We start from the raw sequence: 46,230 nt of genomic DNA, 5'->3' as shown, positions 1-46,230 counted from the left end.
CCAATAAGATCACAAATTGAGCGCGAAGACACCTCTTTTTTTCTTAAGATCCTACATATGAAGTCCTTTTAAATAGGCTTTAATCATAATTAACGAGCTTATTTGTGCGTGGCTTCAAAATGAACCCGCATGATGAAATGGCTAGGTGATTCATATTTAAAATAAACGCTTAATGTAATAAATAAGACCAAAATAGACATATGCAAAGGGACGAAATATGCAACTCCTACATAACTTTTCTATAAAGCAGCGGTTATTCTTAAATATCGTGATAACGGTTGCCTCGCTGGCTATTTTACTCATTTTGATGATGGTGGAAATCTCGAATTTTAAAACCGTATCGATTATTCACGCTGATATTGAGAAGTTGAATTCGGGCGTTTTACAACTGCGCCGCAATGAAAAAGATTTTTTAGCGCGTAAAGATTTAAAGTATGTCGCGAGCTTTGCTAAATCGATGAAATCGTTGAACCAGCTTATTGATGAATTAAGTGTAAAATTTGATGACTATGATATTGATAAGAATGATCTAAATAAATTCAAATCGATTATTACAAAATATGATCGAGGTTTTATTGCCATTAGTGAGTTACAGCAAAAAATTGGTTTACACCCTAAAGATGCGAGTTATGGTTCGTTAAGGCGCGCAGTGCACGGTGTTGAAGCTATTTTAGATGAGCATGCTAATTTTGAATTATTAACATTAATGTTGCAATTACGTCGTGCTGAAAAAGATTTTATGCTGCGATTGGATGAAAAATATCTTGATAAGTTTAACTGCCATTTAGATAAGTTTTATCAAACACTTAATCGTGAGTATAGCGATGAACCTTATGCTGATAAGTTAAAACAAGAATTAAAAATTTACCAACGGGAATTTACTAACTTGTTTAATAATCAGGTTTTAATAGGCTTAAACTCTAAATCAGGCGCTTTAGGTGACTTAAGAGGCACTATCCACCAAACCGAAAGCATACTATCTACGTTAATTGAACATACCGAATCTTCGCTGGATGATATTGAAACCGCGATGATATTTAAAGCATCAATTATCTTTTTAATCATCTCTATTATTTCTATCGCCTTCAACATTTTGACTTCAAATTCGATTATCAAACCTGTAAAAATGCTTTCGTCGACGTTTAGGCAAATTAGAGAGCATAATGATTTAACGTTACGTGTTAAATATTCATCAAATGATGAGCTTGGTTTACTTGTTAATGATTTTAATTCGTTAATGGACGATTTTAAGTTAGCGGTTCTTAGCATTCATCAAACAACAGGCGTGCTCGATACAGCGATGAATGAGTTATGGAAAAATACTGAAAGCACCAGTGCGGGTATGGTAACTCAGCAGCAACAAAGTGAAATGGTGGCAACCGCGGCGAATGAAATGCAATCTACGGTTGATGAAATTGCCCGTAATACTGAATCTGCTGCGCTTAAAGCGGAAGATACTAATGAGAATGCCACTAAAGGTCATGAACAAGTTCAGTTAACGGTGCAAGCTATTCAAGGTTTAGCTGAAAAACTTAACAGTGCTTCTGATGTGATTGGGGTGCTTGAAAAAGACAGTGCAACTATTGGTCAAGTATTAGAAGTTATTCGCAGTATTGCTGATCAAACTAATTTACTCGCATTAAATGCGGCCATTGAAGCGGCTAGAGCCGGTGAGCAAGGCCGAGGTTTTTCGGTAGTCGCGGAAGAGGTTCGAAATTTGGCTATGCGCACACAAGACTCAACTCGTGAAATCGAAACGATTATTAAATCTTTACAAACCCGAACTAAAGATATTGTTGATCTTATGGTGGTTTGTCAGCAAGATGGTGAATTGAGTGTGGCTCAGTCAGAGCAAGCCGGTAGCTTGTTAATCGAGATAACGCAAAATGTCACCTCTATTGTTGAGATGAATAGCATGATAGCGGCTTCTATTGAAGAACAGACTACCGTTGCGGCTGAAATGAGTCGCAATGTTGTGCATATTCGTGATATTGCAGTTGAAGTAAAAGGTCAAGCTGAGCAGAACTCACAAACGAGCGTGGAAATATCGCAACAAGTGGGCGATTTGCATAATACGGTAGATCGTTTCAAAATCGACTAAAGCCTACCGTGTTTTTCTTCAGGCTTATTTTTAACGTTAGAATCTAAATTTTATTATAGTCTTCTCGCTCAGGTTTTATGGTTCATTGTCAGCGCTTACTCTCGACTTTGGCTCCTGCGTCGTTCTAACACCTAAATCCATTTAGGCGGCCCCAATCACATAGTAGAGCATATGTTCATGGGGCCTCGAAGCTTGACGGCTTCCCCTAAAACCCGATCGCTTTGACTATATACTAAAAGCGATAGCCGAGTAAGCTGTCGCTTTTTATTAATAGCAAACCCGTTTAGCTAATCACGATATATTTTGCTTAAATCAGAATAATGATCAATACGGCGATCGCGAAAATATGGCCAAATACGGCGTACTGATTCGCTGCGTTTTTTATCTATCGTCACCATTAAAACGTCTTCTTTATCTTGGCTGGCATGCGCGAGCAATTCACCTTGCGGCCCCGTAATAAAACTATTGCCCCAAAATTGAATACCCGTACTTGGAGTCGTTGGATCGGGTTCAAACCCAACTCGATTACAGCTAATTACTGGTACCCCATTGGCGACTGCATGAGCGCGTTGTACAAGCATCCATGCATCAAGTTGGCGTTGTTGCTCATCGGGTTCATCCAGCGGATCCCAACCTATCGCGGTGGGGTAAATCAATAATTCGGCACCCGCCATCGCCATTAATCGCGCCGCTTCAGGAAACCATTGATCCCAACAAACTAACACACCTATTTTACCTAAACTGGTTTCGATCGGATTAAAGCCCAAATCACCAGGCGTGAAATAAAATTTTTCGTAAAACCCCGGATCATCCGGAATATGCATTTTACGATATTTTCCGGCAATGCTGCCGTCTGTATCCAATACTACAGCGGTATTGTGATATAAACCCGTTGCTCTTTTCTCAAATAATGAAGAGACAATCACGATGTTTAATTCTTGCGCCAAGGCGGCTAAAGCTTCAGTGCTGGGGCCGGGAATGGTTTCGGCCAAATCAAACATATCAACGTTTTCGGTTTGGCAAAAATATAAACTGCGATGTAATTCTTGTAATACAACAAGCTGTGCCCCTTTTTCACTGGCTTGTCTGATGCCTTGTTCGGTTTTAGCTGCATTAATTGTTATATCGGCTGAATTACTGTGTTGTACTAACGCGACATTAATAGAGGTCATAATCAAGTTTTTTGAATTTAAATTAATAAAATTCGCTTTTATACAATAGAATAAAAGCGTGTATACGTTATGTTTTGGGTAAAAAGCCCAGTGGCAATTGCATCGTTAAACAATGCAAACTGCCGTATTGTTCAATAATTTGACGACAGTTGATCGGAATGATCTCGTACTCAGGAAACGCCATATGTAAAACTATTTGGGCTTTTCGGTCTTGTGGTACGCCATACGTTGGCATTAAAACGGCCCCATTTATAATTAAAAAATTAGCATATGTCGCTGGAAGTCGATCTCCCTCGGCGCTAAATTGCGCATCAGGCCAGGGTAATTCAAATAATATGAAGGGCTCGTTTTTCAGGGTCGTGAATGACTCTAGCGATCGCTTCATGGCATCTATTTCAGCAAAGTGCGGATCCGTTTCATCTTGGCAGCCTTGAAATACAATAATTTGCTCGGGAGCAAAACGGGCCAAGGTATCAATGTGTGAATCGGTGTCGTCGCCTTCGAGTGCACCGGCATTAACCCAGAGAATTTTTTTAGCGCCTAGCTTTTCAGTTAAGATGTTCTCAATGTTTTCTTGGCTAAGTGTAGGGTTCCTATTTTTATTTAACAAACAGGCTTTAGTGGTTAGTAAATGACCTTGCTCATCAATCTCGATGGCGCCACCTTCTAACACCATATTAACGTTTTCGGTTTGCGCCACATCACATTGATTAAAAACGTGAGTATTTATTTGGTTATCGAGTGTGCTTTCAAATTTATTGCCCCAACCATTAAAGTTAAAGTCATAGGCGAGGGTTTGTTTTTTGTTATTTTTAACGGTTATTGGGCCGTGATCACGAGCCCAGGTATCATTTGTTGGCGCGATCACATAGATGATTTTATCTTGACTTGCATTAGCCTTCTGTAATAACTGCTTTACGTGTTGTTTTACGGGGTCATCATGACAAACAATCAGCACTGGTTGATACTGAGTTATCGCCAGGGTAATGTCGACAAAAACAGGTTCAACGTCTGTTAAAATCCAATCCCAATCTGTTGCTTGATGGGGCCAAGTGAGCATGACGGCATCTTGTTTAGCCCATTCGGCGGGTAATTGATAAGTATTTTTCATAAAGGTGATTAAGACTCTTTTTTGCGTTGTTCTGATAACTTTCGTAATTGCTTACTTTGGATATGCAAAGCGCACCTAATCAAGGTTTCGCGATCGTTTTCTCTAATTTGCACAAATACAAATTTTACATCGGCTGAGTTATCCGGCAACTCAGTTAACGCTAAAACTTCGGCGTAGCAATAAACCGCAGCGGCTTCTTGGGTCAAAAATAATTTCATTCTGACGACTTGCCCGAGGACGAGCTCGTTATTGGCGATATTAACAACGACACCACCGGCACCAAAACGTTTACTATAAATCCGCTCTTCAGCTTGATCTTCTTCTGAGATTAGATAAGACATGATCATGTCTATTTTGCGCGATTGCAAGGTTAAAAAATGCGCGATCTCATCGGCCTGATGGCTTAACGATTTTAATTGTCGAACCGATGCCGCATCAATTGCGGTTATGTCAGAGGCTAATCTGAATGGTGCGGGCATTTCATCAATAAATTCGTTTAGATCGGGAATGCGGCTTTCTACGGGAAACGGTGAGATATTAAGCTTGACGGCAGAGTCTAATGAAAAATAATCGTCATATAAGGCTTGTTTTTCTTCTAATGTCATTGTATTTCGATCTTTTGTTGAATTTTATGCTAATAAACAATAGGCTGCGTACCAGCACTATAGCCTTAGAATTTAGTTTAACAATACCTTTATGTTTAATTCGCTTAGTTTATTTATAGCCAGTCGATACAGTCGCTCTAAACAGCGTAATTCATTTATCTCATTTATCACTTTTTTTTCAGTTGCTGGTATTACACTCGGTGTGCTAGCGCTCATTATTGTTGTGTCTGTGATGAACGGTTTTGAAAGTGAATTAAAGAACCGAGTGCTGGGGGTGATCCCGCACATTGTCATTAAACAAAATGCCGAACACACGACAACAGAAAAACATGATTTTAGTCTGTTAACGGCGCGAGATGATGTACTGGGTGTTACGCCGTTTTTACAAACCGAAAGTATGATCCAGTCGCCGACCGATATGCGGGCAATTATGCTGCAAGGTATTAATCCGCAGCAAGCTGAGCAGCTATCCGTTATCGCCAATCATATGGTGTATGGACACATTAATACCTTACAACCTCGCCGTTATAATGTCATTGTGGGGCGTGCTTTGGCAGGGCAACTCAATTTACATGTCGGTGACCAAGTTAGACTTATGTTAGTCGAGAAAACCAGTTACACACCGATGGGGAGAATGCCGGTGCAACGTAATTTTAATGTGACCGGTATATTTGATGCAGGGTCAGATGTTGACTCACAAGTGGCTTTAATTCATTACGACGATGCCGCTCGTTTATTACGTAAACCTAAAAACAGTGTGACGAGTCATCGTATCTATTTAGTCGATGCGTTTAATTATAGAGACGTTAATGCCTTTATTGCCCAACAATACCCCAATTTAACCTCGGTTGATTGGCGTCAATCGCAAGGAAAGTTATTTTCAGCCGTAAAAATGGAAAAAAATATGATGTGGCTAATGCTGTGCTTAATTGTTGCTGTTGCGGCGTTTAATATTGTATCTGCATTGGTTATGGTTGTATCTGAGAAGCAAGGTGAAATTGCGATGCTTAAAACGATGGGACTCGCCCCAAGACCTATTCAAGCTATTTTCATTTTACAAGGACTATATAAAGGTTGCATCGGGGCTCTATTAGGGACCATTTTAGGTGTGATTATTACGTTATTTTTAAATGATATTTTAAGTTTATTTGGCGCGAGTATATTTGCCGCTCCGGGGTATTCTGTTTCGGGGTTACCCATTGATTTACGCTTGCCACAAGTGGCTGTGATTTCGGTTTCGGCGATCGCTATGAGTTTATTAGCGACTTTGTATCCGTCATATCGCGCGGCCAATACCCAGCCTGCCAATGTACTACGTTATGAGTAATTAGAATTATGTCTACTGAATCCATTTTAACTTGTCGCAATTTAATTAAAACTTACACCGATGGGCAAATATCCATCAATGTAATTAATGAACTGACACTCGATATCGCTAAAGGTGAACATTTAGCGATAGTGGGCAGTTCAGGTTCGGGTAAAAGTACGTTATTGCATATGATGGGCGCACTTGATAAACCCAATGCGGGCGAAATTTGCTTTTTAGGGCAAAATATTCATGCCTTAAGCGAAAAACAGCAAGCCGATTTTCGTAATCAAAACATGGGTTTTATTTATCAGTTTCATCATTTATTAGCTGAATTTTCAGCGCTTGAAAATGTGGCGATGCCCCAATTAATTGCCAACGTTGACAAAAAAACGGCTTATGCTGAAGCCGAGTTGCTTTTAAAGCGGGTCGGTTTAGGTCATCGTTTAACGCATCGGCCTTCTGCTTTGTCAGGTGGTGAGCGCCAACGTGTGGCTATTGCACGAGCTCTCATAAACCAGCCCAAAATTGTATTAGCGGATGAACCAACCGGTAATTTAGATCACGTTAATGCGCAACAAATTTTTGAATTAATCGATGAAATTCGTGAAGCGTTTGATACTAGCTTTGTATTTGTCACCCATGACCTTGATCTTGCCGCCAGAATGGATCGTCAACTTAAGTTAGTTGATGGCCAACTTCATAATATCGATTTTAAAGGGTGATTTAGCTTTATGTTTAATGCTTTGTCGGTCATGGTAGGTTGGCGTTATGCTAGAGCTACCACACAAAATCGCTTCATTCGTTTTATATCGGCTTCGTCAATTATTGGGATCGCACTGGGTTGTGCGGTATTAATATTAGTGATGTCGGCAATGAATGGCTTTGAACGTGAATTAAAAGATCGCTTGTTGTCTGTTGTTCCGCATATTGAATTCACGGCTGTCGAATTGACCGGGATTGAAAATTGGTCAACCCTGGCACAAAAAATCACAAAAAATGAAGACGTCATTGCTGTCGCGCCTTATATAAAACTGAATGGTTTAATTCAAAAAGGCACCCGATTAAAACCACTACAAATAAGGGGGATTGATTGGGAAGCGGAGCAAGCCGTGAGCGATATTGCGAGTTACGTCGCTGATAAGCAGGTTATTGAACGTTTTAAAAATGAACAAGGCATTATTCTTGGGCAAGGTTTAATTAATGAACTGGGTTTAGTGGCAGGCGAAAACATTGAAGTCCTCATTCCTAAACAAACCGCAGATTTAAAACTTAATGCCCCTAACGTCGTGCGTTTAAAATTATTAGGTGCTTTTGAAATGGGTGGGCAGCTTGATCATGGTTTAGGTTATATCTCTTTACCCGTAGCCGCCGCAGAATCAGGTTGGAAACAAGGTGTACAAGGCATACGGCTAAAAATAAATGATGTATTTAATGCTCCGCAATTAGCAAGGCAAATAGGCTACGATTTACCGGTTTATGTTTATATTAGTAATTGGACTCATGAGTATGGCCATTTATATAACGACATCATCTTAGTGCGTCAGGTTATGTATATTATTTTGATTTTAGTGATTGCCGTTGCGTGTTTTAATATTGTGTCAACTTTAGTCATGGCGGTGAATGAAAAAACCAGCGATATTGCGATATTAAAAACGATGGGCACATACAACGCGAGTATTATCAAAATATTTATGGTTCAGGGGCTTTATAATGGGTTACTTGGGGTTGCTTATGGCGTGGTATTTGGCTGCGTCGCAAGTGTTTATTTAACTGAATTTATGCAGATGATTGAAGGTTTATTAGGCACACAGTTTTTAACCGCTGATGTCTATTTTGTTGATTTTTTACCAACCGAACTGCAATGGATTGATGTTGTTGCCACGGCGATAGGTGCATTGTTAATGTCACTCATATCAACCATATACCCGGCTTACAAAGCCACAAAAATAGACCCCGCGCAAATGCTAGGGGGCGGTTGATTTTACAGTTAGCTTTAAATATTAAACACATTAATGACACACATTAATGACAATAGCTAAGCACGCTTCAAAGCTCAGCTTACCCCAGATAAACCCTGGGGTTAGCACCGTGCTTGAATATCTCATTATTAAATTTCCGTATGTTGATGCTGACGTTTGGCTACAACGTATGCAAGGTGGCAAGGTTCATTGGCATGATGGCACTTGCATAACCGCTCAGTCATTGTTTAAACCGCAACAACGTGTTTATTATTATCGTGAAGTTGAAAACGAACCGCAGATCCCCTTTAAAGAATCTATCCTCCATCAAGATGATCACTTAATCGTTGTTTATAAACCTCACTTTTTACCGGTTACCCCTGGCGGTGCTTTTGTTAACGAATGCTTACAGCAACGGTTACAGCAAAAAACAGGTATTAAAACATTACAAGCTTTACATCGATTAGACCGAGTTACAGCCGGACTCGTCATGTTTTCAGTTAACCCTGAAACACGTCACTGTTATCATCATTTGTTTGAAACACAACAAATACACAAAACCTATCAAGCCATCGCGCAACTTACGCATGGTGACAAAATAGTGGGTAAAGAATGGCAAGTTAAGAACCGCATTGTGAGATCTGACTTGCGTTTTAGGATGCAAATCAGTGAAGGAAAGGCCAATAGTCACTCTGTGATCCGGTGTTTAGCGCAAACACCCGACGAAACGGATACAACAAAGATGACGGTTAAGGCATTATTTGAGTTAAACCCCGTAACCGGTAAAACCCACCAATTACGTTTACATATGCAAACATTAGGCTGGCCCATTTTAAACGACAAATATTACCCTAAGCTACAAGCGTTATCGGCTGATGATTATTCAGCGCCTTTGCAACTATTAGCCAAAAAAATAGAATTTGTTGATCCTATCACCCACAAATGCAGGCATTTTACTTGTGAACGAAATTTATTGCTTAACTAATCTTATACCAATCCGTATTAATTAAGTGATCTCTCAGAATGCATCCAGCGGTTTTTGAACAAGGCGTCGGTGTGTAGGAATGGTTGCTCCCTTTCAAATACCGATAACGCAGGTCAAAAGCCGCTGGGGCATTCCTTTCAGGCGAGTTTTAAATGCGCTTGCTCTGTGTTACTCGAACTCAAAAGAGCACCACTATTCTTTCATTTAAGCGCATTTAAACGCTCGCTGAGTGGGCACTTATTATTACGGATTGGTATCAATTCATAGGCGTTTAGTCACGGCCGCTTAAAGCTGAATTGTGCTCGGTGGTAACTGGCTGTAACTCAATATTTAGCCGTTATTATTATTGTTGTTATTGTTATTATTATTGTTATTTGACCACTCGATAGCGAATGCTGAGCTGCTGGTTGCTGCGCCAATTAAAATTATTTTACCTTTTTGTTGATAAACCACTTGATTAATAAACGACATTTTTTTGCCATCAAAGTGTAAAGCTTGTGATTGACTACCCGATTTAAGGGGGATGGTTTTGACGAGCTCTTTATTTTGGTATAAATACAACGCCGGATGTGCATAAACGATGGCGTTTTTCTCTGTTATGTTGCTTAAAAAAAACTCGGCGATTAATTCAGTTAATGGTTCGGCTTCGGTATCGTTTACCTCAGCGTTTTTTAACAATTGTCTGGCACCCGATATGATTGAATGAACGCCTTTTACGCCTACAAATCCCAACATGTTAGTTTGTGTCCTTACACCAAAAAAATTCGATGTTTTGAAAAGGTAAGTTAATGGCTTGAATGTGATAAAACGCATTCTTTTGCTGTTTTTTATAATGATAATCGCGCAGTGTTTGCGTGGTTATCAATAAATTATTCGCTACATCCGATATAAATTGGTGTTGGCACCAGTTTAATAGGGGGAGCAGGTCAACTTGTAACCAATCTTCACCTTGGCTTGAAGGCAGCAGTTGATTAAAAAATATTTGCTGTGTGAATAAGTGTTCTTGCTTTTCGCGTTGTTCATCACCATAAACCACTTTGGTATCACGCAATAACTGCAAATATAAGGTATTGGTGAGTGGGTCGTTACAGTGCACAAAAAACCAAGCCTTTTTAATATGTAAAATGACTTGATCGCTTGGCTCTAAAAAGTGTAGTGCGCGTGTGGTTTTTAAAATTTGCGAATTGAGTGGTTCTATTACGCCGTTTACACTGAGTAATACGGTATTGCTGGCATAAAGCGCCTGCAAAATAGGGTCGGCTTTTATTAGCTGACCTAATGCATTTTTATGTTCGTAAAAATCAGACGACAGCAGCATCATGTCATCTGTTACATTGGGTGTTTGATCTTCTTTACTGCTTGTATCTTGATTGAGCTGAGGGTGTATATTGGCTTGGTAATTTTGTCGGTCAAGTGCCTGTTCGGTTGTGCCTAAAGCCGCTTTGTATTGTTGCGGATATTCACGATAAATTTGTTTTTGTAATGCACAGGTATACGACTTTTTACTATTTTTTTCGTTTTTAACAAACGCACAACCGGTATTACATATTTTAAGGTATTCGCATTCGGCGCAATCACGGTGTAAGCCTTGTTCTTGATGAACTGAACGAATATTTTGTTTGCCATTATTTAATATTTCATGCGCGGGCACTTTGAAAATATTACCATAAAAAAAACGCTCAGCACCTTGGCCTCTCACACACGAATAAACATCGCCATTACTTTGTAATAAGAAAAAACGCTCGCCGCAATTTTGAGCGTTAGTACAATAGCTTGGGGTAAATTCATCAAACCAATTGCGTTTAAAACCCCACTCAAGTTCAGTGCCGGTAAACTCTTTTTTCATGGCTTGATAAAAAGCGATTTGATGTTCTTCATTTATTGATTCGGTGTTAAGTGATTGCGTATCGTGCTTGTCGCGGTTCTCGAATTTTTGCTCGTTTAAATCAGATTCAAAACCAAACATAAAATTGAAGTTGTTCATGTCGAATCGTAATTCGCGGTGTATGTACCATATATCGTCAATGATTTGTTCAACATGTTGAAAATGTTCATTGAACAACGTAGCTGATAACTTTTTACCGTGAGGATATTGGCCGAGTAATTGGATGTTTTTTTTAATTTTAGCTAACGTTGATTTGTTGGTTTTTGTTGTACGGTATTTATCGTGTAAGAAAAAAGGCAAATCGACACTGCCACTAATGGACACATGGTGCTGCTTAAGTAAGGCTTGATGTTTATCAAAGTTAAATAAATTTGTTTTAATGTGCGGTGTTTGTTTACGAAAACCATTCGCCATCAGTTCGTCGTAATGGTGTAAATAATGCGCTGATATTTTATTAAATAAATTATTTAACGTATCAGCTGGTACCGCCGTTACTTCGCCGCCATGTAATGATAAATTGAACGGTAAAATATTGGCTTTAGCAAAATAGTCAAGTGCGAACGCTAATGTTTCAACCGCTTGTTGGTTATCTTCTTTTAAGGTTTTGGTATCGGTTTGTTTACCTAAATAGCAATAATGACAACCTAGATTGCAAAAAATAGTGGGTACATATAAAAGATGAATATACTGTTTAGGCACTTGGCTGGTGTGAGTGTTTTCGCCGCTATCTAAATTGGGATTAATGTTAAAAACCGTCATGTTTAGCTCGCGTTAGTGAATTGTTTAAAGCGTTTTGCATGGGTAATTTCACACGTTACTTGCGGGTTTAGCGCGATGGTATATTTGAGTATGTTGCCAACCACTTTGAAAAATTTATCTTGTTTGTTCTTTTTAATTTTATGCGTTTTATTGGCGTTGGTCTGAAATTTATCCGCGGTTATGGTTATTTTTCACCCGTCTGTGCGTATCATATTAAACGTTAAGTGTTGTTCATCTACTTTGATTGATTCAATATTTTGATATAAAACCGTTTGTTCACCAAATACCAAATAATGAGATGAGACAATAATGCCGGCTTTTTGTGAGGTGAATAATTTGCTTATAAGGGTCGCAAGCACGATAGCACCGATTAAAGTGCTTATTATTGTATCGGCTAGTTCTTTGCTGTCGCTCTGGAAGAACATCGATTTAGCGTGGTGAATGACAAAAGCAAGTATAAATGTTAACAGTATTTTGCTGCCAAACCCGGCCAAATAATAGCCGTATTTAAATTTAGGAAAACTAAGATCGTCGTAGCGATAGATAGCGAGTTTGCCTGCCATTTTAATCCTTAGTCAGCTGTTCTATTATTTTTGTTAAGCATGTATTGGGTTCGACCACCCATAAGCCATAGCTGATGGGTAATATATCGATATTTGCGCGCTTGAGCAATTTATAAGTATTAAGCTCAAAATAGTTGCCCCATGAGCCAGGATACCCAATGAGATCCAGTGCTAGGTATCGATTTTTATAACGGCACAACACATCAATATCATTATTAGCGAGTGTGTAACCTGGCCAAGTCTCAATATTTTTTTTGTTTAATTCACTTATTATTTCGCTTTGAAAAGTATCGAGCTTTAAGGCGGTTTGGTGATTAGCGCTAAATTCTGTTGCGCTGTTTATATATTTTTTTAACAGACTTTTTTCGTTAAGGTTTTGTTCGTCGATGGATAAAAAGAGTATTTGTTTTTGTCTTGCACGAGTGATGGTTACATTAAATACATCTGGTTTATTTAAATATGCCGAGGCTCTTTTTGCTTGGTTATCAACCGCAAATGAAATAAGCATAATATCGCGTTCTTCACCTTGAAACCCAAATGGACTAGCCGACCGTAATTGATGTTGAGTGATATCTTGTTGTGTAAATTCACTTTCGATTAATTGGGCTATAAATTCAGCTTGGTGTCTGAAGGGCGAAATAACGCCAATAGAATGCACATAGCCTGTTTGTTCATCGTCAGTTATTTGTTGTTTTATCGCCGCAATGACACATTGTGCTTCGATAAGGTTTATTCCCGCTTTGTCACGTTCACCCTTTACCTGTTCGATTTCTAAAAAGCCTGAACGGGTACAAGGGCGATGCTGCATTATTTTTAATTTATTTTGGTAGAAGTGCACATTACTAAAATGAATCAGTTCAGGTTTGCTCCTAAAGTGTTCATCTAAAAAAGCGAGCTGGTTTGTATTAGTTAATACACTTAAGGTGAGATCCAGTATTGAATTATCTCGATAACTCACTACCGCATGATGTTCAGTTGATACCTTGTTTTTAACCATGAGTTGCGCTTCTTTATGTTTGGCTAAAAAAGAGTAATGGCGCAGCTGTTTTGTATCGCCGACAATCATTGCGCGTTTGGCACGGTAGAGCGCCGGCAAACAACTGGCAATATTGCATTGTGTTGCTTCATCAATGATCACTAAATCAAACATTTCTGTTTTTAAAGGTAAGACTCGATACAAGCTATTTAAGCTGACTAGCCAAATTGGGAATGCTGACAAAAGAGCTGGGTATTCAATGGTGTCGAATAATTCGAATTGTCGTTTTGAGCTGCGGCTTCTAATGGCTTTATTAAAAGCTTGTAATGAAGTTCGATGTTTATCGACAAGTTTCTTCAAATTTTTGTTTTTAAGTGCACTTAAATATTGACTGGCTAAGGCTTCTCGATTTAAGTGTTGTTCATTAATGCTATCTAAAGCGGCCCATTGATCGACGAGTTGTTTAATTTGACGTTGAGCCCATTTTAAATACAGGCGGTATAGCCATGAGTTGTCTTTTTGTTGTAGGTTTTTCAAGCGTTGGCCGCGAGTGATCGCTTTTTTACAAAAATGGATAAATCGTTTTTCAATTTTTTGTAATAATTTATTGGTGTTTTTTAGTTGTTTTTCACAGGCATCAGGCTGTTGATTTAAAGCGTCACTAAAATAACCCGCTAATAAATCGGCAATGTAGTTTTTAAATTGTTTAAGAAATATTTTTTGCCCTGCACGAATTGATACATCGTTTAAATTAAAGTTAGTCTCTAATTTTGAACCAATAACATCGAGTGCTGCATCGTTATTAGCAACAATTAACACCGATTCACCTCGCGCCATATGCTCAGCCGCAATAGCCGCAATGGTATAGCTTTTACCTGTTCCGGGTGGACCCGATGCACAGCCGATGGCTTGATGGGCTGCAATTGATATTAACGCTTGTTGCGGTTTAGACAGTAAGCCGGGTAAATAATCATATTTTAGGTTTTTATTATTCTTATATTTTACAGTATGCGGTTTTATTAATTGCGCTAAAGGCGCTGAAATTTCATCATGTGTGCTAATTGAATCCAGCTCGTGCAAAACACCTCGGCTACTGGTTGAGCGTTCTATAAAAACCAACATCGAAACGGGCAATATACTAGGCGATTTTTTACGCAAAGCTGTTTTAATATCATCATTATTAGCTAACGTTGGAAAATTCAGAAGGCTTAAATAATCGATATTTAAAGGGCTATTTTTAAGTAAAGCCGTCCAGAAAGAAGGTTCTCGAACATCGGCGTTATTTAACATCGTCAGTACAGTCGGGTCATCCGCTTGCTCTGCTAATAACAAATCAACGAGAGCTTGATTAACTTCTGGCATGCTTTGTTCGGTCGATAGCGCGTAATACTGATTGTCGTTAGTTGTTTGGCCTGTTGGTGAATTATTTGCCGTTAAATGAGCTTCATTAAATATTAAAGGTGAAACAACTTGCTTTATTTCGCCTTTAATTTCTATTTTACCAACAACTAAAAAGCTTACGTACAACAAAACTCTTTCGCGTTGATACATTTCAACTCGTTTGCTCAACGGTTCTGCAAAATCGGCTGGTATGGGTAAATGCGTTAAAAAACCTGTTCTTAGTTCATCTTGCCCCGTTAAAGTTAATTTATCTGCTGATTTTAGTTTATTTAAATTCCATAAATTGAGGTCGGTGCTGTCAGCTTTATAACAGTCTCGATAATACGAAAATACATTTTGTGGCTTCACGCTTGTCTTCCTCGGCTTAAAGCGGGTTGTTTAACTGAACGGGTCAAGGGGGAGCAGCTTACGTTAATTGATCAGGTGAGTGAAGCAGATGTGTTATTCGACTTGGGGATATACAAGATTATGACCGAAAAAACATCCTTGTTTTCTTTACTTTGTCTTTTTATTTTTTAAAGACTTGTCTCATTATTCAGAGCGGATTTAGTGGTTAATGATGATGCATGCGCTGATTAACCTGACGACGTGGCTGTTGTTGATTACTGGTGGTTTTTATACCCTTTTCAACAAAGATATCGTTTGCACTTTTTATGTGTAAAGTTGGGTTTGTTTTTAAAAGGCTAGAATCAAACACCGTATAAATAGATGACAGACAGCCTGATCCCATAAATACATTATAGCTTCTTAGCAATGTTTCTCGATGGATCGAGTTATTTAAGTCCAGTTGTTTAAGGTGCAAATGTGAACACATATTTTGTTTAATGGTTGCATAAGTGTCGGCTCGGATACAGCACTCTAAATGCACAATAAAATCTAACCAGTCATCATGACTGGCATTAAACTCAATGTGCTCTTCACCCACATTAACCGATAAATTAGTGGCAGGCTTGCACATATCTGTTGCTTCAATATATTGTTTGCTGTGCATGAGTAAATGCTTGATCGTGTCAGAAAATAAAGTCCCTATCTCATATTCATTTTTTTCAAATATATGCCCTTTTTTATCATACATCGTCGCAGAAAAAACATGTGCATTAGGTGCATCGCTATAGCGTATGGGGAGTAAACCATTTCGCAGGCAGCTAAGTGCTTCAAATAGGGAATTTGGGTATATTGCCGGATCATCAAGCGACAAGGTGTTTGTGATGGCTTTAAGTTCCGCATCAGTACTAAATAAGTTTATTTTAGCGCCTTGAATTAAAAAACCGTCTATGTGAGCATGTGTGTGTGGTTGCTTTTTCGCTCTAGGGCTATCAGACATCGCGCTAATCGGTTCGACAATGTGCTGTGCTATTAAATATAAAGCTAATGAATTATCTATCGTTTTGATATGTCTCATTGGAATTCTCTTTGCTTATTATATTGAAAACTTAATGGATCGCTTTGATTGCTTGTAAAACTTTCTTTTGTGAATTGGAAACAACAAATTTTTCATACACACGGCGCATGGTTAATTTGAATGAATCTTTATCAACATCATCAACAAATTTAGCGCCTTTTAAATTGGCTTTATCTTTGGCTTTTTGCTCTAAGTTAAGGCAATGCTTGCGTGACGATAAAACGGACTTTTGCGCTAACTCCATGATTAATGTTTGATGCTCTCTTGATAGTTTATTCCACGTTAGTTTTGAGCAAACTAAAACATCGGGTGCGATCACATGCTCCGTTTTTGAAAAATATTGACAGACTTCATAATGCTTAAAACCCGTATAGGCAAAGACGGTGTTTTCAGCCATGTCTACTAAGCCTGTTTGCACCCCAGTCACAATATCATCAATTGACATTGGCACAGGGAAAGCCCCCATGGCATCCGCAATACCTTCCCATAAGGGTGAAGGCGGAACACGCAGCTTCATGCCTTTCATGTCATTTATGTGGCGGATCGGCTTGCTGGAATACATGTTTCGTGAGCCACTGTCGTAAAAACCTAAGCAAATAAAATCGGGATTTGATATCGCGCTGCTAACTAATTGCCCAGGAGGGCCGTCAATACAGCGATGCATATGTTCAACCGAATCAAAAACAAAGGGCAACCCCAGTACACTGGTTTCAGGAAATTTTTTATTCAGTTGTGCAATGTTGACTCGGGCCATATCTAATCGCCCGAGTGCGACTTGTTCTAGTGCTTCGTTTTCGGTGCCAAATGAGCCGCCAGAAAAAATTTTTAAATCGAGTTCATTATTACTTTTTTGGCTGAGACTGGCTGAAAGCTCTTGTAAGGCCCTGACACTTGGAAAGTCATCACCGAGTATATCGGCAACTCGCAGTCTAATTTGCTTTTGTTGACTGGTAGAGTATTGATTAAGTAACTCAATTAAGTGCAAGCTAATTTCGGTTATTTTGTCAGACGCCTTAATTGATTTTTCAACTGATAATGTATTTTGTTCACTAATATGGGCTATTTGGTCAATATTTCGCGCTATTTCGGCACTGGCAAGTTGTTGCTCTTTTATTGATAATGAAATTTCAGAGACTTCTTGCACTGCAGCACTTGAACCCTCTTTGATTGCTTGAATAGACAAACCGGCTGCTTGCGCACTTTCTACGCCATTTTGCACCGCATTTTCAGTGAGTAACATGCTGTCGGATGCTGATTTTGCCGAATCTTGCATTCTTTTTAATAAATCCGTTATTTCCTGAGTTGATTGCGTTGTGCGCTCTGCTAATTGTCTAACTTCATCTGCGACAACCGAAAAACCACGGCCTTGTTCTCCCGCTCTTGCGGCTTCAATTGCAGCATTAAGTGCAAGCAAGTTAGTTTGTTCTGCCACCCCTTTAATTAATTTTGCGACGTCAGATATACTTTCACTATCTTGCATGAGAGCGTTAATTCTCGCGACCGCTTGATTTACTGAATCCGAAATGTCTTTTATTCCATCGACCGTTTGTAAAACAACGTCTGCACTTTTAACCGCGACTTCGTATGCTTCTTCAGTGTGCTCAGTGGCTGAGCTTGCTTGTTGCGAAACAACTGAAATACTGTTAGTCATTTGTTCAACGGCTGCAGCCATATTATTGGATGCATCTGCTTGTATTTTATTATTTCGGGTGTTCTTTTTTGCCGTGTGATTAAGTTCTTCTGCAATATCTGAAATGTTATAGGTATCGGTTTGTAAATCACTAAAGCTTTGCTTGATACCGAGTAAAAAAGCGGATAAAGAATTCAGGGATTGACTTACTTCATCAGAACCCGAAATATCGAGATTTTGATCTAAATTTTTCGAACGACTTAATTTATTGATGCTGACCGTTAATTTATCAATATTGAGTGCAACACTGCGGTATAAAATATAAACCGTTAAGCCATTACCGATAAATAGCAGCGTAATGACAGCAAGTGTGGAAAGCTCGCTCATCAACAATGTAAGTGATATGCAGGATAAAATTAATGTAGCGGCTAAGTACTTAACTTTTATATTCATTTTTTGCCTAGTGTTTGTGTATTTTTTTACTGTTGCTGAGTGTGTAAAATTCGCTCATTTATCTTCATTCCTTTGTTTTAAGTCTGTAAATAAACGGTCATGTGTCAAATAACGCTGAACGTTAAATTGGTTTGCTTAGTTAACGTTAGTTGGTTGTATTTAATTTTTATTGTTGTTTGACCGTTATAAATTAAGGGTGCTTATTTAAGCTGATTTTTAAGCCGTTTAAATCGGTTTTGTGAGAGACTAGAATTAACTCATCTTACTAAGGTGTTGTTTTTAGATGTAATAATATATTTAATTACCTCTTTTTTGATTTTGCCGGTATTGCATTATTTAATTTATTGGTCTGATAGGGTGAATAAAGTCATTTAAAAACCGTTTGAAGTGAGCGTGTCTACAGACGAAATGTGTCGCCCAATATGTTTGGTTTGTTGGCTTTTAATTACTTTTAGGTTGTATTTTTAGGGGAAATATTCCCACATAATCTAAAAAATAATGAACCCTTATTGATACTGGCAATACCGAATGGCTTTATAAGTGGTTTAACGTTGAATTGAATCGTTCAATTACTTTTAATTTACCAATATCCAGGCTAATCGTTTGCTGGGATTCTTTATTCTCAGTGATATGTTCTGCGCAGTTAGGCAGAGGTAGGTTATTAAAGTTAGTCGTTGATTCGGTCGATATAAGCTTATAAACCCAAGTGACTTCAAGATGTAGGATCCAGTGGGAATTTAAATGGATTTAGGCACTGTTTCTCTTCCTGCTCACACTTTGTCTGATCTTAATGTGACTTGGATATTTTACGTTGTTCATTTTTATAAAGAGGAGTAGGTGATGAGTATTATTAGCACAGATGCAATTATTCCTTTTATACCTCGAACGGCACATACACCGCATGTTAAGCCTAATTTGAGTATTAACCGGATTGGTAAAGATACAAAATTGAAAAACGACCTAAAAGAGAACAGTCGACAACAACCCGATTTAACCGCATGGTTATTAGCGCACCATCAAACACAAGGAAACCCAGAACAAAACAAAGACACGTCTACCCAAGCAGAAAATAGTGAAACAGAGGGACATTACAAACATATTGATACGCTGGTGTAATCAATTCGGTACTTGAATTTGCATAATAAAGCGTAGAAGAGTTTAAAATCTCGACTTATCTTAAATTAAACACACGATAAGGTTTTTTTAACGTAGATTGCTTGCGATAATAGACCGCTAATAAATGACGTTGATAATAGCGGCTAATTCGGGGACATGAGTGAATAAAGTTGAAAAAGTGTTTTGCAAAGATGGTTTGTTATCTCAAGCCATTGATGGGTATCAACCCCGAGATGCTCAAATAGAATTAGCAAATAGTTTTTGGCAAGCGATGAACGACAAAGCTTTATTAATTGCAGAAGCTGGCACGGGTACGGGTAAAACGTTCGCTTATTTAGTGCCTGCCTTATTATCTGATAAAAAAGTGATTATTTCGACAGGGACTAAAGCCTTACAAGAACAACTGTATCATCGCGATTTGCCCTTAGTTAAAAAAACGTTATCCGCCTTTCGTAAAACCGCGCTGTTAAAAGGGCGTGCAAATTATCTTTGTCCGTATCGTTTAGATTTAAACCGTCAAGTTAGTGAAGTTAAAGATAAAAAAGCACTCAATGATTTTACTAAAGTTTCAAAATGGGCTAATCAAACCGAAAGTGGTGATATCGCCGAGTTAACTGATTTAGAAGAAGACTCACCGGTTTTTCCATTAATTACCAGCACAATTGATAATTGCTTAGGCAAAGATTGCCCACGTTATGAAGATTGTTATTTAGTTAAAGCGCGTAAAAAAGCCATTGCAGCTGATATCGTCGTGGTTAATCATCACTTATATTTTGCCGATTTAGCGGTAAAAGACACTGGCTTTGGCGAGATCGTACCGGATTCTGATGTCGTTGTTTTTGATGAAGCTCATCAATTGCCTGATATTGCCTGTGAGTATTTTGGTGAACGTTTTACGACTCGTCAAATGCTGGAACTCGCTAAAGATATCGAGCTTGAGTATCGCACTGAACTTAAAGACGTAAAGCAACTGGGTAAAGCAGCTGAAAAATTAAACCGCTTAAGTAAAGAGTTCAGGTTGTTGTTTCCTATTGACCCTGAAAAAGGCAATTGGCGTGTAAAATCACAAGAGGCCACTTTTAATGACGGCGTTAATGAGTTGCTTGAAACCTTATCTTTTTGTTATGAAGTGATTAAACAATGTGTATCAAGAACCAAAGGTATCGACAGTTGTTTTGAACGTATATGTCATTTACAAGCGGTACTCAAGTCAGTAACGGATTTATCAAAAGTAGATGTGAGTTTATGGTATGAATCAACACATCGACATGTTTCGTTAAATTTAACGCCGTTGACTGTCGCTGATAAATTTGCGCCTATTCGTACTGAAAAGCAACAAAGTTGGTTGATGACTTCTGCTACGTTGTCGGTAGATGGCGGCTTTGAACACTTTACTGAATTGCTTGGCTTAACCCCGCATAATACACTTGTTTTAGGCAGTCCTTTTTGTTACGAAAAACAAGCGATGTTATGTGTTCCTAGAATGATACCTGAACCGAATGATCGTGAAGCGTTAAATGCTATTTTAGACATTTCGCAACAATTGATTAAAGCGAGTGGAGGGAACTGCTTTTTATTATTTACAAGTCATCGCATGATGAATCTAGTGGCGAACATGCTAGAACGTCGTATTGATAACACCTTACTTGTGCAAGGCCAGCGTGGTAAACGCGAATTATTAAAGCAATTTATGGCTGAAGAAAGTGCAGTTTTGTTAGCCACCGGTGCATTTTGGGAAGGTGTTGATGTTAGAGGCGATGCCCTTAAATGTGTATTGATCGATAAACTGCCTTTTGCAGCACCGGATGATCCGGTAACGCAAGCGCGAATTGATAACTGTAAGCGGAACGGACAAGACCCGTTTTCTAAAATACAAATACCACAAGCGGTGATCACGCTAAAGCAAGGAGCGGGGCGTTTGATTCGTGATGTCAATGATAACGGAGTGTTAGTTATTTGCGATCCTCGTTTGGTGACGCGTGGCTATGGTGAATCATTTATTAAAAGTTTACCCAATATGCGTAGAACCCGTAGTTTAAATACGGCGATTAATTTTTTACAAGAGATTTCAGAATGAGTGTGATTTTAGCGTTAGATACATCTACCGAAGCCTGTTCGGCGGCGATTATTACTGATAATGCCGAGTTTAGTGAATATGAAGTATGCCCACGCGAGCATAATCAAAAATTATTAGCTATGGTTGAAAAAGTGCTCGCAGATGCCCAATTAACATTAGATGATGTTGATGCAATTGCCTATGGTTCTGGCCCGGGGAGTTTTACCGGTGTGCGAATTACGACCGGTATAGTGCAAGGCTTGGCTTATGGTGCTCAATTGCCGGTTATCGGCGTAGGGAGTTTAGCCGCGATGGCACATGGTGTATTTCGTCGAACAGGGGCTAACCATATTATTTCGGCGATTGATGCACGTATGGCTGAAATCTATTTAGGCGCTTACCATATAACTGAGTTAGGTAAAGTCAACCCGTTGATGGATGAAGTGGTTACTCAACCGCATGATTCAATTAATCATTTACCTAAAGATAATTGGACATCAATTGGGACGGGGTGGCAAACTTATAAAACGGAACTATTAGCCCAACAAGCAGTCAATCAAGACTCTGTTGAATTTTTTCCACATGCACTTGATATTGCATTGATCGGGAAGCAACAATGGGCTGAAGGTGATTTTACGTCGGCTGAATTGACGACGCCTACTTATTTACGCAATGAAGTCACATGGAAAAAAATGCCAGGTAAGTAAATCATTTATATTGCTGGGCTATACTTGATAGAAAGAGACTCCCATATAACAAAAGGTTAATTCATGATGAAATATATAAAATTGGGATTATTCATTAGTGTGCTCAGCTTAGTGAGTGCGTGTTCAATGATCCCTAAGCCATTAGCCGTTGAAGAAGGTACAAATTTACTTAATTTTAATGACATTATCGAAACATCCACTGATGAGCAAGTTGGTAAAATTGTACGTTGGGGAGGGGTGATCGCCAGTATTAAAAACTTAAAAGACAAAACGTTACTTGAGATTGTGCATTTTGAATTAAGAGGTAACGCAAGACCGCGAATTACGGATGATTCGAAAGGCCGTTTTAGGCTATATACCGCTGATTTTCTTGACCCCGAAATTTACAAAAAAGGCCGAGCGATTTCCGCTGTTGGTACTTTTTCTGGTTTTGAAAAAGGGTTGTTAGGCGAGCGCGAAATGATGTATCCCGTGATAGACAGTAAAAAATTATATTTATGGAAAGAAGAAGTGGATCGTTTAGATGATATTCATATGTATCATCATAGCTGGTTTTTTCCGAGTCGCGTTTACCGACCCATATATCGACCTGTCATTTATCGTCCTGACTATAAAAAATTAAAACCTCGGGTTAGAAAATCAAAAATTCAATAGGCTGGAATAACTATAAATACGGTCGAGCAACGTTTTTTTACCTTAGCGGGTAAGCAACAAAGTTATTTATATTTGCCGCGTAACCATGAAAAAAACATTGTTTTTCTACATGGTTGGTTAGATAACGCGGCGAGTTACGCGTCTTTACTTAAACTTTTGCAAGATGAACCATTCGCTAATATTTATGTTTATGAGTTTGCGGGCCATGGCTGGTCAGCTAACCGAAGTTCAGACAGTCATTATCATTTTATTGATTATGTTTATGATGTGATCGCGTTTATTTCTTCATTATCACTTGAACATTGTTGCTTAGTTGGTCATTCCATGGGAGGGATGGTGGCGAGTGTGGTGGCAGCAAGCCGCCCTGATTTAGTCAACTCTGTTGTTATGCTAGAAGCATGTGGCCCGATAATTGGCAGTGGCGACACCCTTGGCGAATTACGTCAAGGTTTTGCTAGTCGTCATAAATTAGCTAACCAAGCTAATCGCTTAGTTCAACCTAAATTGTTATATCAGCTGCGAGCGCAGGTCGGCGATTTATCGATCGAAGCGGCTCAATTACTCATTGATCGTGATTTGCTAAAAACCGAAAAAGGTTACGAACGTCGTAGCGATCCTCGTTTAAAAGCCTTGTCACCGATTAAAATAAATGAACAACAAGTTGTCGATATTTTACAGGCTATTTGTTGCCCGACACTGGTAATTTTAGGTGAACAAGGTTATAAATGGATAAAACAGCAAGTGTTAAGTCGTCAGGCATATATTAAACAATTGACGATTTTAGAGGTGCAAGGAAATCATCATTTTCATATGCAAAGCCCTGAGCGCTTACATCAACTTTTAGAAAACTTTGTTTAGGAGCTTCTAATGTCTACATACCGCGCGAGTAGTATTCCTTTTTTTGGTGATGCCCACGTTTTACGTATAGAAGAATTCGATTTACCCAGTATTAAGCCCAATGAATATCTGGTTAATATAGTAGCGGCCTCGGTTAACCCTATTGATTGTAAAACACGAGCGGGTTTAGGTTGGGCCGCTGCTGAAAACAAAGACAAACTGCCTTGGGTACCAGGTTATGATATGGCTGGTATTGTGACCGCTGTGGGCGCCGAAAAAAACAGTAAAAAAATAGGTCGTTATGTGTTTGGCATGGTGGGCTTTCCGTTATCGGCTGGTGCTTACAGTGAATACCGTGTAGTAGATGAAAGTGATGTGTTAGAAATTCCTGCCAACGTTAGTTTACAACAAGCGGCGGCATTACCCCTTGCCGGTTTAACGGCGTATCAAGCGTTATTTGAGCATGGCAACATTGCAGATAACCAACGTGTATTAATTTTGGGGGCAACGGGAGGTGTTGGGCATATCGCTGCGCAGCTTGCTTTAACCTGCACGCCTGATGTGATTTGTTCGGGGTCATTGGATAAACAAGCAGAATTGAATTACCTTGATAGTCCTACTATGTGGCGTTCTATTGAAACGCTAAGCGGTGATTTTGATTTGGTACTCGATTGTGTTGGTGGGCAAGTTGCTCTTGATTTATTAGCTCAATTAGGCGAAGTGAAAACATGGGTCACTTTACCCACATTAACGGCAAAGGCTATTGCCGACGAAGCCACGCATTTATCAAAACAGACCAACGTGATTAATTTTTTAGTGAATAACAATATCGCGCAGCTCAAAACCTTAATTGATTTGGTTTCTGCTGGCCAACTTAATGTTTATATTGGCGCTGAGTACCCACTTTCAGCGGTTGCTACAGCTCATGAGATTGTTGAAACACGTGCTTGTGCGGGTAAAGTCTTGCTTGATCTAGGGTAGTTGAGTGTTTCCTTTATTTTCAAGGTATATACCTAAGTCACTTGGGTATATACTCAAATTGCTTCGGTATATCAAATAAAGCTTTAGTATTTGCGAGAAGTACAGGTTGATCATATCCTGTACCAAATGCGTTTTATTAGATTTTAACATGACCGATACTAAGCAAGCTCCAGCTAAAACTACTTTTCAAAAACTGATGCTCGATGTGCAATCTGGCAAAGCAGATAAAGAATTATTCTTCAAAACTTTTTTAAAAACTGAATTTTATGTTGCGTTTAATAAACGTCAAGTTACAGGTAAAGATGGGTTAGAAGACGCTCAAGAATTTGATTTTGTGTTATATGATTCACAACAAAATAAAGATAAAAAATCAATTGTCATTTCAGAGCAAGCTAATTATTTACAAAAACTGGGGGCTGAAACGCTTTTATTAATTAAGGGTGTTGAGATATTAAATACACTTTATCCAGATGTTGAAATATCAATCGCTTATGATGGCGGTGGTTTAGGCATGCCTGTTGATATGTTAAATTGGCTACGCGAAACCATTAAACCAAAAGAAGAAACTAAAGAATAAACGATATTTTAATTGTTGTTTAATTCGTCATTTTAAAAGCAGCTTTTAGCTGCTTTTTTTGTTTTTATTCATTGCTTAAACATTACCTTATTGTAAGTGGTTAATGCTCATTTAAATTAGTTTCTCGATATTTATCTTAAATATCAATAACTCTACGCTGACTGTCATCTTTTTTTAACTTAAACCAAGCCTATTTGTCATTTTTCATCTTTATTATTTTGCGCATTAATTTAAAACAATGTGGTAAACATGATGATGAAACAAAAATTTAAATATACTTCTTTAGCGCTTTTAATGGGTGCGGTATTAGCTGGCTGCACGGGTGATGATGGTTTAGACGGCGCAGCGGGCAGTCGAGGTGAGCAAGGCGTTCAGGGTGAGCAAGGTATCCAAGGCGAAATGGGCCAGCCTGGCATGAATGGTAAAAACACCGCTAACTTGTTAGATATTAATTTAGTCGGTCGTGCGGTATTAAACGCTGAATCGCCAGAAGGCGCAGCCGAAATTGTTCAATACCAAAAATCGACTGGCTATATTTATGCAATAAATAGCTCCGGTGCTAAAGCAACTGTTGAAATTCTTGATGCTAATAATATGGATGCTTCTGCATTAACAGCAGATGCAGAAGGTGTGATAACCAATACAAACCTTTCTATTTTGATGACGCTTGACTTATCAACAAGCACACAAGGTGATGCGAATAGCATTGCTATTTCAGATGAATTAGAAATTTTAGCGGTTGCTATGGCTGCTCCGACTAAATCTGATGCCGGTTCAATTGCATTTTATGACATTTCAGGTGCGGCTCCGGCATTTATAAAAAATGTAACGGTTGGTTCTTTGCCTGACATGGTTGCTTTTAGTCCGGATAGCAGCAAGGTTGTTGTTGCTAATGAAGGTGAGCCTAACGGCGATTATCAAGTTGATCCTGAAGGAACAATTTCAATCATTGATGTAACAAGTGGCCAAATTGCTGACACCGCAACGCAGTTAGACTTTAAAGCCTATAACGACAAGCAAGCTGATTTAGAATCAATGGGCGTGATGTTTGCTAACCCGACAGGCCGCACAATTAAAGGTACGGTTATTAATACGACGGTCGCGATGGATTTAGAGCCTGAGTATGTAGCGATCACTGACGATAGCAAAATGGCTTATGTTTCGATGCAAGAAAACAACGCGCTAGCGGTTGTTGATTTAGAAACAAATACATTAACCCGTATCATCGGTTTAGGTTTTAAAGATTGGAGCCATTATAATTTAGATGCTTCAGATAAAGATGGTGGTATGAACTTCCGTAAATACAATAATCTTTATGGTATGTATCAACCGGATACGATCACAACGTTTAGCTGGAATAACGCTCATTTTATTGTGACGGCTAATGAGGGTGATGGTCGTGAATACTTCTTTGATGCTGCTGATGAAGCCACTTGTTTAGCTGAAGGTGGTTTAGACTATGACTCAGATGATGGCTGTTTATCTTACATTGATGAAAGTCGAGTTGAAGATTTATCACTAGATGCAGATGCGTTCGCCGGTATTAACAATGATGACGATGATTTAGGTCGCTTAAAAGTAACAACGGTAAAGGGTGACATTGATTCTGACGGTGATTATGAAGCACTTTACACCTATGGTGCTCGTTCATTCACTATTTGGGATAGTAATGGCTTAGTTGTTTTTGATTCAGGTGATGATGTAGGCTTAATCACAGCTGCGGTTCATGGTGCTGCTTTTAACAATGACGAAGATGAAAATGAAGGTGATACGCGTTCTGATGCAAAAGGTGCAGAGCCAGAATCTGTTGCGATTGGTGAAGTAGATGGTCGCACTTATGCGTTTGTGGGGTTAGAGCGCATGAGTGGCGTTATGATTTATGACATCAGCAACCCATTTGATGTTAATTTTGTTGATTACTTTTATAACCGCGGTGTGACTGAAGGCGCTGATATCACGGGTGACTTAGCACCAGAAGGTATGAAGTTCATCCCTGCTACTGGTGATAAGCCTGCGATGTTAGTTGTGGGTAACGAAATCTCAGGCTCAGTTGCAGTGTGGACTATCCAAGCTAAGTAAATCAAGCTAATAAATTTAAGTTTGACACTAAATTTAGTAACAAAAAAACGGTATTTACTGCGTAAATACCGTTTTTTTAGTTTTAACATTACATGTTAAATAGGGTCATAAAATATTATTTAATGCGCATACCGGGTTGAGCACCTTCCTCTGGGTTTAAAATCCAAAGATCTTCACCACCGGGCCCTGCTGCCAACACCATACCTTCTGACATGCCAAAACGCATTTTACGTGGTTTAAGGTTGGCAACCATAACCGTCATTTTGCCTTCTAAATCTTCAGGTTGGTACGCTGATTTAATACCGGCAAAAACTTGGCGCGTTTCGCCACCTATTTCAAGTTGTAACTTAAGCAGCTTATCGGCACCTTTTACATGTTCCGCTTTGGTGATAAGCGCAACGCGTAAATCAACTTTTGCGAAATCATCGAACTCAATTTCAGCTCTGATTGGATCTTTAGTTAACTCGGTTTCGGGTGCCAGTTCAGCTTGTTGTTTAGCTAAATCTTCTTTTGATGCTTCAACCATGGCGTCAATGTGCTTAGGCTCGATACGTTGCATTAACGGTTTGAATTTTTCAATTGAATGATCGGTTAATAGTACCTGATGATCAGCCCACGTTAACTCAATGTTTAAGAATGATTCTACTTTAGCGGTTAATTCTGGTAATACCGGTTTTAAGTATACACTGAGTATTTTGAATAAATTAATCCCGAGCGAACACACTTGGTGCGCTCGTTCAACGGTTTCTTCATTTTTAGCTAACACCCAAGGGGCTTCGTCAGCGATGAAAACGTTAGCTTTATCGGCTAATGCCATTATTTCACGAATGGCTTTACCGTATTCTCGGGTTTCGTATAAGTTTGCAATACTATCGCCCGCATCAATAAAACTTTGCGCTAAAGCGGGGTCTAAAACAGTCGATGATAATTTGCCATCAAATTGCTTACTAATAAATCCAGCACAACGGCTAGCAATATTAACAAATTTACCAACTAAATCTGAATTTACACGTTGACTGAAGTCTTCTAAGTTCAAATCTAAATCATCCACTCTATTGGTTAATTTAGCTGCGAAGTAATAACGTAAATATTCTGGTTTAAGGTGATCTAAATACGTACGGGCTTTAATAAAAGTGCCTTTTGATTTAGACATCTTCGTGCCATTAACGGTTAAAAAACCATGCGCATGTATTGCCGTTGGTTTACGATAGCCTGCACCTTCAAGCATCGCTGGCCAAAACAAGCTGTGGAAGTAAATAATGTCTTTACCGATGAAGTGATAGACTTCAGCCTCTGAATCTAATGCCCAAAAGTCATCAAAGTTAATATCAGATTTGTCACATAAGTTTTTGAAGCTACCCATGTAACCAATTGGTGCATCTAACCATACATAGAAAAATTTATTTTCAGTGCCGGGTATTTCAAAACCGAAGTAAGGCGCATCACGGCTGATATCCCAAGTTTGTAACCCTTCAGTAAACCACTCTTGTAATTTATTCGCCATTTGCTCTTGTAAAGCACCTGAACGTAACCAGGTTTGTAGCATGTCTGAAAATTCTGGCAGTTGAAAAAAGTAATGTTCACTTTCTTTTAATACGGGCGTAGCACCCGATACACTTGATTGTGGATTAATCAACTCTGTTGGGCTATAAGTTGCACCACAAGCATCACAGCTGTCGCCATATTGTTCAACGGCTTTACACTTAGGACAGGTGCCTTTGACAAATCGGTCAGGTAAAAACATTTCTTTTTCAGGATCGAATAACTGTTCGATAACCTTACTTTTGATGAAACCGCCTTCATTTAATTTATTATATATGTGTTGAGACAGCTCTTTGTTTTCGTCAGAATGCGTTGAATGGTAATTGTCGAATTGGATCATGAAGTCGGCAAAATCCGCCATATGTTCTTGCTGAACCTGGTCGACCATTTCTTCTGGCGTAATGCCCATTTGTTGTGCTTTAAGCATAATGGGCGTGCCATGCGCATCATCAGCACAAACATAATAAGCTTCATGCCCACTTAAACGTTGAAAGCGCACCCAAATATCAGTTTGGATGTGTTCTAATAAATGGCCAAGGTGTAAAGAACCATTAGCATAGGGCAGAGCACTGGTGGCAAGAATTTTACGCGAATTCGACATAATAAATGGGCTACTTAAAATTAATCAGAAAATTGCTGCGCATACTACTGAAAAAGCCCATAAATTTCATCTTTGAAATGTTAAAAATCTTAAATTGTCAGTATTATTTTAGTATTTTTGATAATTGTTAAGGCAAATGTCCGGTTTTATAAGATTTATCTGCATCGTGATATAGTCTTCTCGCTCAGGTTTTATGGTTCATTGTCAGCGCTTACTCGCCCCAATCACATATTAGAGCATATGCTCATGGGGTCTCGAAGCTTGACGGCTTTGCTTACATGGATGTAAGTACTTAGGTTTCGTCTGGAACTAGAAACCTGCCCCTAAAACCCGATCGCTTTGACTATACATTAATATTGATAAAAATTAGAAAGGTTGTTGGTTAATATGAAGTGGTTTAAAAAAAGTAAACCGAGTGATTTAAATACAGAAGAAGCACATGCATTAACGTATTTAGCACAACAAGACGTTGACAATGCAGCGGCTTATCTAACCCGTGTTGATGGGGAAGGCGACACCAATAAAAACACGACAAGCCAAGCCGCTTTGATTCATTCATATGTTCCACTGGGACTGAGTGATTGCAAATCATGGCAACTGCAACCTAGCAGTAGTTTAAAAAAACAATTTGCGTCACCTCATGCCAATATAAAACATATTGTTGCAATCGCATCGGGTAAAGGCGGTGTTGGTAAGTCGACAACATGTGTGAATATGGCACGTGCTTTAAAAGCGATGGGAGCCCAAGTGGGTATTTTAGATGCCGATATTTATGGGCCCTCTATCCCTACTATGTTAGGCATGCCAGAAGCTCATCCTGATTCATTAGATGGAAAAATAATGCAACCCATCGTATCTAGCGAAGGAGTTAAAGCTAATTCTATTGGTTTTTTAGTTGATGAAAATGATGCGACAGTTTGGCGTGGGCCGATGGCGAGCAAAGCACTGCAACAATTATTTAATGAAACGGCATGGGGCGAACTTGATTATTTGTTGATTGATTTACCGCCGGGAACGGGCGATATTCAATTAACAATCGCGCAAAGCCTACCGATAAGTGGTCATGTTATTGTTAGCACGCCGCAAGACATTGCGTTAATTGATGCTAAAAAAGCATTAAGCATGTTTGAAAAAGTTTTAATACCGGCATTAGGGTTAGTTGAAAATATGAATATGCACATTTGTGAAAACTGTGGTCATGAAAGTGCTATTTTTGGCCATATGGGGGCACAAAATTATGCAAAAAAAGTTGAGTTACCGTTTTTAGGTTCAGCTCCTTTGAATATCGATATTCGGCAATATATGGATGAACCCAAACAACAATTACTTATAAAACAGGCTTTCTTTAGTCATTATGAGAATATAGCTTTGCGAATGACGATAGAACTGGCAAAATTAGCGCAAGCAAATGATGCGTCCGAACAGCAAGTTATTCCAATTACTCAGCTAAGTTAACAAGCTCAGTTTTAAAGGCCATCACCCATAAAATAATTTAATACGGTAGCGCATTTGGCTGGCGTATTATCCAGAGGAAATATAAAGCATGCGCTTATGTGATCGCGATATTATTAAACATATTGAAGCAGGTAAGATCTCAATAACACCCACACCAGTCGATGATATGATCAGCGGATTAACTGTCGATTTACGCTTGGGTAATAAATTTCGTGTATTTCAAGATCATGTTGCACCGTATGTTGATCTGAGTGGTCCAAAAGAAGAAGTAACAAAGTCGCTTGAGTCGATTATGTCTGATGAAATTGTTATTGCTGATGATCAGTCTTTTTTCTTGCATCCTGGTGAATTAGCTTTAGGCGTGACTTATGAATCCGTTACGTTACCTAGTGATATTGTTGGGTGGTTAGATGGCCGTTCATCACTTGCTCGTTTGGGGTTAATGGTACATGTAACGGCGCATCGTATTGATCCGGGCTGGTCAGGCAATATTGTGTTAGAGTTTTTTAACAGTGGTAAATTGCCATTGGCATTAAAACCAAAAATGAAAATTGGGGCATTAAGTTTTGAGTTATTATCTGGGCCTGCCGCAAAACCTTATAATCAAAGAATTGATGCTAAATATAAAGGTCAAAGCGGTGCAGATGGCAGTCGGATAAACCAAGATGATAAAGCGGGGTAGTTAATCTATTTTACTGTGATCATCATTTGAGGCTTAAAGTGTATGCTTTAAGCCGTCAGGCAAAAAATCTTCTCTAGTGCCATTCTTAGTTTGACTTCATCGTGGCGATAAAACACATCTGCTTCACTTAATGATGCTTGAAAAAGTAAGTCGGCAGGCACGCCTTCGATGTTTCGGCTCACATCTGTTAAGACCTTATGTATTTTTAATTTTGGAAAGCGAGTGTTCAGCCATTTTATTTTATCGTTTAATGTCATTTCGTTAGCCGGACCGATTTCTTTGCCTAAGTTATCAATTAAAATAATTTTAGCTTTAGAACTGCAAACCGCATTACACAAATCGTGAACTAACAGCGGGGGTAACACACTCGTAAAAAAACTTCCCGGGCCAAGTAAAATGTAATCAGCAGCGTAAATAGCGCGTATAACGCGGCTTGGGGCAAACACTTGATCTGTGAGTTGTAAATCTTTAGGAATAGGGATGTCTTTACTATCTATATTGGTTTCGCCAATAATTATTTCACCGGTTTCGGTGATCGCTTTTAAGTGTGTTGGCTGTTCAGACATAGGATACAAACGGCTTTCAACTTTCATCATGCGGCGCACGAGCTCGATAACTTCAACCGGGCTATACCGCAGTTCTTCTAATGCATAAAAAAGTAAGTTGCCCATGCTATGGCCATTTAAGCCTTCACCTGTAAACCTAAATTCAAGAAGTTGAGCGCCTAACGTGGTGTGCCCCGCTAAATGACTCAAGCAATTACGTAAGTCTCCCCATGCAATGGTATCTTTTGATTCGCGCAAGCGACCAGTTGAACCGCCATTATCCGTTGTTGCTACGATCCCACTGAGTCTTGGACCAAAATTAGAAAAAGTATTAAGGACTTTTCCTAATCCGTGGCCTCCACCAATAGCAACAAGGTTAAATTCTTTTGAGTGCATGAAGTTTATAATTCCAAAGTATGACAAGTAAGATGTTGTAAATAACGGCTTAATTTCGCGGCTATTTATTTTAGCGCTGATATTATGACTATTTTTTATATAATTGGTATTAATTAGTTCTCAAAAAGACAAATTGTTACAAATAAAAGACTTTCGTAACATTTTTGCGCCTTTTCGCTAGCTTATTCGCTAAACTTGAGTTAATTTTTAACTGGTCGAACAAGTAGCACTATTAAAATTTACTCTACCTCGTTTAATGCAAGTTAACGCAAATTTAGTTTATCAACTAAAATACGATTATCAGTAAGTTATCTGCTAAATTAAGTTCATTGAACTTACTCTATTTATAAATCAACAGACACTGTTAATAACAAGAGCAATGTGTCTTTGGGAGATATTATGAAAAAATTGCTTATAAGCCTATCTATCGCATCTTCACTAGGCTTATCTGGGTGTAGTGACGATCAATCATTGAGTTCAATTCAAAAAGAGTCCGCTGAAAATACCGTTATTCCTGCCACTCGTGTTTTATTTAATCCCAGTGATGGTGAGCTTTCTATCCCTAACGACCTTCTTTTCTCGGGTACGACAGATGGCACATTGAATTTACCGGTTGCTGATGCGAATGATCGTGCTGATCCGACTGTTGCGTTATCATCGATGGACGGCTGGTCGACTCAACAGCCATTTGCTATTGATTTTGTTTTGCCCCCCGCTGTATCGTCGTTAGATGCTGCCAGTGTTTCAATTCCGGGTGCTATCACTATTTATCAAGTTGTTATGGGCGCAAGTCAAACTGATGCAGAATGTAGCCAAGTTCAAGCGGGCTTAGCCTGTAAATTTGTTAAAGAACTCAATTTTGGCACCGATTTTGTTACCACATTATCATCGCCTAACCAAATTGCGGTTGTTCCTATTACCCCATTTATGCCCGGCGCAACTTATATTGTGGCTGTGTCAGATAAAATAATGGACAGCGAAGGATTTGCCGTACAACCTGCTTCTACCTATATTTCAGTTCGTAAAGATATTACTGAATTCCCATTAGGCACGGCTGCGCAATTAGGTTTGCAAGCGGCTGTTAATTCATATGAAAGTGTATTAGCTTCAGGCGGAGTCGATGTATCGTCGCTGATTCAAACATCGGCGATGACAATACAGTCAGCGGGCAATACCCTTTCAACACTTAAAAGCTTATATGCCCAAAAAGCCGCTGCTGCGCCGCAAACACTACCGGTATTAGCGCATACCGCAAACACCGGTGCCAGTGTGCGTGATGTGTTAGTACAAGGCGGTGTTTTATCTGCCACGACCACACCTGATTGCCCAACCGTTGCGGCTACTTTGCAAGCGGCTGCAACCGGTACGCCAGTTGATGCCGCGACCTTAGCCGCATTAACGTCGTTAGTACCTATGTGTGCAAGCGAATATCATATGGGCAGTGTTTCATTACCTTATTATTTGACTGAATCTAGCCCTGAAAACCCAACGGGGGCAACATCTCAAAGTTGGAAAGCAATGTGTGACAGTGGCGCAATATTAGCTGCAATGCCTGCTGAAACATTAGCTAGTTTAACGCCTGGTCCTAATAATGATGCGTGTATGGCTTTAGGGCTAGCCGATTATGGCTTAGATACTGAGCGAAACATCACTAAATATAATCCTGTACCTCAAGTGACGTCTTTACAAACATTATCGGCACAAATTACATTACCAAATGAAGCCTTTTTGCAGTCATTGGGTCGTAATGTGACAGAGCCTGATGCAGGCTGGCCAGTAGTTGTGTTAATGCATGGTATAACCAGCAAAAAAGAAGATATGCTTTCGATTGCTGGATCACTATCTGCTAGTGGTTTTGCCACTGTCGCCATTGATATGGTTTTACATGGCTCTCGCGGTTTTGATATTAACGGTTCACCAGAAAGTAAAGAAATACAAACGACGTCTGCTAATCCGCTGGCTTTTATGAATTTAAAAGACTTACAGGTTTTACGCGATAACATTCAGCAAAGTATTGTTGATTTAATCGGTTTACGTGTTGGCATTGCAACGGGGTCGGCCGCTTTATTTGATGGCCATCAAATTGATGCTAGCCGGGTTTATGCTACCGGTCATTCTTTGGGCGCAATGTGGGGAATCGATTTTGTTGCATTAGCGAATACGCCGCTTAATGCTCAAGTCGATGGTTTATTTAAAATTAACGCGGCTTCGTTTAGTAGCCCTGGTGGCGGTATTGCTAATTTCTTATTAGATTCAGATACGTTTGGCTCATTTATTCAAAGTAATTTAGTGTTAAGTGCTGTTGAATCCTTTTTGGCTTATGCGACGGTAAACAGTGTTAATCTATTAGATGCAGAAGCTTATGCAACGGCTCGAGCCGCTTTTTTAAGTGCGGCTAATTTATCAAATGAAGACTTAATCGTGTTTGAAGGTGGGGAGCATTATGTCAAATACTTACTCGCGCAAAGTGTTGATATAACAAACTTAAATGGCAGTGTTTTTGCTACCCATTATAAAAACTTCAGAACATATTTAGCCTCGATTAGTGCAGTGCATGATAACGCGTTGAGTAGCATGATTAATAGTTTTGCCTTTGCGGTTCAAACCATGGTTGATAATGGTGATCCGAATAATTACGCTGCGACGATTGCCGCAAATCAAACGCCTGTGTTATTAACCGAAATTTTTGGTGATGGCACCTCAAGTTCATGGGATCATGTGATCCCGCCAACATCATCACGTTCACCTTTAGCCGGTACAGAGCAATTTGTGCGTCTGATGCAACTTGATGTGATTGATGAAACGCAAGGTGATGGGTCAGCTGCTGTATCGGGTTTTGTCCGGTTTAGCGAAGGCGGGCACAGCTCTTTATTGGATCCTAGTGCGTCGGCTGCTGTCACCAGTGAGTTACATAAGCAAATCATCTCGTTTTTTACTTCAGATGGTAAGTTAATCTCTGTGGATAATGCTAATAATGTGATTGTTCCGGCTAATTAATAAAGCTATATTTATTGCATTAATTGCTAACTGAATTAACGGCGTATTATAAAATACGCCGTTAATTTTTATCTTACCTTTTCTTTTTCTCGTTTATGTTTCACAATTAGATATATTCCAGTCATAATCGCCGCATCACTAAATGAATATTGATTGTTATTTATGATTCCATTTCTCATTAAACTTAGTAAAATAAATTTAATGTCTAATTTTGAGGTCGGTAAATGAAAAAATCATTAATAGAAACAATCCAAAATGGACGTGAATATATAACAGAATGGCCTGTAAAACCTGAGTTATACGGCTTATTTCCTGAATGTCGCGTTATTAAAGCGACTCAATTTTCTTTGCTTATATTACCGCTATTAGCCGTTATTAGTTTTACACTGCAGTTTGTATGGTTAGGTGAGCAATTTATTCCACAAGCATTAGCGACTTCACTTTTAATCTTAAGTATGCCAATACAAGGTTATATTTGGTTGGGTAATCGAGCTAACCAAACATTACCGCTTAGCTTGTTAACTTGGTATAAAGAGCTCGAAACTAAGCTTGCGGTAGAAGGTGTCCAAGTGAAATGCGCACAGGCAAAGCCGCGTTATTTTGAACTCGCTTGTTTATTGAATCAAGGTTATAAAAAACTTGATAGCGTGTTTATGCGTAAAGATGCTTTTTAAAACTGTTTACTTATTTAAATAATCTTCATCTGAAAAGCTTCGAACCCAGTTAGGAAAATAAGCAACAGCTATCGTAATTAACATACCATTTAACATCGCTTCTGGTACCAGCAAAAGCGGTGTTAAAATTAAATAATTCTCTAACAACTCAGAAAAATTAAATTGGCCTGCGAGCCATAATAGCCCCGCTTTACTTAACATCAAACTTGCAATGCTAACCGCACCCGCTAAAAAACCACAAATAAATGTATAAACAAAAAAGTGTCTAGGTAAATGATGATAAGCCCATACATAGATCAAATGGCTCATTAAAAGCGGGACCACTATATTGGGTAATAAAGACTGGCCGATAATCAGCCAAGAGATACCAACATATAATTGGCTCATCACATAAGCCACGAGCGCAATAAGCAAGGCCAAATGATGACCTAATAAAAGATAAGTAACCGTTAAGCCCAAAAAATGCACAGGGAGCTGTTCATGTATCCCTGTTTGAATCGACCAAAGTACACAAAGGCCAACCATTAAACCAAACGCTAAATTTTGCTTTTGGCTATCATTGAGTAATATTTGATAATGTGCCTTTTTATACCCTAAACCAAAAACGAGTATATAAAGGCTTATCGATATTATCAGTAACATATTAAGCTTTAAATGTTGTCCAGACTGGGGCGTGATCCGATGGTTTTTCTATTGCCCTTAACTCATAATCAATGTCACTTTCTATGGCTTTATCGGCTAAAACCTGCGTAGCAAGTAAGGTATCGATGCGTAATCCGCGGTTATCATCGAAGCCTTTCGAGCGGTAATCAAACCAGCTGTAACGGCCAGTTGTTTCTGGGTTAATGGCCCTGTAAGTATCAATAAAGCCCCAATCTAACAAACGTTGTAACCATTCTCTTTCTTCAGGTTGAAAGGAGCACTTACCCGTTTTGAGCCAACGTTTAGCATTAACCTCGCCAATACCGATATCTAAATCAGTAGGCGATATATTTAAATCGCCCATAACGACTATTTGCTGTTGATTATGATATTCAGAATCAAGCTCTGTCATTAAGTCATTATAAAATGCGCGTTTATACGGAAACTTGGTTTCATGCTTAATGTTATCACCTTGGGGGAAGTAGCCATTGAACACCGTTACTTCTTCACCTGCTTCATCTAAATAAGTCCCGATTATCATGCGTTTTTGCATATCTTCATTGTCGGTTTTAAAGCCTTTTTGTAGGCGCAAAGGCGGTTTTTTACTCAGCATAGCAACGCCGTAATGTGCTTTTTGACCAAAATATTCAATGTGGTAGCCAAGGGCTTTTACTTCTTCTAAAGGGAAGGCATCATCATGCACTTTTATTTCTTGTAAGCCGATCACATCAGGTTGATGTTTTTCTAAAATCGCTTTTAACTGGTGAATTCGGGCGCGTAGGCCATTAATATTAAATGATATTATTTTCATAGTAAGTATTAAAAAACTAATTTAAACCAAGTCTAATGCCCAGACGAGGTGAGTGCAAATTAAAAGCGGTTGATTTGTCGGAGAATTTTCAGGAGAATCCATGTTATAGATAGACAACCGAGAAACTATACATGTCACTACAAGATCAATTATTAAAAGCCGGCTTAGTTAATGAAAAAAAAGTTAATAAAGCTAAGAAATCGAGTAAAAAATCACGTTCATTACGTAAAGAAGTTAAAGCCGCCACAGAAGAAGCTAAAGCAAGTCAATTAGCTAAAGATAAAGCCGCAAACCAAAAAATAAAACAAGAAGCCGAAAAAAAGGCGCTCGCGGCGCAAATCAAACAATTAATCAATTTAAATGCTATTAATTTGAGTGAGTCGACAATTGAATATCGGTTTACCGATGAAAATTTAGTTAAAACGGTTTTGGTCAATGATTTACAGCAAAAACAATTAGCCAATGGTTTATTGTGTATCGCTAAGTTAAATGAAACCTACAAAGTGATCCCATCCGCGGTTGCTGATAAAATTATCCAAAGGGATGACTCTTACATTGTGGTATTAAATCAAAAATCTGAAGAGCAACTTGAAGAAGATGATCCGTATGCCGATTTCCAAGTGCCAGATGACTTGATGTGGTAAAACATAAGGCAACTTTGCCTAATGTTGAGTAAATCTTTACCAAGCCAGCATCATTAGCTGGCTTTTTAAATTTTGCGCATTAGGTTGCTACAAATCGATATTATGATTAGCAACCGAGTTGGCGGCTTATATTTTGTGCCGTATTGATAATTAAGTCGTTCATCTCAGCGGCGGGCATCTGTTGCTCGTGCTTATTTTGAATAATAGAAACGCCAAGAGCCGCAATAACTTTTCCTTCAGGTTGGCCGACCAACGCAGAGAAATCATCGATACCTTCTGATAAAACATTTTTGTCGGCATGAAAACCGTGTTGTTTGATGCCTTCTAGTTCGTTATAAAGTGCTTCTTGCTGTGATTTATCCATATTATTAAATAGGCTATCTCGCTCAAGGATCATTTTGCGTACTTCGGTGTTACTGTTAGCGAGTAGAACACGCCCAGAGGTAGTTGAAAGCGTGGGGAATAAAGAACCTTCTGCAATGTTAATTGATACCGCTATTTGGCTGCGTGCATGTATTAGCACCATTGTTTTACTTTGATATAACATACACAGGTGACAAGACTGGCCAATTTTAACGGCTAAATCTTCCATAAAAGGTAAAGCGACTTGACGTAATTGATCGATAGGCGAAATTGAACGAGACAAGTTGTATAGCTTTAAAGACAACCGGTAACGGCCAGATAATTCATCTCTGACTAAATACCCACGCGCTTCTAGCCCCACCAATACCCTATATATTTCATTAGCGCCACGGCCCAAACCTTGGGCAATTTCAGTTTGTGAACGAGGGACTTCTTGGCTAACTAAATACTCTAATATGTCGAGTCCTTTATCGAGAGCTGGAACAGCATACTTTTTTGGGGTCGTCACTTTTTCTGTCAAAACGAATTCTCTTAATGGCCAATAGCTTATTATTTTAACCTGAAATTTGAATTTATGATGTATTAAAAATTGAGATTATAAGCGGTTAATAGAGGAGAGAAGAGGAGATTGCTGTGTTGACAGCAATCTCGCTTGGGTTGATATTTGTTACGGTTGAGGTTCAACGACTTGTTGTTCAGTTGCTTGATTCTTTACTGACCGTTTAGACTTTTTTGCGAGTAATACCTCTATTTCTTCAATGGTTTTGTTTTTTGTTTCGGGTAAATATCGGGCTAACAAAATTAAACCCACACCACCTGCAATACCATAAAATAAGAAAATATCCGCTGCACCTTGATTGCTTAACTGCCAAGGGAAGAATTTTTGAATAAAAAAGCTAACAATACTAGCTGTTAATGCAAACATCGGTATAACGATACCACGGATATGCGTTGGCACAATCTCTGAAAAAACGACCCACATAATGGGCCCAATCGATAAATGGAATGCAGCGATAAAACCCACAATACCAATTAATACAGCCCAAGAGTTGATTGTAATGGCCGATTGAATAAACTCACTTTCAAATGTACGCACTAAATCAGCCCCTTGATTTGCTATCAGCGCTTGTTTAAATTCAATATCGCTATGATAAGTCGTACTAATAATGGCATTTAAACTATCAACATTTATACCCTCAACCGCACTGATAAGCCCAGCCACCGCGGTGGGTTCAATAGTGTAAACGGCGGATTTAAATGCCCATACACACAAAAATAAACTCGCAACAGACCAAAGTAACCCGACAATCACTAATGGACGACGACCTACTTTATCGATAAGCAATAATGCTAATACGGTAAAAAATAAACTCACAAAACCAATGATGAGCGTTTGGCCAAATGCGGCACTGGTGCCGACCCCAGTTTGCTCAAAAACCATAGGCGCGTAAAATAAAATTGCATTCACGCCGGTAATGGGTTGCACAATAGCAAAAATAAAACCAACCATTAACGCCGCGCGTACTTTAACATCAAGTAGGTCATTGATACGCGACATAAAACTTTGTTTTGAATTTGCAGTATGATGATTCAAACTCGCTTGAACACTTTCAATTTCGGCGTCAATCTCATGTTCTGGCATCAATTTTTTCATCGTGCTTTTGGCTTCATCGAGTTTATTTTTACTGATCAACCAACGCGGACTCTCAGGAATAGTAAACAGCATAATTAACCACAAAATAGCGGGTAAGACCTCAATACCTAGCATCCAACGCCACAAGTTGTCGTTAATACCCAAATCAGCAACCCAGCTGATATCGGTTTTAGTTAATTCAAGTAAAAAGTAATTCGACATATACGCGGCAGTTAAACCGACGACGATCGTTATTTGATTCATAGAAACCAATTTACCCCGCATGTGTGCGGGGGCTATTTCACCAATATACATTGATGCGAGCGATAACGAAGTAAAGGCCAAACCACCTAAAAATCGAGCTGCAACGAGTGTTTCGTAACTAGGCGCAATAACAGAGGCTATAGCGGAGACAACATAAAGAGCGGCAATAATAATAAGTGTTTTTTTACGGCCGATGGTTTCACAAATGGCCCCCGTTGCTAATAGTGCGAAAATAACCCCAAAGCCAGGCGCACTCACAACCGTACCTAATTCTAAATCGGTTAAATTAAAGTCTTGAACTAGATACCTAACGGTACCAGATATTAAAGCGGCATCTAGGCCAAAAATAAAGCCGCCAAAAGCGACTATGGTTGCAAATTTAAATGCGGTGATAGAATACGGATTCATTATTGTTTCCTTGATAATTTAAAATCACGTAGCAAAAATGTGAATTTTAAAGATTTTTGTAAATACTCTTTAACATTACAATGCTTTCCTATTGTTAACAATAGATAGTTCTCATTTTATGGTTTAAATTATCTTTAATATGCGGTTATTTTCTAAATAGTCCAAAACGGTAAAGTAAAAAGACATTTTGAATGTTTGAGAAGCGCTGATGAGTTAAAGATGTAAATTAAAGCTAAAAGGGATATTGAGTTAAGCGGTTAACGCATGACCGATTACGTTTTAAGATCACGCGCTAACGGTTTTATACAGCTAAAAAGTTAAGGCTTTTTAAAACGTTTAGATCCGTTCTAATTTGAGCGGGTAGCTATTATTCGCTCGCCATTGCCCAACATATAAATTGTCATCATTATCAACACACACCGCATGGCAATGATTAAAAACCTGCCAGTTAGTTGTAGTGGGCTGTAACTCGTCGCCTACATATACAGGTTCTGTGCCACCGGGGTTTGAAACAACCTTATTGTTTTTATCCATAATTGTAATAAAGCCAGAATCATCCGCATTTGTGCCGTCTATATGCGACCAACACACAGGTGCATAAAAATAGTCGCCTTTAAACACGGGCCCACCAATATACATGCCCGGTGTCGCAATGGTGCTTATATATTCACCCTTTAAAGAGAATACTTTTAATGCATTTTCAGCACGAGAGCTGACAATTAAATTTGGTTTGTTAGGGGTTCTTAAATCGACTTCAACACCATGAGTATTAACTAAATTATCATGTTCATTTTTATTATCGTGCCCACCCCAACGGCGAATAAATCGGCCTTGGTGGTCGTATTGCAATAAATAATCTGAGCCATAGCCGTCGGTAATATACAAATCGCCATTTGGTGCGATCGCAATATCGGTTGGTCTAAAGGGTTGGTCGGGGCGGTAAACATCAATGGTTTGTGGGTGGCCAATTGTGAAAATCAACCGACCCTCAATCGTCAACTTTGCAACAAAACCACTTTGTGCAATCACCTTATTAAAAGGTGAATCCCAAGCATCGGTTGATATACCATCCCATTTAGGGTTAGTGATCCAACCACTGTCAACAATGTAGATAAAATCTTCGCCATTTTCGTTGACTACTTTTATTGAGTGCGCGCCTGGGTATTCAGTGCCCCATGTTTCGAGCAATTTACCGTCTTTGTTATAAATGATGAAATTATTTCTAACATCATCCGTTAACATAATGATGCGTTCTTTAGAATCGATGGCTAATGCATGACAGTTTTCAACAGGAACCGACTTTGGATCGAGCGCGCCCCAATGCGCATTAATTTTATATTTAAAATCACCATGCCCCACAATTAGGCCATGAGGATCAATATTAGATTTGGGTACAAGTGCGTTAGTGAATAATGCTGGGTCAGACATGCGTTACCTATACGATTTAGAATAAAAAAGAACGATAAGAAGTGATAGATTTTTAAGCCTATCACTTTATGTGATGACGAAAATAGCGACTAAATTTAGACGCTCTCTTCAGTTGGTGCCCATTCCAGAATAGCGGAGTCTTCTACTTTTTCTAGTGGATGATAGACTGCTTCATTCTCTTTAAACGACACATTACGCATTGCGTTATATGCACTGATCATTGACCAGCGTGGCTCGGCAGATTGGTTTTGGTTTGATTTGTGTAATAAATTACAATGGAAAAATAAAACGTCACCAGGTTCTAATTCAACATTAATGAGTTCGTGATGTTTCATGGCTTCGTTTACAAATTCTAAATCAGCGCCTTTTTGATCACCTGTTTTATTATGATCAATCCGTCCGATATGATGTGAGCCTTTAAGCACCTGCAAGCAACCGTTTTCAATAGTGGCTTTATTAATAGCAACCATGCAACTCACTAATAAAGGATAAAGTTGGTAATTATCACGATGCCAATAGCCAAAATCTTGATGCCATTCCCATGCGCCACCCACAAACGGTTCTTTCATCATAATTTTTGTACTGGTGTGATAAACGGGTTCACCTAAAATAGCCTCACACGATTCAACTAAACGCTTACCGCGAGAAAACATACCATATAAATCATCACCAGGCTTTTGCCATAAACAAACTTTACTCACTGCGCCTTTAGCATCTTTTTTATGCCAAGCGTTCGCATTTAACGAATCATCATTAAATGCGGCATCTTGCAGGCGCTGTATTTCGTTTTCATTATAAAAGCCACGCGCAATCACATAGCCATCGCGGTTAAAATCGGCAATTTGTTCTGTTGATAATAGTAAGTTACTCATAGGTTATCTCGACTGTGTTGTTTAATTGTTAACAATAATCGTGCATAACTAAAATAAAAGCAAGGTTTATTTTTATATGAATGTTATATTTTTATATGAATATGGATTAGATCGTTAAGTTTATAAATTAAATATCATTTTTATCAATGGGGCTTTGAGTGTGGCTAAAACGACTACCGATAACATGCGTATAAATTTCGGTTGTCTTAAGATCTGTATGACCTAACAACTCTTGCACAGTACGAATGTCGGTACCGTTTTGCAAAAGCTGAGTTGCAAATGTATGCCTAAAGGTATGTGCTTTAACCCGTTTAGTAATCGAGGTTTTTAAAACTGCAGCGCGCAGCTGTTTTCTAAATGCGGATTCATGAATATGATGCCGGCAAACATAACCATCATATGGATGAATACAGCGAGTAGAAGAAGGAAACAAATACTGCCAAGATAAATCTTTACAAGCATTACCATATTTACGAATAAGTGATGCTGGAAGAGATGTTAAGCCATAACCCTGCTCAATATCGTTGCGATGTACTTGCGTAGCATGCAATATTTGCTGATTAATTTGTGATGATAAAGAGGTTGGCAGTAATGTATAACGGTCTTTTTTACCTTTGCCACGAAAAACAAAAAGCATGTTGTCATTTAGATTTAAATCTTTAATTCTGAGTTTTAAAGCTTCGTTTATACGCAGCCCACACCCGTATAACAAAAGCGCAATGAGTTTATATTTTCCATCCATTAACGCAATTATTTCCATGGCTTCTTGATGAGTTAAAACCGTCGGTAATGCTTTTTCACGCTTAGTGAATGAGAAAGATAAATTTTTAATATCTCGTTTTACAATATAACGATATAAAAAAATGATGGCACATAAGGCTTGGTTTTGTGTGGCAGCGCTAACTTGTCGGTTAACAGCAAGGTGATTAAGAAAGCGTTCAATGTCTACATTGCCCATGTTATCAGGGTGGCGCTTATCGTTAAATATGATAAATGTTTTGATCCAATACAAGTAAACTTTTTCGGTTTGAATACTATATCGGCGAGTGCGTAGTTCAGTCCGTATAGATTCTAAATAAGGAGATGTCGCCATAAGTCACCCATATGATTTTAACTGGCTATACATACAGTTATAAGTGTTTTTTAGATAATTGCAATAATTTGGCGTGGTATGTAAATAATAATTTAGCTCGATTAAATAACGACTGTTCAATAACGTATTGTTTTTATTAATATTTATATGTTTTTAATTTTACATAATAGGCCAAATAATGCCTATTATGTAAATGGCTTGTTTTATAGGCTTAATTTAAGGTTGAATGTAAAGTTAAATTGATGCTAACGTACTGACATTATTAAATAAAATTTAAGCAATACGGATAATTTTTAAACGCTGTTTATGAATGGCTTATAAGAATTATTGGTATTAAGCTGTTAGCACTACATGGAGGTTGGGTGGAAAATGAAAGTATTTTTGCAAATAAGTATTTTATTAATTTCGATAATAGTTACTTCAATATTTTCTTATAACCAAGCTTTAAAGGATAGCTTTGCTGATTATAATTTTATTGATGTTTCAAAAACTTATATTGCTCTCAAACTTCTTAGGGAAAAAGGTATTGAAGATACGATTTCATTTTTAGAAAGTGATCTAGATTCAACAATAGCAATTAATCGTACTAACCTTGAAATGCGTTCCTCGCTCTATGAATATATTAACTTTCAATTTCCGATGAATTATGAATATTACGATAGTATTATTAAGTATCGAACTTCGTATCAAAGTAAAAATAATCATTTAAATACTATGAAAAATTTAAACTGGTTATACGAGAACAGTAGTGCTAACAAGCGCATCAACAGTGACAAATAAAGCTTGGCTTTGTTCACTGCGTTCACTATTTTAGCCAAGCATTATTTGCCCATTATGCGGGCGTTATATGCAATGTGAGTTTTGATGTGAATTTTCAATTTAGTATAAATATTAAAAACGCATTAATTTTCGGGTTGTTAACTGGTTTTTGTCTAGGTTATTTATCTTTTGTTTATAACCCTATTGGTTTGTTTGCTTTCACATGTATCGCTTGGTTTTGTTTAATGGCAGGTATTCCTAAAGGAAATAATTCGCAATTTAGACTTTTTACTTTTTATTCATCTTTAGGTTTCTTACCTATTTCATGGTCCATTTATGTAGGGCTAGTAAAATATGCGTAAATTGCATATAACAAGCCATTGCAAAGGACTTTTAACAGTTGGCTTCCTTCGCTTCGCTCGTTATTATAGCCAACAATTAAAAGCCCCTGAATGGGGCGTTATACGTTTCTAGGGTTTTGCATTTGAAATATATTCTTGTACTAATATTCTCGACCTTAGCCTTAACTGTAAATGCGAAAGATACCGATTGCCTCATTTTAGTCGAAAAACCTGAAGCAATTGAGCTAGCAAAACAATACATAATTGAACATCAGTTAGAGGGTAAGGTTTTATTGCCTGAAGAAAGAGTAAACGGAAATAACTGCGAATGGACAGTTTGGTTTAAAAAAAATAATTGGCAATTGGTTAAACCCAGTCGTAAAGCAATAATTGTTAACATGACGTCAGGCAAAGCAATACTTATGCCCTCAAAATAAAACGTATAACAACACGCCCTGAGGTGGACAGCAAGCATTAAGTTTTACTTTTTACCGCATATTTTAAGAGCGGTGAACCCTTACTTTTCAAGGCTTCTAGATAAGTTGATTCATCATATGCTGTGCTGGTTTTCCAGCACCGAAACAATATCCTGATCCACTTAAATGCCAACGCTCTGATGATGGTATTATGCGGTTTTCCTTTCGCTGCTTGCTGTTGATAATAAGCTTTAGCCCAAAACGAATATCGCACCGATTGACCTGCCCATTCAACAAATGTTTGCCGTAAAAATGTTGTGCATGAGTATCGCCAATGTATCCACTCT

38 protein-coding genes and 1 pseudogene are annotated in these 46,230 nt (G+C 38.6%); 20 read left to right on the top strand and 19 right to left on the bottom strand.

The window, feature by feature from the left end; translation table 11 throughout:
* Positions 1-217: 217 nt before the first annotated feature.
* Positions 218-2,101 carry a methyl-accepting chemotaxis protein gene (locus DPX34_RS19300; RefSeq protein ID WP_111980074.1) on the top strand — a complete coding sequence of 628 codons (1,884 nt, stop codon included), beginning with the start codon at positions 218-220 and terminating at the stop codon, positions 2,099-2,101.
* Positions 2,102-2,388: 287 nt separating this feature from the next.
* On the opposite strand, the gene DPX34_RS19295 is transcribed toward DPX34_RS19300, so the two are convergent.
* From DPX34_RS19295 to DPX34_RS19285, 3 genes are all read right to left on the bottom strand, one after another.
* Positions 2,389-3,273, bottom strand: a complete 885-nt coding sequence (locus DPX34_RS19295; protein WP_111980073.1) for a carbon-nitrogen hydrolase — start codon at positions 3,271-3,273, stop codon at positions 2,389-2,391.
* Positions 3,274-3,340: 67 nt separating this feature from the next.
* Entirely contained in the window at positions 3,341-4,384 is a 1,044-nt protein-coding gene (locus tag DPX34_RS19290) for an agmatine deiminase family protein (protein ID WP_111980072.1), read from the bottom strand.
* 8 nt (positions 4,385-4,392) lie between these two features.
* Positions 4,393-4,989, bottom strand: coding sequence for a PilZ domain-containing protein (locus DPX34_RS19285; RefSeq protein WP_111980071.1), 597 nt, complete (start codon positions 4,987-4,989; stop codon positions 4,393-4,395).
* A 91-nt stretch (positions 4,990-5,080) separates the two neighbouring features.
* On the opposite strand from DPX34_RS19285, the gene DPX34_RS19280 reads away from it, so the two are divergent.
* From DPX34_RS19280 to DPX34_RS19265, 4 genes are read left to right on the top strand one after another with little or no spacing between them, the layout of a single operon-like run.
* Positions 5,081-6,316: a lipoprotein-releasing ABC transporter permease subunit gene (locus tag DPX34_RS19280; RefSeq protein ID WP_111980070.1), complete on the top strand. Its 1,236-nt coding sequence runs from the start codon at positions 5,081-5,083 to the stop codon at positions 6,314-6,316.
* Between the two features lie 8 nt (positions 6,317-6,324).
* Complete coding sequence (lolD, locus tag DPX34_RS19275) at positions 6,325-7,020, top strand: lipoprotein-releasing ABC transporter ATP-binding protein LolD (protein ID WP_111980069.1); 696 nt, start codon at positions 6,325-6,327, stop codon at positions 7,018-7,020.
* Between the two features lie 9 nt (positions 7,021-7,029).
* On the top strand, positions 7,030-8,277 hold the full coding sequence (gene lolE / locus DPX34_RS19270) for a lipoprotein-releasing ABC transporter permease subunit LolE (protein WP_111980068.1): 1,248 nt from the start codon (positions 7,030-7,032) through the stop codon (positions 8,275-8,277).
* Positions 8,278-8,323: 46 nt separating this feature from the next.
* Positions 8,324-9,241 carry a pseudouridine synthase gene (locus DPX34_RS19265; protein ID WP_111980067.1) on the top strand — a complete coding sequence of 306 codons (918 nt, stop codon included), beginning with the start codon at positions 8,324-8,326 and terminating at the stop codon, positions 9,239-9,241.
* Between the two features lie 330 nt (positions 9,242-9,571).
* Here the strand turns inward: DPX34_RS19265 and DPX34_RS19255 are convergent, their stop codons facing one another.
* From DPX34_RS19255 to dctP, 6 genes are all read right to left on the bottom strand, one after another.
* A complete protein-coding gene (locus DPX34_RS19255) occupies positions 9,572-9,976 on the bottom strand; it encodes a hypothetical protein (protein ID WP_111980066.1) in 405 nt (134 codons plus the stop codon).
* Position 9,977: 1 nt separating this feature from the next.
* Positions 9,978-11,885 carry a radical SAM protein gene (locus DPX34_RS19250; protein WP_198673761.1) on the bottom strand — a complete coding sequence of 636 codons (1,908 nt, stop codon included), beginning with the start codon at positions 11,883-11,885 and terminating at the stop codon, positions 9,978-9,980.
* Positions 11,886-12,076: 191 nt separating this feature from the next.
* Entirely contained in the window at positions 12,077-12,448 is a 372-nt protein-coding gene (locus DPX34_RS19245) for a hypothetical protein (RefSeq protein ID WP_111980065.1), read from the bottom strand.
* A gap of 1 nt (position 12,449) precedes the next feature.
* The gene (locus DPX34_RS19240; RefSeq protein WP_111980064.1) at positions 12,450-15,173 is read right to left on the bottom strand and encodes a DEAD/DEAH box helicase; all 2,724 of its coding nucleotides are present in this window, start codon (positions 15,171-15,173) and stop codon (positions 12,450-12,452) included.
* 205 nt (positions 15,174-15,378) lie between these two features.
* A complete protein-coding gene (locus DPX34_RS19235) occupies positions 15,379-16,227 on the bottom strand; it encodes a hypothetical protein (RefSeq protein ID WP_111980063.1) in 849 nt (282 codons plus the stop codon).
* A 31-nt stretch (positions 16,228-16,258) separates the two neighbouring features.
* Positions 16,259-18,310, bottom strand: a complete 2,052-nt coding sequence (dctP, locus tag DPX34_RS19230) for a TRAP transporter substrate-binding protein DctP (protein WP_111980062.1) — start codon at positions 18,308-18,310, stop codon at positions 16,259-16,261.
* An 840-nt stretch (positions 18,311-19,150) separates the two neighbouring features.
* On the opposite strand from dctP, the gene DPX34_RS19225 reads away from it, so the two are divergent.
* The 8 genes from DPX34_RS19225 (at position 19,151) to DPX34_RS19190 (ending at position 27,317) form a co-directional block, all read left to right on the top strand.
* The gene (locus tag DPX34_RS19225; protein WP_111980061.1) at positions 19,151-19,426 is read left to right on the top strand and encodes a hypothetical protein; all 276 of its coding nucleotides are present in this window, start codon (positions 19,151-19,153) and stop codon (positions 19,424-19,426) included.
* 160 nt (positions 19,427-19,586) lie between these two features.
* Entirely contained in the window at positions 19,587-21,503 is a 1,917-nt protein-coding gene (gene yoaA, locus DPX34_RS19220) for a DNA repair helicase YoaA (RefSeq protein ID WP_111980060.1), read from the top strand.
* A complete protein-coding gene (gene tsaB, locus DPX34_RS19215) occupies positions 21,500-22,189 on the top strand; it encodes a tRNA (adenosine(37)-N6)-threonylcarbamoyltransferase complex dimerization subunit type 1 TsaB (RefSeq protein ID WP_111980059.1) in 690 nt (229 codons plus the stop codon). Before yoaA ends, tsaB begins: the two co-directional genes overlap by 4 nt.
* 63 nt (positions 22,190-22,252) lie before the next feature.
* The gene (locus DPX34_RS19210) at positions 22,253-22,843 is read left to right on the top strand and encodes a Slp family lipoprotein (RefSeq protein ID WP_111980058.1); all 591 of its coding nucleotides are present in this window, start codon (positions 22,253-22,255) and stop codon (positions 22,841-22,843) included.
* Between the two features lie 72 nt (positions 22,844-22,915).
* On the top strand, positions 22,916-23,701 hold the full coding sequence (locus DPX34_RS19205; protein ID WP_157964797.1) for an alpha/beta fold hydrolase: 786 nt from the start codon (positions 22,916-22,918) through the stop codon (positions 23,699-23,701).
* Positions 23,702-23,710: 9 nt separating this feature from the next.
* Positions 23,711-24,661, top strand: a complete 951-nt coding sequence (locus DPX34_RS19200; RefSeq protein WP_111980056.1) for an NADP-dependent oxidoreductase — start codon at positions 23,711-23,713, stop codon at positions 24,659-24,661.
* 148 nt (positions 24,662-24,809) lie between these two features.
* Positions 24,810-25,238 (top strand): hypothetical protein, encoded by a 429-nt coding sequence (locus tag DPX34_RS19195; RefSeq protein WP_111980055.1) that lies wholly within the window; start codon positions 24,810-24,812, stop codon positions 25,236-25,238.
* Positions 25,239-25,487: 249 nt separating this feature from the next.
* Entirely contained in the window at positions 25,488-27,317 is a 1,830-nt protein-coding gene (locus tag DPX34_RS19190; RefSeq protein WP_438938524.1) for a choice-of-anchor I family protein, read from the top strand.
* Positions 27,318-27,432: 115 nt separating this feature from the next.
* Here DPX34_RS19190 and metG read toward each other — a convergent pair whose 3' ends face one another.
* Positions 27,433-29,460 (bottom strand): methionine--tRNA ligase, encoded by a 2,028-nt coding sequence (metG, locus tag DPX34_RS19185; protein ID WP_111980054.1) that lies wholly within the window; start codon positions 29,458-29,460, stop codon positions 27,433-27,435.
* A 387-nt stretch (positions 29,461-29,847) separates the two neighbouring features.
* Between metG and apbC the strand changes: the two genes are divergently transcribed.
* On the top strand, positions 29,848-30,915 hold the full coding sequence (gene apbC, locus DPX34_RS19180; RefSeq protein ID WP_111980053.1) for an iron-sulfur cluster carrier protein ApbC: 1,068 nt from the start codon (positions 29,848-29,850) through the stop codon (positions 30,913-30,915).
* Positions 30,916-31,003: 88 nt separating this feature from the next.
* Positions 31,004-31,597: a dCTP deaminase gene (gene dcd, locus DPX34_RS19175; RefSeq protein WP_111980052.1), complete on the top strand. Its 594-nt coding sequence runs from the start codon at positions 31,004-31,006 to the stop codon at positions 31,595-31,597.
* Between the two features lie 47 nt (positions 31,598-31,644).
* Here the strand turns inward: dcd and DPX34_RS19170 are convergent, their stop codons facing one another.
* Positions 31,645-32,538 carry a gluconeogenesis factor YvcK family protein gene (locus tag DPX34_RS19170; RefSeq protein ID WP_111980051.1) on the bottom strand — a complete coding sequence of 298 codons (894 nt, stop codon included), beginning with the start codon at positions 32,536-32,538 and terminating at the stop codon, positions 31,645-31,647.
* A gap of 399 nt (positions 32,539-32,937) precedes the next feature.
* Between DPX34_RS19170 and DPX34_RS19165 the strand changes: the two genes are divergently transcribed.
* Positions 32,938-35,535 carry a VolA/Pla-1 family phospholipase gene (locus tag DPX34_RS19165; RefSeq protein WP_111980050.1) on the top strand — a complete coding sequence of 866 codons (2,598 nt, stop codon included), beginning with the start codon at positions 32,938-32,940 and terminating at the stop codon, positions 35,533-35,535.
* 224 nt (positions 35,536-35,759) lie between these two features.
* A complete protein-coding gene (gene yfbV / locus DPX34_RS19160; RefSeq protein ID WP_111980049.1) occupies positions 35,760-36,209 on the top strand; it encodes a terminus macrodomain insulation protein YfbV in 450 nt (149 codons plus the stop codon).
* A 6-nt stretch (positions 36,210-36,215) separates the two neighbouring features.
* Here yfbV and DPX34_RS19155 read toward each other — a convergent pair whose 3' ends face one another.
* Both DPX34_RS19155 and xthA read right to left on the bottom strand, forming a co-directional pair.
* Positions 36,216-36,851: an energy-coupling factor ABC transporter permease gene (locus DPX34_RS19155; RefSeq protein ID WP_111980048.1), complete on the bottom strand. Its 636-nt coding sequence runs from the start codon at positions 36,849-36,851 to the stop codon at positions 36,216-36,218.
* Position 36,852: 1 nt separating this feature from the next.
* Positions 36,853-37,662 carry an exodeoxyribonuclease III gene (gene xthA / locus DPX34_RS19150; RefSeq protein ID WP_111980047.1) on the bottom strand — a complete coding sequence of 270 codons (810 nt, stop codon included), beginning with the start codon at positions 37,660-37,662 and terminating at the stop codon, positions 36,853-36,855.
* Positions 37,663-37,793: 131 nt separating this feature from the next.
* On the opposite strand from xthA, the gene DPX34_RS19145 reads away from it, so the two are divergent.
* A complete protein-coding gene (locus DPX34_RS19145) occupies positions 37,794-38,306 on the top strand; it encodes a DUF2058 domain-containing protein (protein ID WP_111980046.1) in 513 nt (170 codons plus the stop codon).
* A gap of 106 nt (positions 38,307-38,412) precedes the next feature.
* On the opposite strand, the gene DPX34_RS19140 is transcribed toward DPX34_RS19145, so the two are convergent.
* The 5 genes from DPX34_RS19140 to DPX34_RS19120 all read right to left on the bottom strand — a co-directional run bounded on the left by DPX34_RS19140 (position 38,413) and on the right by DPX34_RS19120 (position 44,367).
* Entirely contained in the window at positions 38,413-39,189 is a 777-nt protein-coding gene (locus tag DPX34_RS19140) for an IclR family transcriptional regulator (protein WP_111980045.1), read from the bottom strand.
* A gap of 147 nt (positions 39,190-39,336) precedes the next feature.
* Complete coding sequence (locus DPX34_RS19135; RefSeq protein ID WP_111980044.1) at positions 39,337-40,974, bottom strand: MFS transporter; 1,638 nt, start codon at positions 40,972-40,974, stop codon at positions 39,337-39,339.
* A gap of 336 nt (positions 40,975-41,310) precedes the next feature.
* The gene (locus tag DPX34_RS19130; RefSeq protein WP_111980043.1) at positions 41,311-42,402 is read right to left on the bottom strand and encodes an NHL repeat-containing protein; all 1,092 of its coding nucleotides are present in this window, start codon (positions 42,400-42,402) and stop codon (positions 41,311-41,313) included.
* A gap of 95 nt (positions 42,403-42,497) precedes the next feature.
* Positions 42,498-43,274 carry a phytanoyl-CoA dioxygenase family protein gene (locus DPX34_RS19125; RefSeq protein ID WP_111980042.1) on the bottom strand — a complete coding sequence of 259 codons (777 nt, stop codon included), beginning with the start codon at positions 43,272-43,274 and terminating at the stop codon, positions 42,498-42,500.
* A gap of 127 nt (positions 43,275-43,401) precedes the next feature.
* Positions 43,402-44,367, bottom strand: a complete 966-nt coding sequence (locus DPX34_RS19120; RefSeq protein ID WP_111980041.1) for an integron integrase — start codon at positions 44,365-44,367, stop codon at positions 43,402-43,404.
* Positions 44,368-44,736: 369 nt separating this feature from the next.
* Here DPX34_RS19120 and DPX34_RS19115 point away from each other — a divergent pair, with 369 nt between their 5' ends.
* Complete coding sequence (locus DPX34_RS19115) at positions 44,737-45,147, top strand: hypothetical protein (RefSeq protein WP_111980040.1); 411 nt, start codon at positions 44,737-44,739, stop codon at positions 45,145-45,147.
* 463 nt (positions 45,148-45,610) lie between these two features.
* The gene (locus tag DPX34_RS19105) at positions 45,611-45,904 is read left to right on the top strand and encodes a hypothetical protein (protein WP_111980038.1); all 294 of its coding nucleotides are present in this window, start codon (positions 45,611-45,613) and stop codon (positions 45,902-45,904) included.
* A 37-nt stretch (positions 45,905-45,941) separates the two neighbouring features.
* Here DPX34_RS19105 and DPX34_RS22130 read toward each other — a convergent pair.
* A pseudogene (locus tag DPX34_RS22130) lies at positions 45,942-46,230 on the bottom strand (IS110 family transposase); the annotation flags it as partial.

The organism is Algibacillus agarilyticus (assembly GCF_003286125.1).
In the GTDB taxonomy this organism is placed as follows: domain Bacteria; phylum Pseudomonadota; class Gammaproteobacteria; order Enterobacterales; family Alteromonadaceae; genus Algibacillus; species Algibacillus agarilyticus.
The sequence above is the reverse complement of the archived record's forward strand: the minus strand, read 5'-3'. Positions and strand labels throughout refer to the sequence as shown.

Excerpts from the sequence above, each read along its gene's own strand:
- DPX34_RS19290 (WP_111980072.1), bottom strand. The coding sequence starts at position 4,384 with ATGAAAAATACTTATCAATTACCCGCCGAATGGGCTAAACAAGATGCC.
- DPX34_RS19120 (WP_111980041.1), bottom strand. The coding sequence starts at position 44,367 with ATGGCGACATCTCCTTATTTAGAATCTATACGGACTGAACTACGCACT.
- DPX34_RS19280 (WP_111980070.1), top strand. The coding sequence starts at position 5,081 with ATGTTTAATTCGCTTAGTTTATTTATAGCCAGTCGATACAGTCGCTCT.
- DPX34_RS19115 (WP_111980040.1), top strand. The coding sequence starts at position 44,737 with ATGAAAGTATTTTTGCAAATAAGTATTTTATTAATTTCGATAATAGTT.
- DPX34_RS19200 (WP_111980056.1), top strand. The coding sequence starts at position 23,711 with ATGTCTACATACCGCGCGAGTAGTATTCCTTTTTTTGGTGATGCCCAC.
- DPX34_RS19125 (WP_111980042.1), bottom strand. The coding sequence starts at position 43,274 with ATGAGTAACTTACTATTATCAACAGAACAAATTGCCGATTTTAACCGC.
- DPX34_RS19245 (WP_111980065.1), bottom strand. The coding sequence starts at position 12,448 with ATGGCAGGCAAACTCGCTATCTATCGCTACGACGATCTTAGTTTTCCT.
- metG (WP_111980054.1), bottom strand. The coding sequence starts at position 29,460 with ATGTCGAATTCGCGTAAAATTCTTGCCACCAGTGCTCTGCCCTATGCT.
- lolE (WP_111980068.1), top strand. The coding sequence starts at position 7,030 with ATGTTTAATGCTTTGTCGGTCATGGTAGGTTGGCGTTATGCTAGAGCT.
- apbC (WP_111980053.1), top strand. The coding sequence starts at position 29,848 with ATGAAGTGGTTTAAAAAAAGTAAACCGAGTGATTTAAATACAGAAGAA.
- DPX34_RS19235 (WP_111980063.1), bottom strand. The coding sequence starts at position 16,227 with ATGAGACATATCAAAACGATAGATAATTCATTAGCTTTATATTTAATA.
- DPX34_RS19155 (WP_111980048.1), bottom strand. The coding sequence starts at position 36,851 with ATGTTACTGATAATATCGATAAGCCTTTATATACTCGTTTTTGGTTTA.
- DPX34_RS19265 (WP_111980067.1), top strand. The coding sequence starts at position 8,324 with ATGACAATAGCTAAGCACGCTTCAAAGCTCAGCTTACCCCAGATAAAC.
- DPX34_RS19210 (WP_111980058.1), top strand. The coding sequence starts at position 22,253 with ATGATGAAATATATAAAATTGGGATTATTCATTAGTGTGCTCAGCTTA.
- DPX34_RS19135 (WP_111980044.1), bottom strand. The coding sequence starts at position 40,974 with ATGAATCCGTATTCTATCACCGCATTTAAATTTGCAACCATAGTCGCT.
- DPX34_RS19190 (WP_438938524.1), top strand. The coding sequence starts at position 25,488 with ATGATGATGAAACAAAAATTTAAATATACTTCTTTAGCGCTTTTAATG.
- DPX34_RS19195 (WP_111980055.1), top strand. The coding sequence starts at position 24,810 with ATGACCGATACTAAGCAAGCTCCAGCTAAAACTACTTTTCAAAAACTG.
- DPX34_RS19295 (WP_111980073.1), bottom strand. The coding sequence starts at position 3,273 with ATGACCTCTATTAATGTCGCGTTAGTACAACACAGTAATTCAGCCGAT.
- DPX34_RS19285 (WP_111980071.1), bottom strand. The coding sequence starts at position 4,989 with ATGACATTAGAAGAAAAACAAGCCTTATATGACGATTATTTTTCATTA.
- DPX34_RS19170 (WP_111980051.1), bottom strand. The coding sequence starts at position 32,538 with ATGCACTCAAAAGAATTTAACCTTGTTGCTATTGGTGGAGGCCACGGA.
- DPX34_RS19165 (WP_111980050.1), top strand. The coding sequence starts at position 32,938 with ATGAAAAAATTGCTTATAAGCCTATCTATCGCATCTTCACTAGGCTTA.
- dctP (WP_111980062.1), bottom strand. The coding sequence starts at position 18,310 with ATGAATATAAAAGTTAAGTACTTAGCCGCTACATTAATTTTATCCTGC.
- tsaB (WP_111980059.1), top strand. The coding sequence starts at position 21,500 with ATGAGTGTGATTTTAGCGTTAGATACATCTACCGAAGCCTGTTCGGCG.
- lolD (WP_111980069.1), top strand. The coding sequence starts at position 6,325 with ATGTCTACTGAATCCATTTTAACTTGTCGCAATTTAATTAAAACTTAC.
- xthA (WP_111980047.1), bottom strand. The coding sequence starts at position 37,662 with ATGAAAATAATATCATTTAATATTAATGGCCTACGCGCCCGAATTCAC.
- DPX34_RS19250 (WP_198673761.1), bottom strand. The coding sequence starts at position 11,885 with ATGACGGTTTTTAACATTAATCCCAATTTAGATAGCGGCGAAAACACT.
- DPX34_RS19145 (WP_111980046.1), top strand. The coding sequence starts at position 37,794 with ATGTCACTACAAGATCAATTATTAAAAGCCGGCTTAGTTAATGAAAAA.
- DPX34_RS19255 (WP_111980066.1), bottom strand. The coding sequence starts at position 9,976 with ATGTTGGGATTTGTAGGCGTAAAAGGCGTTCATTCAATCATATCGGGT.
- DPX34_RS19300 (WP_111980074.1), top strand. The coding sequence starts at position 218 with ATGCAACTCCTACATAACTTTTCTATAAAGCAGCGGTTATTCTTAAAT.
- DPX34_RS19130 (WP_111980043.1), bottom strand. The coding sequence starts at position 42,402 with ATGTCTGACCCAGCATTATTCACTAACGCACTTGTACCCAAATCTAAT.
- DPX34_RS19225 (WP_111980061.1), top strand. The coding sequence starts at position 19,151 with ATGAGTATTATTAGCACAGATGCAATTATTCCTTTTATACCTCGAACG.
- yfbV (WP_111980049.1), top strand. The coding sequence starts at position 35,760 with ATGAAAAAATCATTAATAGAAACAATCCAAAATGGACGTGAATATATA.
- dcd (WP_111980052.1), top strand. The coding sequence starts at position 31,004 with ATGCGCTTATGTGATCGCGATATTATTAAACATATTGAAGCAGGTAAG.